We start from the raw sequence: 41,929 nt of genomic DNA, 5'->3' as shown, positions 1-41,929 counted from the left end.
TCCACCCTCCTCCCCCCCCGTGCTCCTCTCGCGCCCCCCCCCGCCCCCCCCCCCCGCGCCCCCCCCCCCCCGCCGCGGGGCGGGGGGGGGCGCGCCCCCCCGCCCCCCCGACCGTACTCGCGCTCGGCACCGTCAGCCTCGTCACGGACGTGTCCTCGGAGATGGTCACGGCCGTCCTGCCGCTCTACCTGGTCGCCGGGCTCGGCCTCTCGCCGCTCGGTTTCGGCCTGCTCGACGGTGTGTACAACGGCTTCAGCGCGCTCGTCCGGCTCGTCGGCGGGCACCTCGCCGACCGCGGCGGCCGGCACAAGACCGTCGCGGCGTTCGGCTACGGGCTCTCGGCGCTGTGCAAACCCCTGCTCCTCGTGGCGAGCTCACTGCCGATGATCGGCGCGGTGCTGGCCGCCGACCGCACCGGCAAGGGCCTGCGCACCGCGCCGCGTGACGCGCTGATCTCGCTGGCGTCCCCCGAGGAGTCGCGCGGGCGGGCCTTCGGCGTGCACCGCGCGATGGACACCGCGGGCGCCCTCGTCGGCCCCCTCGTCGCCTTTCTGATCCTCCGGCAGGCGGCGGACGGCTACGACGCCGTGTTCACCGTCAGCTTCTGCGTGGCCGCGGCCGGCGTGCTCGTCCTGCTGCTCTTCGTACCGTCACGCCCCCGCCCCGTGACGGCCCCGGCGCCCGACGGCCCGCCGCGCGCCTCGCTCAAGGCCGCGCTCGGCCTGCTCCGGATCCCCGACGTACGCCGGCTCGCCCTGTGCGCCTTCCTGCTGGGGCTCGCGACGATCAGCGACTCCTTCGTCTTCCTGCTGCTGCAGCGGCGCCTCGGCGTCTCCGACCAGTGGTTCGCCCTGCTGCCGATCGGTACCGCCGCCGCCTTCCTGCTGCTCGCCGTCCCGCTCGGACGGCTCGCCGACCGGGTCGGCCGCGGGCGGATGTTCCTCGGCGGCCACGTCGCCCTGCTGCTCGTGTACGGAGCGCTGCTCAGCGGCTGGCGGAGCCCGGCCCTTCCCTTCCTGGTCCTCGCGCTGCACGGCGGTTTCTACGCGGCGACCGACGGCGTCCTGATGGCCGCGGCGGCCGGCCGCGTCCCGTCCGGGCTCCGCTCGTCCGGGCTCGCGCTGATCCAGACCGGGCAGGCGCTCGCCCGGTTCGGCTGCTCGATCGCCTTCGGCGCCGCCTGGACCGCGTGGGGCGACCGCTGGGCGACCGGCGCGGCGACGGCCCTGCTCGCGGTGTGCGGTGCGGCGGCGTTCGCCCTGCGGCCCACCGGCCGCCACGACACGACCCCGGGCCCGGCCACGGCCCCGCCCACCGCGACCGCTTCGGAGGACACGCCCGTATGACCCCGCTGACCCTGCGCGGCAGGCTGCTCGTCCTGCTCGCGGCGCTCGCCGTGCTCGGCGCCGTGGCCGCCGCGTCCCTGCTGCACGCCGCCGACCGGGCGGCCGAGAAGGACCGCCCCCAGGCGGGCGGCCCGGCGATCGGATCCGGCCGGATCTCGCTCGCGGCCGGTGCCGACCGCCGGATCGTCTTCCGCAACATGGCCTGGGGTCCGCACCGCGACGAGCTGGTCACCGTGCCCGCCGGCTCCCCCGCCGGTCCGCGGACCGCGTCCGGGGTGAAGTGCCTGCGCTTCCACGCGGCCGGCGGCACCGGCATCTGCCTCCAGGCCGTGCGCGGGGCGGTGGACGACACCTACCGGGCGGTCGTCCTCGACGCGGCGCTCGAGGAACGGGCCCACTACCCGCTGCCGGGCATCCCGACCCGCGCCCGGGTCTCGCCGTCCGGCCGGCTGGTCGCCTGGACGGTGTTCGTCGGCGGCGACTCGTACGCCAGCGCGAGCTTCTCCACCCGCACCGCCGTCCTGGACAGCCGGACGGGCCGGCTCACCTCGTCCCTGGAGGAGTTCCGGGTCCTGAAGGACGGCAGGGAGCACCACGCCGCCGACACCAACTTCTGGGGCGTCACCTTCTCCCGCGACGACCGGCACTTCTACGCGACCATGGCCACCGGCGGCCGGACCTACCTGGTGCGCGGCGACCTGACGGCCCGTACGGTCACCACCCTCCACGAGAACGTGGAGTGCCCCTCGCTGTCGCCCGACGAGACCCGGATCGTCTACAAGAAGCGCGTCGCGGGAGCGCCCGCGGACGCTCCCTGGCACGAGTACGCCCTGGACCTGGCCACTCTGCGGGAGACCGCGCTGGCCGAGCCGCGCAGCGTGGACGACCAGGCGGTCTGGCTCGACGACCACACGATCTCGTACTCCCTGCCGGGCGACTTCGGCGCGGACCTCTACAGCGTCCCGGCCGACGGCTCGGGCGCCCCGAAGCGCCTCATGACGGCGGCGCTGGCACCGGCGTTCCTGGAGTGACCGGCCGGGGGACACGTCCTCGGCGTCCGGTCCGTCAGGCTCTCCCGCGCACGGTCACCACGGGGCAGTGCGCGCGCGTCATCACGGCCTGGCTCACCGAGCCCAGGAGCAGGCCCGCGAGCGCGCCGCGCCCCCGGGCACCGACGACCACCAGCTGGGCCGACCTGCTCGCCTCCAGGAGGACCTCGCGCTCCGTGCCCTCCACCACGTCGCGCCGCGCGACGACGTCCGGATAGGTGTCGGCGCGCCCGGCGATCACCTGGGCCAGCAGGCGCTCCGCGGACTCGGGCCCGGTGCCGGGCTCGGCCCTGTCGGGGTGCCAGGCGTGCACCGCGACGAGCCCGGTGTGCCGCCGCGCCGCTTCGGCGAAGGCCACGTCGACGGCCTCGTCACTGTCCGGGGAACCGTCGACTCCCAGCACGACCGGACCCGTGCCGGCGGAGGCCCGGTGCTCCTCGCGGACCGTCATCACCGGGCAGTGGCTGCGGGCGGCCAGGGCCACCGGCGTGGATCCGAGGAGCACGCCCGTGATGCCGCCCATGCCCCGCGAGCCGACGACGATCAGGTCCGCCTCCGCCGACTCGGCCTCCAGCACGTGGACCACGTCACCCCGCACCACGGCCTTGGTCACCACGACCCCGGGAGCGACCTGAAGGGCGTGCGCCGCCGCTTCGTCGACGAGCGTCCTGGAGGCCGGGTCCGGCACCGTGTGCCGGGGCTTGACCGGGACGTCCGCGTGCACCACCCGCAGCCGCACACCGCGCCGTGCCGCTGCCGCGGCGGCTGCTTCCACGGCGGCGAGACTCGTCGGCGAGCCGTCCACCCCGACAACGACCGGATTGCCCATGGCTGGCTGCTCCCCTTCACGGTGTGGGTTCTCAGCGTCGCCCGTCCGGCAGGGCGCTGCAATTCCTGCGGCTCCCACGGGGAACGCCGACGCGTCGACGGGTCACCCCCTAGGATCGTTCGCCATGCGAGCGTGGACAGTGCCGGCCTTCGGGGCCGCTCTCCTGGTCTGGGGCGAGTGGCTGAACCGGCGCTGGTCGAAGACCCTGGTCGATGCCGACCCCGACGGTTCCAGGGCCGTCGTCGTGCTCGGCTACCGCAACCCGTCCGGGTCGATCAACCTCGTCAACCGCTGGCGGGTCCGTGCCGGGCTCCGCTCCGTCGGTCCGGATCCCGGGCCCGACACCGTGGTCGTCTTCAGCGGGGGGCCGGTGGGCGGCGACGTCGCCGAGGCGAGGCTGATGGCCGACCACGCGCGGTCGGCCCTCCGCTACGGGGGCCGCGTTCTCGTCGAGGACCGGTCCACGACCACCTGGGAGAACATCACGCACGTGGTGCCGCTCATCGAGGACGCGCGGCGCATCGTGATCGTGTCCCAGCCGGCCCACGCGCTCAAGGCACGCGCGTATCTGCGCCGCCAGCGGCCCGATCTCGCCGACAGACTCGTCCGGGCCGAGGACTACCGCCTCGGGGAGTGGACGCTGTTCAAGCCCCTGCTCGCCGCGTACGGACTGTGGACGCTGCGCGGCCTCACCCCGGCCGAACGCAGGCCGTCCCCGCCCGGCCGCGCGGACGCCGTGCGGCGCCGGTAGTAGTGCACGGTGACGGCGGCCAGGAGCGGACCCCAGAGGATGAGCGGCGCGTAGGCGATGTCGAGCAGCCAGGTGCCCCACGTCGAGGCGTCCATCCGGGCGTGGAACGACGTGTACACGAACAGGGCTCCGTAGACGGTGGTCGCCAGGGCGCCGAGACCCGCGGTCACGGTCGCCGCCAGGACCGGGACGCGTCGGCCGCGGAGGTACGGGATCCAGCGCGGCCACGTCTCGCCCCAGCTTCGCACGAGGCCGAGGGTGAGGAAGGCGAACACTTCGGAGACCAGGCTGAGCGCGAGCAGGAAGAGCGACCCCCAGCCGGGGGCGCCCATCCGCTCGTACTCGGACGGCGCGAGGCCCACGGGGATGCCCACGGCGATGGCGAGCCGCCACAGCGCCGACGGCACGTTGGTGAGGGCGGCTCCCGTGGCCGCGGCGCGGGCCCAGCGGGGAACGTCCGGCCGTGCGTTCTCTCTCGTCATGGCTCCACGGTGGCCGACGGGCACGGGGCCGGGCGTCGGTCCCCGGAGCGAGCCTCCTCGGCCGTACGGGGGAGGCGGCCTCGTACCGGGGCCTGGCCGGCGGGCCGGGACCGCGGCCCTCGGGCGGCGGGTGCCGGGCCCCGTTCAGGCCGGGGTGAAGGCGCGCACGTAACGGCGCTGCCAGGGCGTCTCCACCGCGTGACGGTCGTAGTGGCGCCGGACGTAGGCCACGGCTTCGGCGGGCGGGACCCCGTCGAGGACGGCGAGGCAGGCGAGGGCGGTTCCGGTACGGCCTCGCCCGCCGCCGCAGGCGAACTCGACGCGCTCACCGGCCGTCCTCTCCCAGGCGTCGGCGAAGACCTCGCGGGCCTCGGCGCGGTCGGCCGGCAGCCGGAAGTCGGGCCAGCGGAGCCAGACCGACGGCCATGGGGTCTCGGGCGGCCGGCGGCCGAGGAGATGGACGGCGAAGGCGGGGGTGGGTCCTTCGGGCAGGGGCCGCCGCAGACCACGCCCGCGCACCAGGCGCCCGGAGGGCAGCCGCAGTACGCCGGGGGCGTCCGTGGGCCAGAGACAGGGGTCGGTCATCGCGTCACTGTAGCGAGGTGGTGACGGGGGCGGGGGCGGGCCTGCCCCCTCCGTCCGCGGGTTCGCGTCCCGTCGGCGCCGCAGCCGTCCTGACCGTGGCTCAGGCCTGTTCGGCGCAGATCCGGTGGCAGGCGGGGCCAGGGCGGCGGAGGGTGGACATGAGGACCGCCTTCCGCCGACCGAGCCCGCGAGGACGCCGCCGATGCACCGCTATCCGCCCATCGCCGACCACGGACTCATCGGAGACCTGCAGACGTGTGCGCTGGTCTCCGCCGAGGGGGTCGTGGACTGGTTCTGTTCGCCGCGGTTCGACTCGCCCAGCGTCTTCGGCAGGCTGCTCGACAGCGAGCGCGGCGGTCACTTCTCGATCACCGTCGACACGCCCGGCACGACGGTCCGCCAGCTGTACCTGGCCGACACCGCGGTGCTGCTCACCCGCTTCCTCACCCCCGACGGGGTCGGCGAGGTGGCCGATTTCATGCCGCTCGCCGACGACCCGACCCTGCCCTCCGACCGTCACACCCTGGTACGGGTGCTGCGGGTGGTGCGGGGCACGGTCCGTTTCGCGCTGGAGTGCCGGCCGCGGTTCGACTACGGCAGGGAGGCCCACGCACTGGTCCTCGACGGCGGCACCGCGCACTTCACCGGCGCCACGGCCGCCGCCCGCCTCCAGGTGCTCGGCGCCGTCGCCCTGGAGCGTGACGGCGAGGACGTCCGGGCCGAGGTGGAACTGAGCGCCGGTCAGCGGGCCGCTGCCGTGCTCACCGTGGACGCGCCCGGCGCCGAGCCGCCCGTGCCGGAGGACGAGGCGAGCCTGACGGCAGCCTTCGACTCCGTGCGCGCCTTCTGGCACGGGTGGACCAGCCGATGCCGGTACCGCGGCCGCTGGCAGCAGCAGGTCAACCGCTCGGCGATCACCCTGAAGCTCCTCACCTACGCCCCGACGGGCGCGCCGGTCGCCGCCGCCACCATGGGCCTGCCCGAGCAGCCCGGCGGCGAACGCAACTGGGACTACCGCTACACCTGGGTCAGGGACGCCTCGCTGTCGGTGCGCGCGATGGTCGACCTGGGCTTCACCGAGGAGGCGGACGCCTTCCGCCGCTGGCTGGGAGCCCGGCTCAAGGCCGGTGGCACGGTCAGCGGTGAGCCGCTGCAGATCATGTACCGGGTGGACGGCGACCCGCACCTGCACGAGGAGGTGCTCGGCCATCTGGAGGGCTGGCGCGGCTCGGCGCCGGTCCGCGCCGGGAACGGCGCCGCCGACCAGCTCCAGCTCGACATCTACGGCGAGGCCGTGTTCGCCTTCGCGCAGGCCCGGGACCTGGCACAGCTGGCCGGCTACGACGGCTGGCTGCGCTTCGCGGCAACGGTGGACTGGCTGTGCGACCACTGGGACCGCCCGGACGAGGGCATCTGGGAGACCCGGGGCGGGCGGCAGGACTTCACGTACAGCCGGCTGATGTGCTGGGTCGCCTTCGACCGTGCCGTACGGATGGCGACGGAGATGAGCCGTCCCGCCGACCTGGCGCGCTGGACCGCGGCCCGGGACGCGGTCCTGCACCAGGTGATGGAGCACGGCTGGTCCGCGGAGCGGAAGGCGTTCGTCCAGCACTACGGCAGTGACGTACTGGACGCCTCGCTGCTGATGATGCCGATCACCGGCTTCGTCGCGCCGCGCGACCCGCGCTGGCTGTCCACCCTGGACGCGATGGACGACGAGCTCGTCTCGGACAGCCTGGTCTACCGCTACGACCCCGCCGCCTCCCCCGACGGGCTGCGCGGCTCCGAGGGCACCTTCTCCCTGTGCAGCTTCCTGTACGTGGACGCCCTCGCCCGCGCGGGCCGCCTGGAGCAGGCCCGGTACGCGTTCGACAAGATGCTCACCTACGCCAACCACGTCGGGCTGTTCGCGGAGGAGATCGGCCCGACGGGCGAGCAACTGGGCAACTTCCCGCAGGCCTTCACGCACCTGGCGCTCATCACCGCCGCGATGACGCTGGACGCGGCGCTGGACCGCTGAAACCGTCACGGCGCCCCGCTCCGGCTGCCTCGGGTGCCGGGGCACCCGCTGGGGCGGGCTCGGGTGCGGTTCAGGCCACGAGGAGGCGCAGGCCCAGTTCGGCCGCGTCCAGGGACACGAGCTCGCGGTTCCGTTCGGCCCAGCGGCCCGAGGCGAGGTCCTGGCGCAGCGCGTCCACCGCGCGCCGTTCGGCCTCAGGCCCGACCCGGGTCCACACCGACACCGCGCGGCGCACGGGCTCCTCCAGGCACGCCTCCGGCCGGCGCCAGTGGGCCTCGAAGAAGCCGTCGGCGTAGTCCCAGGGGACGAGCACCGGCTCGAGACGGGCGTCGATCGCGCCCGCCAGCTCCTGCACCGAGGGCCGGCCCGTGACGAGGCCTCCGACCTCGGGCAGGTAGTCGCGGCTGAGCCAGAACCGGTTCAGCCAGCCCGTCTCGCTGTCGTCGTGCGTGAACACCACCACCCGCCGGGCCACGCGCCGCAGTTCACGCAGGCCGGCGATCGGGTCCTGCCAGTGGTGGACGGTGCTGAACGCCATCGCGGCGTCGAACGACTGGTCCTCGAAGGGGAGGCTCTCCGCCTCGGCGGCCACGCACGGCGCCGCTCCCGCCGGACGCAGTGCCCGCATGACGGCGGATGGTTCGACGGCGGTGACCTCGCGGTCCGGGGGTTCGTACGAGCCCGTGCCGGCGCCCACGTTCAGTACGGTCCTCGCGTCCCCGAGCGCCTCCCACACCCGCGCGGCGATCCGCGGGTCGGTGTGCCGTGTCGCCGGGTAGGCGGATCCGATCGTCTCGTACAACTGCGGTCCGAACACCTTCAGTTGCTCCTCCGGGGTCGTGCTGATCCCCATGGCGCGTGCCTCCAGTTCCCTGTCGATGGCCCGCACCGTCGCGGCGGCGCGGTCGCGCTGGTCCAGCAGCAGGGCGCGGAGCCTGTGCAGGTGCGCGACCGCGTCGGTGGCCGGGTCGTCGACGAGATCGGCGATCTCGCGCAGTCCGAAGCCCAGCCGCCGGTAGGCGAGCACCTCCCGCAGTCGCCGCACGTCGCCCGGCGCGTAGGCCCGGTAGCCGGCCGGGGTCCGCGCGGACGGCCGCACGAGGCCGATCTCGTCGTAGTGGTGCAGGGTGCGGACGCTCACGCCGGCGAGTTCGGCGACGCGTCCCACGGTCAGGTGTTCCTCCATGGCCCCGACGATGCGGCATCACGCCGCGTGAGGGTCAAGCGCGTCGCTCCCGGTGGTCAGTCCCACTGCTGGTCGGCGAGGGACTCGACGGGCTGGGGCTTGCCGATCAGGGCCAGGGCGATGAAGAAGTTGATCTGGCCGATCGCGATCGTCAGCGTGGCGAGCGCCTTGTCGTCGTAGTGCCGGGCGGCCTCCGCGTACACCTCGTCGGTGACGCGCTCGCGGCCGTGCGGGGCGGGCTGGAGGGTGGCCTCGACGAGTGCGAGGGCGGCCCGCTCGGCCGGGGTGAAGTAGGGGGCGTCCTGCCAGGAGGAGACCGCGGTGATCCGCTCCTCGGACTCTCCGGCCTTCCGCAGGAAGCTCGTGTTCAGGACGGTGAGGTACGTGTTGTGCACGATCTGCCCCGCGCGCAGGTGGATCAGGTTGATCGTCGTGCGGGGTACGGCCCGGTTGCCGGTGGCGCGGAACAGCGCGGCACTGACATCGGCCAGCTCGGGCACGAACTCGCCGGGGTTGGGCATGCGGGAGATCGAGGCGGTGGTGTCGTTCGTCATGGCGGGTCTCCGTCTTCCGTTCGGGGAGCGGCGCCGGCGCTCTCGTCGGCGTCTTCACCGCACTGACGGAGCCGCGGAGGGGAATGTGACAGGAACGCGGGACGACTTTTTTCGCCGGGTCAGCGGTCCCGGGCGGGCAGGCGGGCCAGCCCCGTTTCGCTCATGACCCGGTCCACGGTCTCCTCCAGGGCGCTGTCGGCACCGATGACCGTCTCCACGCCGCCGGGCAGCAGGTCACCGGGCCGGTACCAGTCGCTCAGCCGCGCCGCGTCCACCTCGACGGCGATCGGCTTCGTGGCATGGCGGGCGAGGGTCTCGCCGAAGGGCACGTCCAGGTAGTAGCCGTGGGTCGGGCCACGGTGGTCGGCGCGCAGCCGGCCGAGCATGTCGCCGTAGTGGTCGGCGTAGAGGATGCCCTCGACGACGACGTGGTACCCGGCGTCCAGCGCGTAGCGGGCCGTCAGGTCGATGAGGCCGATGTTCGCGGCGCCGGGCCGGTCGCGCTCGCGCAGGACGACGCGGCGGAGGTTGTCCTGGCCGACGAGGGCGAGGCCGCGGCCGAACCTCTCACGCAGGCCGGCCGCGACGGTCGACTTCCCCGAGGCGCTGTTGCCCCGCAGCACGACCAGCCGGGTCTCCTCGGTTCCCACCTTCATGGCGGTCACGCTACCCGTGGCGCGGACCCCTCGGTCGCCGGCGTCAGCCGCGTACGTGCAGGCCGAATCCCGTGCGGCCCGTCGGCTCCAGGCTCTCCTTCAGCCGCAGCGAGGGGATCTCGTAGTCGCCGAAGTTCTGGCGGCGGAACGCGATCGGCTCCGTCGACTCCAGGGTGAGCAGGCGCTGCTCGTACGCCTTCGCGGCGGTCGCGTAGTCCTCCTCGGACATGCGGTCGGAGCCGTACAGGACGAACAGGGGCAGGACGTCGACGCCGGGGTAGTAGAGGATGCCGTGCTGGATCGGGAACAGCAGGTCGTCGATGGGGCCGTTGATCCCGCGGGCGGCGTAGTGCGACTCCGGGCCGCCGACGGTCACCGACAGCAGGGCCCGCTTCCCGGCCAGGGTGCCCTCGCCGAAGCGCTCGCCGTACTTGGTGTCGCTGTGCTCGCCGACGCCGTACGCGAAGCGGTAGGTGAAGACGCGGTCCACCCAGCCCTTGAGGATCGCGGGCATGGTGTACCACCACAGCGGGAACTGGAGGACGATCGTGTCGGCCCACAGCAGCTTCTCCTGCTCGGCCAGGACGTCCGGGGTGAGCGTTCCGGCGTCGAAGGCGCGGCCCGAGTCCCGGGCGACCTTCAGCGGGGTGGAGGCGGCGGGGCCGTAGTCGGTGGCGTCCACGACCGCCTTCCACCCCATCGCGTACAGGTCGCTGACGCGCACCTCGTGACCGGCGGACTCCAGGGTGGACACCGCGAGGTCCTTCAGCGAGCCGTTGAGCGACGCGGGCTCGGGGTGGGCGTGGACGATGAGCGTCTTCATGGGGACTCCTTCGGATCGGATGGCTTCGATCCTGGGCCCCGGGGCCGCCGTTGTTCAGGGGCGGCGCTTCCGTAGGACCGGGCTTCCTGGTACTGGCAGGGCCACCTTCGCGGGCCGGGCCGCGGCCATACTGGCGGCATGGACGATCTCGCGGGATTTCTGCGGACCCGGCGTTCCCGGGTGGACCCTGTGGCGGTGGGCATCCCCACGGACAGCCGGCGCCGGGTCGCGGGGCTGCGTCGCGAGGAGGTCGCGCACCTGTCCGGGGTGAGCGTCGACTACTACGTCCGCCTGGAGCAGGGGCGGGCCACCCAGCCCTCGGAGCAGGTGCTCGACGCGCTCGCGCGCGTCCTCGGACTCGACGAGACGGAACGCGGGCACCTGTACCGGCTCGCCCGGCAGCGCCGGCGTCCCGCGAAGACGCCGGGCGGGCGCCTGCGGCCCGAGCTGCTGCGCATGCTCGACCTCGTCGCCGACGCGCCCGCGCTGATCATGAACCACCGCCTGGACGTCCTTGCGGGCAACCGTCTCGCCCATCTGCTGTACGGGCGGCCGATACCCGGTCTGAACACGGCACGGCACATCTTCCTGGAGGAGGCCGAGCGCGGGCTCTACGCGGACTGGGAGACGTGCACCCTCGATGTCGTCGGGCATCTGCGCCTGGCCGCCGGGAAGCATCCCGACGACCCGCGCCTGGCCTCGCTCGTCGGCGAGCTGGCGATGGGCAGCGAACGTTTCCGCCGTCTGTGGGCCCGCGCGGACGTCCGCGCCCGCACCCACGGCCGCAAGGCGTACCGGCACCCGCTGGTCGGACTCCTCGAACTGCACCAGGAGAACTTCGCGCTGCCCGACGACTCGGGCACGGAACTGCTGGTGCTGTCCGCTCCCCCGGGCAGCCCCGCGGAGGACGGACTGCGCCTCCTCGCGGGCCTGGACGCGACGGGCGACGCCTCGCGTCCGGCGGTGGAGGCACGGGCCTCGGAGTGACCCGCCGAGGGCGGTGGGGGACACGGCCCGGGGAGCGTGCGCCGACCGGGCCATCCGCACACGGGGTCCGCACACGGGGTCCGCACACGCCGTGCGACGTGCCCGGCACGCGGTGATCGGCGGGCGGCCGGCGGTCGGTAGGCTCGGGGTGCCGCGCCGGGCTCAGCAGAGGAGAGACACGTGTTCGTCAAGGTGTGCGGGCTCGGGACCACCGCCGACATCGACGTGGCCGTCGCCGCCGGCGCGGACGCGGTCGGCCTGGTGATCAGCGGCACCAGTGTGCGCGGGCTCGACCGGGACCGGGCGGCGCTGCTCGCCGCGCATGTTCCGCAGGGCGTCCTGTCCGTTCTCGTGGTCAACGACACCCCTGCCGTCGACGCCGCCCGCATCGCCGCCGCGCTCGGCTTCGGCGCCCTCCAGCTGCACGGGACCGCGTACGGCGAGCGGGACTTCGCGGCCGCGGCCGAGGTCTTCCCGCGGCTGTGGCGGGCCACGTCCCTGAGCGACCGGCCCGACACGCGGGTCGGCGCCCACGGCGAGGAGGTCCTCCTCCTCGACTCTCCGCGCGCGGGTTCCGGCGAGCCCTGGGACCTCTCGCTGCTCGCGTCGGCCCGCCCCGAGGGCGCGTGGCTGCTCGCGGGCGGCCTCGCACCGCACAACGTGGCCGAGGCGATCGAGAGGGCACGGCCCTGGGGCGTCGACGTGTCCAGCGGCGTCGAGTCCGCCCCCGGCGTCAAGGACCACGCCCTGATCCGCGCCTTCGTCACCGCCGCGAAGCAGGCCGCCCCCCGTACGGCCTGATCGCGGCGGGTCTCAGGACGCGTCGCCGACGTCGTCGCCCAGGTCGTCCTGGACCCGCAGACCCGCCACCCACAGCGGCATCATCCAGTGGACGGCGAGCACGCCGACGAGGACCGGGGTCACGGCCGCCCGCAGGGGCGCGTCCGTCAGGAGCCCGTAGGTGCCGACGCCGCCCGCGACGGCCAGGAGCAGCCACAGGGTGATGCGGTGGGCCAGGGCGCGCACGCGGTCGCGTTCGATCAGCTGGCGCTCGTCGAGCATGCGGCCCCGCAGTTCGAGCAGTCCACGCGTGGATCCGTTGAGCATGCCGGTGAGCACCATCCAGGGCAGCAGCACCGCGACGACCACGACGAGCTGCCCGTATCCGGGCCCGAAGACCGTGGCGATCCAGGCCCCCACCCCGATGGCGGTGAGGGCGATGTGCGCCCCCACCAGCAGGCGGCGCCGGGGCGCGGTGGCGTAGGCGGCGGCCGCCCGGCGGTCGTTCATCACCGCGTACATCCGTCGGTCGTAGCGCGTCGCGGTCATTTCTGTTTCCTCCCGTAGACCTCGTCGGTGAGCGGCTGGAACGGCTCCAGGGAGAACAGCGCCTCCACCGGGAGCCCGAAGAACCGGGCCACTTTCAGGGCCAGGTCGAGGCTGGGGTTGTACTGGCCGCGTTCGATGTAGCCGATGGTCTGGTAGTGGACGCCCACTGCCTCGGCCAGTGCCTGGCGCGACACTTTCCGCTCTGCTCTGACAACGGCCAGCCTGTTGTGCACCTGCTCGCTCATGTATAAGAAGTACTACATTCGCATGCAGGTGCACAACATCTGCGAGCCCGCGCCCCGCCAGAGAGCGGTGGCCGGAGGGCGACCGGCGCACCGAGGCCAATTCTTGGTATGGACCTGACAATCAAAGCCCGTTAGCGTGGCGCCCGGCGTTCATTGAGAGCGCTCTCAAGCGTTCGACTCCCCACCCCAGGAGGACTCGTGAAACGCACCACCCCCCTGCGCGCCGCCCTCGCCGCGCTGCTCGTGACGCTCGGACTGGGCGCCGCCACCGGCGCGGCGGACGCGACCCCGCCACCGGAGCCCTCCGCCACCGCGCCGGCCGCCTCGGCCGGACTGCTCGACGCCATGCGGCGGGATCTCGGACTCACCGCCGCCCGGGCGGAGGAGCGGCTGCGCGCCGAGAAGGCGGCCGCGGCCGTGGAACAGGCGGCCCGGCGGACGTCGGGCAGCGCCTACGGCGGCTCGTGGTTCGACCCGGCCACGGGCCGGCTCGTCGTCGCCCTGACCGACCCCGCCGAGGAGGCCGAGGTCCGGGCGCTGGGCGCCGACACCCGCCTCGTCCGGCACGGCGCCGCCGCGCTCGACCGTGCCGCGGCGCGCCTGGACGCGCTCGACGCGCCCGCCGGTGTCGCCGGCTGGCACGTCGACCCGCGGTCGAACAGCGTCGTCGTCACGGTCGTACGGGCGGAACGCGGAACTCCCGCCGTACGGGCCTTCGTGGACCGGGCGCGGGCCGGCGGTCCCGTCACCGTCGCCGAGACGGCCGGGGCACCCCGCACGTACGCCGCGGGCACCGTGGGCGGCGACCCGTACTACACCGGCAACGTCCGCTGTTCGATCGGCTTCTCCGTGTACGGCGGTTTCGTCACGGCGGGGCACTGCGGCGGGGCGGGGGCCTCGGTGCGCGGCTGGGACGGGTCCGCGATGGGCACCTTCCAGGGCTCGTCGTTCCCCGGCGACGACTACGCGTACGTCGGCATCCACAGCGGCTGGTGGACCGTGCCGGTGGTGCTCGGCTGGGGCACCGTCCCCGACCAGCTGGTGCGGGGCTCCGCCGAGGCGCCGGTCGGCGCCTCGGTCTGCCGGTCCGGGTCGACGACCCACTGGCACTGCGGGACCGTCCTCGCCAAGAACGAGACCGTCAACTACAGCCAGGGCGCCGTGCACCAGATGACGAAGACCAGTGTGTGCGCCGAGGGCGGCGACTCGGGCGGCTCGTTCCTCAGCGGCGACCAGGCGCAGGGCGTCACCTCCGGCGGCTGGGGGAACTGCTCCTCCGGCGGCGAGACGTGGTTCCAGCCGGTCAACGAGATCCTCGGCCGCTACGGCCTGACCCTGCACACCGCCTGACCCCGCACACCGCCGCAGGCACACCCCGAAGGGACAACGGGACGGCGACCCCGTGACGCGCGTGCGGCGCCGGGAACGTCCGGCACCGCACGCGGCTCCCTCCCCGGACGACCGCCGGGTGACGGTCCGGCAGCCCTTCCCACGACGTGGCGCGGCACGGCACGCCTCCCCGCATTGCACGAGCGTGTCGATCACGCGAACTACGCGCGTCAACCAGGGCGTACGCCGTTGACGCACCCTCCCGGCCCGGCAAGACTCCTGCCCCATGCAGCCCATGCGTGACCGATCGGTCACCCTCGTCCGGCGCCGCCACGTGGACCTCGTCCGCGTCGCCGGCGCGGTCTGTCGCTGCCCCTGACGGCCGGGTCCGCTCACCCCGCCGAACCACCACGCTCCTCCGCACGCCCCGCCCGCGGCACCGTCCCCCGCCCGCCGGGCCCCCGGAGGCATGCCCGCTCGTCCGCACGCCCTTCTGGAGACCCGTATGTCCACGCCCCTGTCCCGCCGTGCCCTCGGCGGGGTCGCCGCCGGCGCCGCCGCCGTGGCCGCCCTCGGCACCACCGCGCCCGCCGCGCAGGCGGCCCCCGCGACCGACGCGCGGGAGCGTCCGTTCCGGGCCGCCCAGCCGCGCCGCCACTCCCGGCGGCCCAACATCCTCTTCATCCTGGGCGACGACCTCGGCTGGGCCGACCTCTCCTCGTACGGCTCCCCGCACATCCACACGCCCCACCTGGACCGGCTCGCCCGCGAGGGCGTCCGCTTCACCGACGCGTACTCCGGCTCCGCGACCTGCTCCCCCACCCGCTTCAGCCTCTACACGGGCCGCTACCCGGGCCGTACGAAGGGCGGGCTCGCCGAGCCGATCGCCGACAGGTCCGTCGGCCTGGAGCCCACCCACCCCACGCTCGCCTCGCTGCTCCGGGACTCCGGCTACGCCACCGCCCTCATCGGCAAGTGGCACTGCGGCTACCTGCCCGACTACTCCCCCACCCGCTCGGGCTGGGACGAGTTCTTCGGCAACTTCGGCGGGGCGCTGGAGTACTACTCCAAGCTGGGCCTGGGCGGCGAGTACGACCTCTACGAGGGCGACGCCGAGTACAAGGACCTGCGCTACTACACCCGGATCCTCACCGAGCGGGCGAGCGAGTACGTCGCCCGCGACCACGAGAAGCCCTGGCTGCTCAACCTGAACTTCACCACCCCGCACTGGCCCTGGATCGCCGACGGCGACAAGGAGGCGAGCGACGAGATCGTCCGCCGCATCAAGGCGGGCGACGGCTCCGCCCTCTGGCACCAGGACGGCGGCTCCGTGGAGAAGTACAAGGAGATGGTGGAGGACCTCGACCGTTCGGTCGGACAGGTCCTGAAGGCGCTGAAGCGCTCCGGTCAGGAGCAGGACACCCTCGTCTTCTTCGGCAGCGACAACGGCGGCGAGCGGTTCTCGTACAACTGGCCGCTGGCCGGCAACAAGGGCTCGCTCCAGGAGGGCGGCATCCGCGTCCCCTCGATCCTGCGCTGGCCCGCCCGGATCGACGGCGGCCAGGTCAGCGACCTGCCGGTGTTCTCGCCCGACTGGACGGCGACCCTGCTCGAACTGGCCGGCGCCCGCCCCCACCCCGCGTACCCCCTCGACGGCACCAGCCTCGCCGGACACCTGCTGCGCGGCGCCGAGGTGCCGGAGCGGGACCTGTTCTGGCGGGTGCGGGGCGAGCGGGCGCTGCGGCGCGGCGACTGGAAGTACTACCGCGGCAAGTCCGGCCGCGACCAGCTCTTCCACCTGTCGGAGGACTCCCGCGAGCAGGCCGACCGGGCACGGTTCGAGCCGACGCGGCTCGCCGAACTCCGCTCCGCCTGGGAGCGCGTCGACGGGGGTCTGCTCCGCTACTGAGGCACCCCCCTGCCGGGACCTGTGGCGGTGGTCGGGCCGGTTCGGGGCCTCCGGTCCCGGTCCGGTCCCGGTCCGGAACGGTCCGGAACGGTCCGGTTCAGGCTCCGGCGCGAGGGGCCGGGGACGTTGTCAGTCCCGGATGACACCATCCGAACCATGAGTCACGAGTCCTTCAACTGGCACGATTTCCTGCGGCGTTGGCAGGACGAGTGGGTGCCGCACCCCGACGCGGAAGGCGAGGAGTCCGGGATCCCCCTCGGTGAGCCCGGGGCGGACGCGGCCGCGATCGTCGCGGCCGAGAAGCGTCTCGGAGTGCGGCTGCCGCCCTCGTACCGGGAGTTCCTGGCCGTCAGCGACGGGTGGGTCGTGGAGCAGCCGGCCGCGATCCACCGGCTCGGCGGTGCCGCGGACATCCAGTGGTTCGGCGATCCGCACGCCATGACCGCGCTGTACGAGGAGCGTCTGGGTGAGGAACCGAGCGCCGAGGAGGTCCTCCTGGCCGGGATGTGGCGGAGGGCGCTGCGGCTGGAGACGGAGTCCGACGCGTCCCACGCGCTGCTCGACCCGGGCGACCTCGACGAGGACGGCGAGTGGGCGCTGTACGTGTACAAGGGGTGGAGCGGTGAGGTGCCCGACCGGCATCCGTCGTTCCGCGCGTACATGGAGGCCATGTACCGGGGGTTCCACGCCGAGCGGGCGGGCAGCCCCGAGTTCGTGAACGCGACCACGCGCGCCCAGGACGCCCGCGTGGAGTGGGCCCGCCGGCTCGCCCTGCGCGGCCGGTACGAGGAGGCGGTGCCGGTGCTCGAGGAGGCACGCTCCTTCGGGCGGCCGGGAGGCCGTGTCCTCCTCGACCAGATACGGCACCTCATGGCTCCGGGCACCTCACCGGACTACGGCTTCCTGGCGGCCGACCCCCGGTATCTCCCCGAGGTCCTCCCCGTGCAGGCCGCGCCGTCGGCACGAGGGGAGTGGAGGCCCGGCGGGGACGACCACTGGCTCGGGACGATGACGGCCCGAGGGGTTCCCCGGGAAGCGCTGGAGACGGTCCTGGGCTCGCTGCGGGACGGCACGCACCGCTACGCGCCACCCGGGCCGTGGGGCAGGGCCGTCGCCGAGGCACGGGAGTCCGCCCGCTGGGGACCGACCGACGCAGCCTGGCGGATCCTGCGGGAGGCGCTGCCGCTGTGGGAGGCGCCGGGTCCCTCGCTCATCGCCCCGGTCGGGCTGCTCGCCGATCCCCTTCTGGGCGTGCTGGTCACCCCCGAGCGCGGGCGGGAGATCCTCGCGACGCCGCGGGCCGGGGAGTCGGGTCCCGCTCCCGAACCGGTGCCGGACCTCGACCCGCCGGGCCTCGTCTGGCTGACGGAGCCCGTCGCGCACCAGCAGTCGTTCGACGGATTCCGCTGCGTCTGGGTGGAGGGGGCCGACCCGGCCCGGCTGCCCGCCCTGATCGGCGAGGAGGGCGAGGAGCTGAGCGGGCCGGTCGATGCCCGCACCACGTCCTGGCGGGCTCCCAGGCCCCACCAGCGGGAGGGGGTGGAGCTCTGGGAGGACCGCGCCGTGGTGGCCGTCGGCCGCACGGCGGAGGCGTGGGCCTTCGCCTTCGACGGCTACTCGAGTGCGCGTCTGTCGCCGACGTTCCGGTCTCCCGCCGCGGCCGCGTCCGCGTCCGGCCGGGCGGTCGCCGTGTGGTGCGACCCCTGGCGCCGGTCCCCCGGGGACGGTACGGGCGCGTTCCACCTGTCGGTGGCCGAGGACGGGGAGGAGCTGTGCTCCCTGACCGTGCGGGGTGCGGAGGCCGAGTGCTCCGGCGCGCTTCCCGAGGCTCTGGACCCGGCGCGGCTCTTCCGCCCGGAGGACCGCGAGGAGGAGGGCGTGCGACGGGCCCTTCGGGCGCTGCACACCGCGCTCGGGCTCTCGCTGCCCCGGCTCGCCCTGACCAGGAGCAGGCTCCGCACCTTCACCACCCGCTCCTGGACGCGGGCACCGCGGGAGGGCGAGGGGTACGGATACCTCCGCTTCGAGCGGCACCGGCCGTGACCTCGGCGGCCCCCGGGGCGGCCCTGAGCCCGGCGGCCCCCGGGACCTTCGGTGCGCTGCCGGTCAGCGCTCCTCGCGCAGGCCCCACGGGGAACCGTACTCACCCAGCAGGTCGAGGAACGGGCGGGGCGGGAGCGCCTCCGGGCCGAGGACCCCGCTCGCCTTCCAGGTGCCGGCGGCGATGAGCTCCAGGGCGATCACCGGGTTGATGGCGGTCTGCCAGACCACGGCCTGGGAACCGTACTCGCGCATCGTCCACTCGTTGTCGGCGACGTGGTAGAGGTACACCTCGCGTGGCGCGCCGTCCTTGGTTCCCCTGACCCAGGTGCCGGCACAGGTCTTGCCCGTCATGCGGTCGCCGAGGGTGGCCGGGTCGGGCAGGCAGGCGGCGACCACGTCGCGCGGGGAGACCTGGACCGGGCCGTCCGATCCGGGGACGGTGACCTTCGCCGTGGAGTCCAGGCCCAGCTCGTGGAGGGTCTTCAGCTTGGCGATGAAGTCGTCGCCGAGGCCGTACTTGAACGTCACGCGGCGCGCGTCGACCCAGCGGGGCATGAGGAGAACCTCCTCGTGCTCGACGTTCACGCACTCCACCGGGCCGATGCCCTCGGGGAAGTCGAAGACCTCCGGCTCGCTGAAGGGCGCCGTGGTGAACCAGCCGCGGTCCTTCTCGTAGACGACGGGCGGGTTGAGGCACTCCTCGATGGTGGTCCAGATGCTGAAGGAGGGGGCGAAGTCGTACCCCTCGACGGTGAGGTTCGCGCCGTCGCGGACACCGATCTCCTCGATCTCGTCGAAGAGCTCGTCGGCCGCGTAGCGGGCGAACACGTCCGACAGGCCCGGTTCGACGCCCATGCCGACCAGGGCGAGGCGGTCGGCCTCCTCCCAGGCCCCGGCCAGGGCGAACTGCTCGTCGCCGAGCTTGACCCCGCACTGTTCGTAGGGGGCGGTCGGGTGGGGCACGGACAGCGACATCGCCATGTCGACGTAGTGCGTGCCCGCGGCGAGTGCCGCGTGGAACAGGGGCATCACGAAGCGGGGGTCGGTCGCGTTCAGCAGGACGTCGCAGCGCTCCTCGACGAGGAGGGCGCGGACCGCGGCCTCGTCGGAGGCGTCCACCCGCCGGGCGGCGAACCGGCCGTCCGGGTCGTCGAGCGCGGACACGGCGGCCTCCGCGCGGGAGAGGTCGTAGTCGGCGACGACCATGTGGGTCAGGAAGTCGCGGCGGGCCGCGATGCGGGTGACGGCGGTTCCGACGCCGCCCGCACCCACGAGAAGTACACGCATGTCACACACCCATTCGTCGAGTCCGTCCCGGCGAACGCCCGGGGACGCCTCGATGGAACACGACCCCGGCAGTTAAAGTCTACGACGTTGGCATAAGGACACGCGGGTGGCGACGGGGTGGTGGCGCGGTGCCGAAGAAGGTGGTCCCCGAGGCGGAGCGGCGCAGGCGGCGGCCGACCCGCCAGGGCACCGTGCTGTCGGAGCGGCTGATCGTGGAGACGGCGCTGCGGATGCTGCGCGAGCACGGGAGCGCGGGGCTGACCGCCCGTCGGCTGGGTGCGGCGCTCGGGGCCGACCCGAGCACCGTGTACCGGTACTTCGCCGGACTGGACGGGCTGACCCGGGCCATCGGCGAGGAGCTGATGGGCCGGGCCCTGGACAGCTGGACGGCCACCGGCACGTGGCGCGCCGACCTGCGCTCCCTGGGACTGGCCATTCACGCCTCGTACCTCGCCCATCCCCAGGCGGCGCTGCTGACCGCCAGCCGGGTGACGGGCCGTCCGCGCGAGATCGAGGTGGACGAGACGATCCTCGGCATCCTGCGCGGTGCGGGCTTCGCCGACGCCGACGCCGTCGGTGTCTACCACGCCTTCATCGACCTGGCGCTGGCCTTCGCCGCCCTGGACGCGGGCGCGCTGGCGATCAAGGACGAGGTCCGGGAGGCGGACGAGGAGATGTGGACCTCGACCTACGCCCGGCTGCCCGCCGCGACCCATCCGCACATCGCCGCCACCGCGCGCCTCCTCGCGGGCCGGATGAACGACAGCGCCTATCCCCTCGTCCTCGACACGCTCCTGGACGGGGCGGAGGCGCGGTTGGCGGCGACGACGTGAGCCGGTGGTCGTCCGGGAGCACACCGCGTGGGTCCAGGTCGCCCGCCGGTACGTCGCGGAGGTCCACGTCCGGACCCGCGGCAGCCGGTGGCGGACCCTCGGCGCCCCCGGCGCCACCCCCTGAACGGGGGCCTTCCGGCCAGGAGTCAGCGCGCCGGATCCCAGACCTCGCTGAACAGGGCGAGTTCGAGCAGGTCCGGGCTGTCCTGCGGCCATCCGATCCCGGCGGAGGCGAGCTGCCCGGACGCGTGGGCGACCCAGCGCAGGTACACGGCGTAGCGGTGCTCCGTCCAGCCGCCGTCGGACCAGATCCAGGCCGCGGTCCCGGCCGCCGCCGGCAGGTCGGCCTCGCGTCCGACGCGAGCGGCGTGCGCCCGCACGACGCGGGCGACCTTCCGGTCCAGGACGAGCGCGCGAGGGGCGGCGGGTGAGCGAGGGGCGGCGGGCGCGTCCGCGGCCTGGTCGACGAAGTACAGGAACTTGGTGAAGAACGCCGGTCCCAGTCCCTTCAGCGCGCCGCGCAGCACGCGATAGGCCTCGACCGCGCCGTCCTCACCCAGGACCGAGGCCGCCTCCGCGAGCACACGCGGGGCATGCGGCGCGGCCAGGATGTTCCGGAGCCGGTGGGGACCGTAGCCGGTGCCTCCGTGCCCCCAGGCGTACGGGACGGCGAGTGCTTCGGTCCACCGGCCGCCCCGTACCGCCTCGCGCACGACGTCCGTGACCCGGGCGCGGCTGAGGGGGCCCGCCGCCGGGGCCGCCGACGCGGGCCAGGCCGGGACGCTCGACCAGCGCTCGGGCGCGAACGGCACGGCGTGCGCCCCCGTGCCCCGCGCGTACGGCGCCCCCGTGCCCGCCAGCCACCCGCCCAGGACGGACACGGCCGCCGGCGGCAGCGGTCGGGTCGTCAACTCGGCGTCCAAGGCGTCCGCGCGATCCTGTCGGCTCATCTGTGCCCCCTCCGGAAAGACCGCTGCCATCATGCACGGCACCGCACGCCGGGGGGCGCGCCTCCCGGGGCTTCCTTGGCCTAGAGTGCCGGTGTGCCGTCGTACAGCATTGGGCAGGCCGCGCAGCTGCTCGGAGTGAGTTCGGAGACCGTTCGCCGGTGGGCGGACGGCGGCAAGCTGGGCATGGAGCGCGACGGGGCCGGCAAGCGCGTCATCGACGGGGTGGCGCTGGCCCGCTTCGCGGCGGAGCGCGGGGCCGGGCTCCACGCCGTGCCGGAGCACGACGTGCCGACGTCCGTGCGGAACTCGTTCGTCGGGATCGTCACGGCCGTACGGATCGACGACGTCGCGGCGCAGGTCGAGGTCCAGTCCGGGCCGCACCGCCTGGTGTCGCTGCTGACGCGCGAGGCCGTCGACGAACTGGCCCTGGACGTCGGCGTGACGGTCACCGCGCGCGTGAAGTCGACCAGCGTGCACATCGACCTGCCCTGACCCGCGCCCCCGCTCAGCGGCAGAGCAGCGCCGCCCGCAGGTCGAGCTTGTGGTCGAGGCGGGATAGGTCCCGGCCGGTGAGCGCCTGGATGCGGTCGATGCGGTAGTGCACGGTGTTCACGTGCAGGTGCAGGGCCTCCGCGGTCCTGGCCCAGGAGCAGTTGTGCGCCAGGAAGACCTCCAGGGTCTCCAGGAGGGTCGCGTGCGAACCCTTCCCGGCGCGCAGCAGCGGCCCGAGGACGGTGTCCAGGTACACCGCCCGCACGTCGGCCGGGACACCGGCGAGCAGCGTCCTGAGGTCCGCGAGGTCGGCGAGGCGCGCCACCCGGGCCGCACCCGGCGCCGTGGAGCGGGCGCCCTCCAGGGCGTAGCGGGCCTGGGCGAGGGCGCCGCGGAGGTCGGCAGGCCTGCGGACGGGGTCGCTGACGCCGGCGTGCAGCGCGGCGCCGGGCCGGCAGGCGTGGAGCAGCGGCCACACCTCGCGGAGCCGGGCCGGCACCTCCTCGCCGGGGCCCGGCTCGTGGGCCAGCACCGCGACGGCCTCCCCCTCACCGAGTCCGGCGGCGGCGAACGCGACCGACGTCTGGTGCCGCAGCGCCTCGGTGAGCGCCGCGGCGGCGTCGCCCCGGTCTCCCGAGCCGCCCGAGGCGGCGACGACCACGGTGTACGCGGGGGCGGCGTCGAGCCCGCAGGAACGGAGCGCCTCCTCCAGGCCGTTCACCTCCCCGTACGCCGCGCACACCCGGGCCACCAGTGCCTCCTGGGCGCGTCTGCGGGGTGCCGTGCGCCGGTCCTGGCGGCGGCGGTGGCGGCCGACGAGCTCGCCGATCTCGTGCAGGATCCGGGGAGGCGCCTGGCCGTCCTCCGGGAGGTGCAGGTACCAGGCGTCGAAGACGCTGTCGTCGGCCTCGATCCGCACCGTGGCGCCGTGCCGCCCGCGCAGCGTCTCCACCGCGCGCCGGGCCGGGAGTTCCGGCGCCGTCGTGGTGCGGGCGACCGTGCGTCCGCTGCCGCTGAGCAGATGGCAGGCGGGGGTGCCGAGGTGGGCGAAGGCGAGGTCGAGGAGTTCGCTCGGCGGCGCGCCGCGTTCCAGAGCCCGGTCGAGGTCGACGCGGACGTTCTCCGGCAGCGCGTAGTGATCTGTGGGGCGGCGGCTCAGTTCGCCCCACTGCCGCAGGTAGACGGCCTCGGTGATGGCCCGGAAGCTGGTGTGCGCGGGGACGCCGAGCAGGGCGACGCGGTGGTTCCGGCAGGCTTCCATGAGCTCCGCCGGCACCTCCCCGTGCGTCTCCTCCCCGGCGAGCAGGGCCACCGCGCCCGCCTCGCTGAGGGCGGACACGAACCGGTCGGTCTTGGCGGGATCGCCGTCAGGCGCCCACCACACGAGGCCGCTGAGCACGACCTCACCCGGCTGGAGGAACCGCGCCGGATCCTCGAGATCGGTCGCTGTCACTCCGCCGATCTCCTGACCGAGGAGCGCCTCGTCCCCCCAGACCAGAGAGAGGTCGAGACGGTCGAGACGGAGAAGGTGATCGACCTGCATGCGGAACTCCTTGTGTGCTCACGGGCCGAGCCCGCCCCTCACATTCACCAGGCGAATACGAGTCGCTTCATCGTAGGTGCCAAGCCAGAGGGGCGAAATACCTCTCGGATGTTCCCCCAGGATCGAGCGGGCCGGGATGGAGGATCTCCACCCGCCCCATCCGCCCTCCGCGGTCCACCCCGTACGTTTCTCCAAGGCATCTCGCATTCGCGATGGAGAGTCCTACGGGGTTGTTGCAGATGAGAGGAAGAGCGCCCTACGGTGTGGCACATGCAGTCCTACACGATCGGGCAGGCCGCACGGTTGCTGGGCGTGAGCCCCGACACCGCGCGGCGCTGGGCGGACGCCGGCCGGGTCGCGACGCACCGCGACGAGAGCGGGCGGCGCGTCATCGACGGCCGGTCGCTCGCCGCCTTCTCCAAAGAGATCGGCCAGAGCGACGAAGACGACGCGTCCTACACCTCGGCGCGCAACGCCTTCCCGGGCATCGTGACCGGAATCAAGCTCGGTGACATCGCGGCCCAGGTGACCATCCAGGCCGGGCCGCACCGCCTCGTCTCGCTCCTCACCCGTGAGGCCGTGGAGGAGCTGGGACTGGAAGTCGGCATGCAGGCCACCGCCCGCGTGAAATCGACCAGCGTGCACATCGACCGCACCTGACCACCCGTCACGCAGTACCGCCCCGCAGGACTTCGGCCGTCGGCGCGGCCGGCCCCCGTACGTCTTCCGTTCGTCCCCAAGGAGAATCAGACCCTCATGTCCCTCACCCTCACGCCCGCCAGACGCCGTACGGCCGCCGCCGTCCTCACCGCCGCGCTCCTCGTGCCGCTCGCCGCCTGTTCGAGCGACGACACCAAGAAGGACACCGCCGGTTCGACGGCCTCCGGCTCCCCGAGCGCCGCGCCCGAGGCGAACCTCACGGTCCTCGCCGCGGCCTCCCTCACCAACGTCTTCAAGACGGCCGGCGCCGCCTACGAGAAGGCCCACCCGGGCACGAAGCTCACCTTCTCGTTCGCCGGCTCGCAGGAGCTCGTCGCCCAGGTCGCGCAGGGCTCCCCCGCCGACGTCCTGGTCACCGCCGACACCAAGAGCATGGACAAGGTGAAGGCCGACACGGGCACCCCGGCCGTCATCGCGAAGAACCGGCTCGTGATCGCCACCGGCGAGGGCAACCCGCACAAGGTCGGCAGCCTGAAGGACCTCGCCGACACCAAGCTGAAGGTCGTCCTCGCCGCGCCCGAGGTCCCGGCCGGCAAGTACAGCAAGAAGGTCCTCGACGCCCAGAAGATCACCGTGAAGCCGGTCTCCCAGGAGCCCAACGTGCGCGCGGTGCTCAGCAAGGTCGAGCTCGGCGAGGCCGACGCCGGTCTCGTCTACAAGACGGACGCCGAGAGCGCCAAGGACAAGGTCGACGCCGTCGAGATCCCGGACGCGCAGAACGCCATCGCCGAGTACCCGGCCGCCACGCTGAAGGACTCGAAGAACGCCGAGGCCGCCGCCGCGTTCGTCGCCTGGCTCTCCTCGCCCGAGGGCCAGAAGATCCTCCAGGACGCCGGCTTCCAGAAGCCGTAGCGGATCCCGGCTCGTTCGGATCACGAGGGTCTGTCCGTCCCGGGGGAACGGACAGACCCTCGTCCTCATGTCGTCGTCTCTGCGGGGTCACTCGATGAAACAAGAAGGCACGCGCAGGCCGGGTGCCCGTCCGCCGCTCACGCTGGCCCTGCCCGCGCTGCTGGCCGTGGCGCTCCTGACGCTGCCGCTCGTCGGGATCCTCGTGCGGACCAAGTGGAGCGAGCTCGCCGGGCACCTCACCGCACCGGGGACGGTCGAGGCGCTGAAGCTCTCGCTGCTCGTCTCGTTCTGGGCGCTCGGGCTCTCCCTTCTGCTCGGGGTGCCGCTGGCGTGGCTGCTCGCCCGCGTGAGCTTCCCGGGCAAGGCCCTCGTCCGCTCGCTGGTGCTGCTGCCGATGGTCCTGCCGCCCACCGTCGGCGGTGTCGCGCTGCTGCTCGCCTTCGGCCGGCGCGGTCTCCTCGGTCCCTGGCTGGAGTCGACGTTCGGGATCACGCTCCCGTTCCACACCTCGGGTGCCGTCCTGGCGGCGACCTTCGTCGCCATGCCGTTCCTGGTCATCAGCCTGGAGGGCGCGCTCGGCGGGCTCCGGCCGCGGTACGAGGAGACGGCCGCCTCCCTCGGCGCCTCACCGGTCCGCGTCTTCTTCACCGTGACGCTGCCCATGGTGGCGCCCGGCGTCGTCGCCGGGTCCGCCCTCACCTGGGCGCGCGCCCTGGGCGAGTTCGGCGCGACCATCACCTTCGCCGGCAACCTGCCCGGCACCACCCAGACCCTCCCGCTCCACGTCTACCTGCTCCTCCAGGACGAGCCCGAGGCGGCCACCTCCGTCTCCCTCCTGCTGCTCGCCATCGCCATGGCCGTCCTCGTCGCCCTGCGCGGACGCTGGACCGGAACCCCGGCGGCCCGGAACCCCCGTCCCGCACCTGCACCCGAACCCGACACCGGCGCCCCGGGTGGACCGGCCCCCAGCGGGACCGCGGAGGTCCCCCCGGAGACCGAGGAGTCCGGGGAGCGCTGGGCGCTGCACGCCGAGGTCACCGGCTTCACCCGGCTGACCCTCGACGCCGAGCCGGGCACCACCATCGCCGTCGTCGGCCCCAACGGCGCCGGCAAGACCACGCTGCTCCGCGCCCTCCTGGGGCTCACCCCGCGCGCGCACGCGGACCTCACGCTCGGCGGCACCGATGTCACCGCCCTGCCCCCGCACCGGCGGAGGGTCGCGTGGGTCCCGCAGGACGGCGCGCTCTTCCCGCACATGTCGGCGCTCGCCAACACCGCGTACGGCCTGCGCGCCCAGGGCGTCGCCCGCGCCCGGGCGCGGCGCGAGGCCCAGCGCTGGCTCGACCGGCTCGGCGTCGGCCACCTCTCCCACCGCCGCCCCGGACAGCTGTCCGGCGGCCAGGCCCAACGGGTCGCCCTGGCCCGGGCCCTGGCCGCCCGCCCCCGGCTCCTCGTCCTCGACGAGCCGCTCGCCGCCCTCGACCAGACCACCCGCGGCCACGTGCGGCACACCCTGCGCACCCATCTCGCGCGATTCGGCGGCGTCTGTCTCATCGTCACCCACGACCCCGTCGAGGCCGTCTCCCTCGCCGACCGCGTGCTCGTCCTCGATGAGGGCCGCGCGCTGCAGGACGCCGGCCCCGCCGAGGTCACCCGCCACCCCCGGTCCCCCTGGGTCGCCCGCATGCTGGGCCGCAACGCCTGGCCGGGCACCGCGACGCCCGAGGGCCTCGCCCTGGCGGACGGCGGCACCCTGGTCGCGGCCGATCCGCCGCCCGCCGGCACCCCGGCGCTCGCGATCGTGGCGCCCGAGGCGGTGTCCGTCCACCGCGAGAAGCCCGCCGGCAGCCCCCGTAACGTCTGGCCCGGCACCGTACGCGAGATCACGGCCAGCGGGAGCCGGCTGCGGGTGCTCGTCACCTCCGACGTCGCCCCCGACCTCGTCGCCGAGATCACCCCGCAGGCCGCCGCCGAACTCGGCCTCGCCGACGGGGTGTCCGTCTGGACCAGCGTCAAGGCGACCGAGGCGACGGTCGTCACCCTCTGATCACCACCACCCGCCAGGAGATGGGGAGATGCACATGTCCGAGAACGGTTCGCCGACCGTGCGCGACTGGCTGCGCGGCATCGAGGTCTTCGACCGCCCGATGCCCGGGTTCGCCCCCGAGACGGCTCCCGCCGAACCCTCCGCGCTGTTCCTCGCGTGGCTGACCGCCGCCGTCGACGCCGGGATCCCGGACCCGCACGCCATGACGGTGTCCACGGTGGACGAGGCCGGGGATCCCGACGCCCGCGTGCTCATCCTCAAGAACGTGGATCCGTCGGGCTTCCAGTTCGCGGTGCATGCCGCCAGCCCGAAGGGGGTCCAGCTCGCCGGGGGTCCCCGCGCCGCGCTCACCTTCTACTGGGCGGAGTTCGGCCGCCAGGTCCGCGTGCGGGGCGCGGTACGGGCCGAGGCGGCGGAGCGCGCGGCGGCGGACTTCCTCGCCCGCTCCGACACGGCGCGGGCCGAGGCCCTGCTCGGCCGGCAGAGCCGCTACCTCACCGACCCGGACGCGCGCGACCGGGCGCTCAAGGAGAGCGTCGCCAGGATCGAGGAGCGGCCCGACCTCGTCGACCCCGCCTGGACCCTCTACCGGCTCGTTCCCGATGTCGTCGAGTTCTGGCAGGCCGCGCGGAGCCGCGATCACGTGCGGCTCCGGTACGAGAGGGAGCCGGCCGGGTGGCAGCGCCGCCGGCTCTGGCCCTGACGCCCGCCTCCTGTTCGCACCTCCAAAGCTCCACATCACAAATACTCCTCGAACTGGGTGATGCACCAAGCATTCATGAGGTGATTGCGGAACCACTCCCCGCAAATACAGGATGGTGGTGCGCCTGCCGAGCGGCGGCGCCGAGCGGCGTCGGTCCCGAGGGGCTCCGTCCGCTTCCGCTGTTCCTGCTCACGAGGCGAGGTAAGGCAGATGACGACCCGTAGGCCCGACGAGCGCATCGCGCGGTTCATCGCCAGGTCCCTCGGCGAGGCACGGACCGTCCTCAACGTGGGTGCGGGCGCCGGTTCGTACGAGGGGATCGGGGGCACGGTGACCGCCGTCGAACCGTCCGCCGCCATGCGCGCCCGCCGCCCGGACGGCCTCCCGCAGGCCGTCGACGCCGTCGCCGAGGACCTGCCGTTCCCCGACGACGCGTTCGACGCGGCGATGACCCTGTTCAGCGTGCACCAGTGGAGCGACGTCCCCGCCGGCCTGCGGGAGATGCGCCGCGTCACGCGCGGCCCGGTCACCGTCCTCACCTGCGACCCCGCGCTCGTGCGGGACTTCTGGCTGTACGCGTACGCCCCCGAGGTCCTCGACACGGAGGCCCGCCGGTACCCGCCCGTGGCCGAGATCGCCGACGCCCTCGGCGGCACGGTCTCCGTCGAGGCCGTCCCGATCCCGTTCGACTGCACCGACGGCTTCAACGAGGCGTACTACGGCCGCCCCGAGATGCTGCTCGACCCCGCCGCCCGACAGGCCTGCTCCGCCTGGAGCTTCGTCGGCGACGACACCCGCGAGCACTTCGACCGCACCCTGCGCGAGGACCTGGACTCCGGGGCCTGGGACGAGCGCCTCGGCCATCTGCGCGCACGGTCGAGCTATCAGGGCTCGCTCGTCGTCGTCCGCTCCGTGCCCTGAGCGGAGACCCCCGGGACCGTCACCGGCCGAAGGTGTCGATGCCCTCGACGAGCCAGCGGCCGTCTCGGCGCACGACGTCCAGGGCGAACATGGCGCCCGCGTAGACGCCCTGGTCGTCCGCCTTCGCCTTGCCGGATCCGGCCGTGCTCACACTGCTCTGGTCGGCGTAGACCAGCACCCGGGCACGGTCCCCGTCGATCCGCTCGACCGCGCTGTCGGTGACCGTCGTGGTGATCACCGTCTTCTGCCGGGCCGCCTGGGCCAGCACCCCACCGAACAGCGCCTTGTGCTGGGCCACCGCCTTGCCCGTGAGGAGGGTCTTTCCCGCCCGCTCGAAGGGCCCCGTGTCGGCGTGGTCGTAGGAGAAGAGCGCGGCGACGGCCGCGGCGGTCTGCCCCTTGATCTCGCTGGTGCGGGCGAGGTCGGTGAGGGCGGTGTTGCCGCGCGCCGGGTCGTCCCGCAGCCCGTCCGCCCTGCTGTGCGCCCACCCGGCGAAGCCGCCGAGGAGGAGGGTCAGGAGGCAGAGCACCACCAGGGGGGAGAACCGGCGGCGTGTCGTGTCCCGTGCCGGAGCCGGGGTGCCCCCGTCGGGCACCGCCTCCGGTTCCCGCTCGGGCGTGGTCACGGGCTCCGGCAGCAGAGCGACGGCCGCGTGGGTCCTCGCCGCGGAGGCCCTCGGCGCGGTGGCCGGCTGGTCGGCGAGGGCCTGGCGGCGGCGCTGACGGTTGAGGTGGTGGCGGGGCGTCGGCATCGTGCGTGTCCTTTCGGGTGCTGGTGGCTCGCGCGTACGGAACGGTCCGGTCAGCCGGTCGCCGTGCCGCCCACGGGGGCCTGCCCCAGCGCACTGAGCTTCCACCGGCCGTCGGTGCGGGTGAGTTCGCCCAGCATGCGGCTGTCCTTCTCCGAGCTCTTGCTGTCGGGCGTGGTGACGGTGATGCGCAGCGCGACCAGCAGCCGGGCCCGGCCCGCGCGGTCGTCGAGTTCGGTGACGGCCCCGGACAGCACCCGGGCGGTGGTCACCGTCTTCGCCGTCCTCACCTGGCTGGTGAACTCCTTGCGCCCGTCGACCAGTTGCTGGTGCAGCTCGCCGGTCGTCGAGGTCTCCCAGAGGTCGAGTCCCTGGTCGACCTGCCGGTGATCGAGGGTGTTGAGGTTCTGCACGGCCTGCTCACCCGCCGCGAGTGCCCGGTCGCGCTGCACGGCGTACGCCGCGGAGTCGTCGTGGGCCGCGGCGTACCAGCCCCGTCCCTCCCAGGCCGCGAAGCCGCCCGCGACGAGCGTGAGCACGAGGGCCACGGCCAGAACCGGCCGGTTGCCCGCCGAGGCGCGGACCTGGCGTGTCATGGGGTTCTCCTGTCTCCCGCTCATGGTCAGCGGGCCTTGATGTCGACGATCTGCCACCGGTCTCCCCGGTACTTCGCGGTGACGGTGAGCTGGGCCGCGGCGGACGTGGCGGCGGCCTTGTCGCGGCGCGAGGTCTGGTCGAGGAAGACGAGGAGGCGTGCGCTGTCCCCTTCGAGTTCGATCACGCCGGTGCGGACGGTCTGGGTGGAGAGGGTGATCCGCTGCTCCACCAGGTTCGCGCGGACCTGGGCGAGCAGTTCGGCGTACTGGCGGGCGGCGCGCCCGGCGAGCACGGTGCGGGAGGACCGTTCGGCGGCGTCCGTGTCGGCCGGCGTGTAGGAGAACACCCGGGCGAGGCCGTCCGCGACGTCTCCGCTGACGCGGTCGGTGGCGGCGGTGTCGGTGAGCGCGTGGTTGCGGGCCGACGGGGTGGTGCGGAGCTGGTGGGCGGCGTGGAAGAACCAGCTCCCGCCGAGGACGAGGGCGGCGAGGCCCGCGGCGAGGACGCTCCGCCGCCAGAGCGCGGCGGGCCGGCGTGCGGTCCGGTCCGAGGGGGCGGCTCCGTCTCCGTCCGTGGCGGCGGCCCCGGGCTCGTCCCCTTCCGAGCGGTCGGCTTCGTCCCCTTCCGATCCCTCGGCTTCGTCCCCTTCCGAGGGATCGGCAGCGACTCCGTCAGAGGGGGCGCCTTCGTCCCCGTCCGAGGCGGCGGCTGCGACTCCGGCCTGGGGATCGGCTTCGGCCCCGTCCGGGCCGGGGTCGGCGAGGGACTCCGGGGACTCCCCGTCGTCCTTCCCGTCGGTCTCGTCCTTCGTCCCGCGCAGCAGTCGCGTCATTCGTCCCCGCCCTCCTCGGCCCTGCCGCCCTCGTTCCCGCTGTTCTCCGCCCCGGCGACGGGCACCGCGCTCAGGGCCGCGACCCGCCAGGTGTCGTCGCCCGAGCGGGTCAGGACGGCCTCCAGGCGCTTGCGGTCGCTCGTCGCGGCGGAGGCTCCGCGCGGGGTGACGTCGATGCGTACGGTCGCGATGAGCTTCGCCGTACCGGCCCGCGCGTCCAGCGCCGTGAGCGCCGCCTCGGTCACCGTGGCGCGCGCCGAGGCGCCCACCGCGGGCTCGGTGCGGCCCAGTTCGGTGCGGAGCGGTCCGGTGGAGGCCTCGCGCCAGGCCCGGATCCCCGCTTCGGCGCGGGCGGGCGTCGAGGCGTCGAGCGTGTTCAGGACGGTGAGGCGGCTGCGGCCCTCGGCGAGAGCGGTGTCGCGTTCCCGGCTGAAGCCGATCCCCTCGTCGGTGCGGGCCTGGGCGTAGGTCCACGCGCCGGTCCCGCAGAAGCCGAGGGCGGCGACGAGGGCCGCGGTGCCCAGGACCTTCGCGCGGTTCATCGGGTGCTCCCGGTGTCCAGGCCCAGGAGGCCCGCCATGTCGGCCGGGCCGCCGGCCTGGCCGGCCAGGGCGAGCGCGCCGGGCAGGGTCTGCTGCGTGTCCGCCGTGGTGCCCGCGCCGCCGGAGGGCAGGGAGCCGGGCCGGGCGGGGGTGGGGACGCGGCCGCTGCCGGGGGCGTGGGCCGAGCCGCGGACGTTGACCCCGGTGGAGGCCGGGGACGTGCAGGAGGCGCCGGTGTTGAGGGCGGGCGCGGTGCCCAGGTCGAGTCCGTTGCGGTAGCGCGTGCCGCCGTATCCGGCGGTGCAGGGCAGCGGCTTGAAGAAGGTGACGGCCATGCCGAAGTTCACGTGCCCTCCGTCGACGGTGGTGGCTCCCGCCGAGACGGCCGCCGGGAACTTCACGAGGAGTTCCTCCGTGCCGCGCTGGCGGGTGACGGCGATCTCCGAGGTGGTGAGGAGGTTGGCGAGGACGACGCTGAGGCTGGGGTCGAGGTCGCGCAGCAGGCCGCTGACCTGGCCGGTCGCGTCGGGTGTGACGGCGAGGAGGCGGCGCAGGTCGGCGTCGGAACCCTTGAGGGTGGCGGCGAGGTCGCGGGCGCCGGTGGCGAAGTCGCGGATGGCCCGGCTCTCGTCGGCCTGGGTGCGCAGGACGGTCTCGCCGTCGTCGATGAGCCGGGTGGTGGCCGGCAGGGAGCGGTCGGCGGCCTGGACGAACCTGCTGCCGCTGTCGAGGAGGATCTGGAGGTCGTCGCCGTGCCCCTCGAAGGCCTTGCCGAGTTCGTCGACGACCGTGCGCAGGGAGTCCAGGGGTACGGAGCGGGTGAGGTCGTTCATGCTCGCGAGCACGTCGGTGACGGGGGCCGGGACCTCGGTGTCGGACTGTTCGATGCGGGCGCCGTCGGCGAGGTAGGGGGCGCCGTCGCTCTCGGGGCGCAGGTCGATGTACTGCTCGCCGACCGCGGAGAGTCCGGCGACGACGGCGCGCGCGTCGGCGGGGATGAGGGGTGCCGAGTTCTTGATGCGGAGCTCGGCGACGACTCCGTCGGCGGTGAGGTCGATGGCGCCGACGCGGCCCACGGAGACGCCCCGGTAGGTGACGTCGGAGTGGGTGAACAGGCCTCCCGTACGGGCGAGGTGGACGCGGACGGTGTAGTGGTCGGCGACGCCGGCGTAGCGGCCGAGGTCGGCGTAGCGGATGCCGACGAAGCCGAGGACGAGTACGGCGATGACGAGGAACGCGAGGTTCTTCAGCCGTACGGTGCGGGTGATCACCGCTTCTCGCCTCCGTCCTTGGGTGTGGTGGCGGGTGCCGGTGGGGTGCTGGTCGTCACGGCGGGGAGCGGCAGCGCCGAGGGGGTGCTGTTCGTGCCCCCGGCCCGCCCGTGGGCACTGGAGCCCGGCGGGGTGGTGGGCGCGGGCGGGAAGGGGTCGGGCCGGGGAATCAGGGGCGGGATGACCTCGGTGCCGGGGGCGGCCGCGAGGTGCAGGTAGGTGTTGAGGTAGTCGCCCTTGATGCCGCGCATCACCTCGTCGGTGAAGGGGTACGTGAGGAGGACCTGGAGCGAGTCGGGCAGGTCGGCGCCGGCGTCCGCGAGGGCGGTCATGGTGGGCGCGAGGGCCTTGAGGTCGGCGATCATGTCCTTCTTGCTCGCGTCGACGGTGGCGACGGCGACGTCGGAGAGGGTGTCCAGGGCGCGCAGCATGGTGAGCAGGGAGCCCCGCTGCTTCTCCAGCGTCTTCAGGCCGGGTGAGAGGCCGGTGAGGACGGTGTCGACGTCCTTCCTGCGTCCGGCGAGGGTGGCGGAGAGCCGGTTGACGCCGTCGAGGGCGCGGGTGATGTCGCCGCGGTGGGCGTCCAGGGTGGTGACGAGGGTGTTGACGCGGTTCAGCATCGAGCGGACCTCGGGCTCGCGTCCGCCGAGGGCCGCCTCGAGTTCCCGGGTGATGGTCTTGAGCTGGTTGACGCCGCCTCCGTTGAGCAGGAGTGACAGGGCGCCGAACACCTCCTCGACCTCCGTGTTGCGGCTGGTGCGCGCGAGTGGGATGACGCTGCCGTCGGCGAGGCGGGTGCCGGTGTCCTTCCGCGGGGCGACGAGCTGGATGTACTTCTCGCCGAGGAGGCTGGACTGTTCGAGGCGGGCGCCGGCGTCGGCGGGGAGCCGGACGTCGCCGTTGATCTCCAGGGTGACGCGGGCGGTCCAGGTGCCGGTGCCCAGTTCGATGGCGGTGACGCGGCCGACGGCGACGTCGTTGACCTTGACCGCGGACTGCGGGACGAGGCTGAGGACGTCGTCGAGTTCGGCGGTGACCGTGTACGGGTGGGAGCCGAGGTCGGCGCCGCCGGGCAGCGGCAGGTCCTCGATGCCGTCGAACCGGACGGGGTTGGCGGGGACCGCGCCGAGGACGACGGCGATCGCGAGGCCGAGGGCGACGGCTCCGACGGCGCCGGCTCCGAGGGCCTTCCGGGAGGGCAGGGCGTCTCGTCTCACCGCTCCCCCTCTCCGGTGCTCGCCGACGCGCCGCCGGTGACCGGCAGGGGCAGCAGCGGTCCGCCCATGCTGATCTCGTTGAGGTTGGCGCGGCCGTCGAGGGTGCGGGTGTCCTTGTTGTACGCGTTGACGACGTTGCCCGCCGCGAGCGGGGCGACGTCGAGCGCCTCGGCGAGGGAGGCCCGCTGGTCGACGAGGGTCTGGGTGAGGGGCACGAGTCGGTCGATGTTCTTCTTCAGTTCGCCTCGGTTGTCCTTGATGAAGGTCTTGACCTGGGCGAGGGCCTTGCCGAGTTCCTTGAGGGCGCCGGCGAGGTCGTCCTTGTTCTCGGCGAAGTAGCCGACGACCTCGTCCAGGCGTTCCTGCGCGGTGCGGACGTCGCCGTCCTTCTTCTTGAGCATGGTGGTGAAGGTCTGCAGCTGACTGAGGCTGGTGAACAGGTTCTCGCTGCTGCCGTCGAGGGTCCTGGCGGCCTTGCCGAACTGTTCGATGGAGGTGCCGATGGCCGTTCCGTTGCCCTTGAGGTTCTTCGCTCCGGTGTCGAGGAGTTCGGAGAGGGCTCCGGCGGAGTTGGCGCCGTCGGGGCCGAGCGCGTCGCTCAGTTCGGTGATCGAGGCGTAGAGCTGGTCGATCTCGACGGGGGTGCGGTTGCGGGCGGCGGGAAGCTGGGCGCCGTCGGCGAGGGCGGGGCCGGTGCTGTAGGCGGGGGTGAGCTGGACGTAGCGGTCGGCGACGATGCTCGGTGCGACGACGAGGGCCCGCGCGTCGGCGGGGACGCGTACGCCTTCGTCGAGGCGGAGTTCGACGCGGACCCGGGTGCCCTGCGGTTCCACGGACTCCACCTCTCCGACGCGGACGCCGAGGACGCGCAGGTCGGATCCGGCGTAGATGCCGACCGCCCGGTCGAAGTAGGCGGTGACGCGGATGCCGTCGTCGTCGAGGACGCGGACGGCGACGAGGCCGCAGGCGGCGAGCACCGCGAGGGCGAGCCCGGCGACGAGCGGTTTCCTGGGCTTGGTCATCGTTCACCGCTCCCCTTGGCCTTCGCCGTCTGTCGCGGCGGCAGGCATCCGGTCGTGGGCTGGGAGGCCTCGGGCAGATAGGTGCGGGGCACCACGCCGCACAGGTAGCTGTCGAACCAGCGGCCGCTGCCGAGGGTGTTGCCGACGAGCCGGTAGTAGGGGCCGATGAGTGCGAGCGTCTTGTCGAGCTGGCCGCTGTTCCTCTCCAGGACGCCGGTGACGCGGCTGAGGGCCTTGAGGGTGGGGCCGAGCTGCTTGTCGTTGTCGCCGACGAGGCCGCTGAGCTCGGTGCCGAGGGCCCGGCTGCCCTTGAGCAGGGCGCGGATGGCCTCGCGGCGCTTCTTGAGCTCGCCGAGCAGCGAGCCGCCGTCCTCCAGGAGGATCTCGAAGCTGGACTTCTTGTCCTCCAGGGTCTTGGTGAACTTCTTGCTGTTCTCCAGGAGCCGGGCGAGCTGGGTGTCGCGCTTGGAGACGGACCTGGACAGCTCGGAGAGGCCGTCGGCGGCGTTGCGGACGTGCGGGGGCGAGTTCTTGAAGGTGTCGGAGATGGTCCGGAAGCTCTCCTCCAGTTTCTCGGTGTCGATGGCGTCGACGGTGCCGCTGAGGTCCTGGAAGGCCTGTGTCACGTCGTACGGGGACGTGGTGCGGGTCTGCGGGATGCGGGTGCCGGGGTCCTGAGGTGCGGAGCCCAGCGGGTCGACGGCCAGGTACTTCTCGCCCAGGAGGGTCTTGATGGCGATGGCGGCGGTCGAGCGGTCGCCGATCCAGGCGTCGCCGACCTCGAAGGTCACCTTGACCTTCGGGCCGTCGAGGGCGACGCCGGTGACCTTGCCGACCTTGACCCCGGCGATGCGGACCTCGTCGCCGGTGTCGAGTCCTGCGGCCTCGGTGAAGTCGGCGCTGTAGGCGGTGTCGCCGCCGACGAGGGGCAGCCGTTCCACGTTGTACGCCAGGGCGGCCATGAGGGCGAGGAGCAGGAGTCCGACGAGGGCCACGGCGACGGGGCTGCGCTGCTTGACCGGCTTGAGCCGGGGGCGGGGGCTCATGCGCGGCACCTCGGCTCCGTCACGGCGATGCCGGTCGGCGGCCTGGAGCCGTCGGAGGTTCCCACGCCGCTCACGCGCGCCTCGCAGAGGTAGAGGTTGAACCACGATCCGTAGGAGGAGAGCCGGGCGAGGGCCGTCATCTTGCCGGGGGTGTTCGCGAGGAACCGCTCGATGGCGGGGGTGTGGTCGCCGAGGGTGCCCGAGAGCCGGCCGAGTTCGCGGATGTCCTTCTTCAGGGGGGCGCGCCCCTCCTGGAGGAGTCCGGCGGTCGTGGTGGTGAGGTCGCCGATGGCCTTGACCGCCTCGCCGAGGGGTTTGCGGTCGGTGTTGAAGCCGGTGACGAGTTTCTGGAGGGTGACGACGAGGTCTCCGAAGGCGGCCTCGCGGTTGTTGAGGGTGGTCAGGACGGTGTTGAGGTGGGCGACGACCTCGCCGATGACCTTGTCCTTGGCGGCGACGGTGGAGGTGAGGGAGCCGATGTGCCTCAGGAGGCTGTCGACGGTGCCGCTCTCGCCCTGGAGGACCTCCACGAGGGAGCCGGCGAGGTCGTTGACGTCGGCCGGTGACAGTCCTTCGAACAGCGGCTTGAATCCGTTGAACAGCAGGGTGAGGTCGAGTGCGGGTGTCGTCCGGTCGAGCGGGATGGTGTCCCCCGGCTCCAGGGTGCCGGTGAGGTCGCCGGTGCCTCGGTCGAGGGAGACGTACCGCTGGCCGACCATGTTGAGGTACTTGACGGCGGCGGTCGCCGACCGGGGCAGCGTGCGGTCCTCGCGGACCGAGAAGGTGACCTGGGCGGTGCGCCGCTCGACGACGCGGACGTCCGTGACCTCGCCCACCTTCACTCCGGCGATGCGCACGGAGTCGCCCTCGACGAGGCCGGTGACGTCGGTGAACAGCGCCTTGTACGTGCGGGTGGCGGAGCCGATCCCGGTGTTGGCGATGCTGAAGCCGAGGACGGTGGTGGCGAGCGCCGTGACCAGGACGAACGCGAGGGACTTCAGGACGGTCCCGGTCAGGCCGCGGCGTCGCGTGTGGGTGGGCCGTGTCGTCATCGGAGGGTCACCTCCGCGCCGCGGAACGCGGGACCGGCCAGCAGGCTGCTCCAGTCCGGCAGGTCGCCGGGGGCCTTCTTCGCGGCGGGGGCGAGGAGTTCGTTGACGAGGGAGTTCTCCTGCGGGGAGTTGGCGGGCCCGAGGTGCTGGTCGGCCGCGGCGGTCGCCCGTGCGGCGGGTGCGGCCGGGACGCCGAGGTACGGCACGGGGTAGCAGTGCGGGCCGCCGCCGGAGCCGTACGAAGGGGTGTCACGGCCGGGGGTGTAGGCGCCGCGGGCGGGGACGGTGGTCACCTCGACGTGCAGTCCGGGCTGGTCGGTGCCCTTGCCGAGCGCCTTGTCCATCGCGGGCACGAACTGGGCGAGGGTGCGCAGGGTGCAGGGGAAGGACGGGGAGTACTCGGCGAGGAGTTCCAGGGTGGGCCGGCCGGTGGCGCTGAGCCGGATGATGTTGTCCTTGTTCTGCCGCAGGAAGGCGGTGAGGTCCTGGGCCGTGCGGGTGGTGGCGCCGAACGTCCCGGCCAACTCGCCCTCCTTCTCGCCGAGGGTGCCGCTGGTGGTGGTGAAGTCGGTGAGCGCCGTGACGATGTCCGGGGCGGCGTCCGCGTAGAGGTGGCTGACCTTCACGAGTTCTTTCAGGTCGCGGGTGAGGGCGGGCAGGTGGGGGTTGAACTCACGCAGGTGGGCGTCGAGTTCGGCGAGGGTCTCGCCGAGCTTGTCGCCGCGTCCCTCCAGGGCCCGGGAGACGGCGGACAGGGTCGCCGACAGCTTCTGCGGCTGGACCGCGGTGAGCAGGGGCAGGACGTTGTCGAGGACCTGCTGGAGTTCCACGGCGTTGCTGGAGCGGTCCTCGGGGATGACGGCTCCGGGGCCGAGCGGCTCCGCGGAGGCGTCGGCCGGCGGGACGAGGGCCACGAACCGTTCGCCGAAGAGGGTCGTGGGCAGCATCTGGGCGCGCACGTCGGCGGGGACGTGACGCAGGGTCCCGGGCCGCATGGCGAGGGTGAGCCGGGCTCCGCCGTCGGTGGCGTCGATGGCGCGGACCTCGCCGATGACGACGCCGCGCAGTTTCACCTCGGCGCCGAGGTGCATCTCGTTGCCGACGCTGCCGGTCTCGACGGTGACCGGGTCGGAGTCGGTGAAGCGTTTGTCGTAGACGGCGACCGCGAGCGAGGCGAGCAGGACGGGCACCAGCAGGAACGCGACGCCGGCGAACCGGCGGCGGACGGTCTCGGCACGTGAGTCGCTCATCTCACCCCGCCACCTTCACGGTCGTGGTCGCGCCCCAGAGGGCCAGCGACAGGAAGAAGTCGGTGACGCTGATCAGCACGATGGCGTTGCGTACGGAGCGGCCGACGGCGATGCCGACGCCGGCGGGTCCGCCGGAGGCCCGGAAGCCGTAGTAACAGTGGGCGATGATCACCATCACGCTGAAGATCAGCACTTTCAGCACCGAGAGGAGGACGTCCGTCGGTGACAGGAAGAGGTTGAAGTAGTGGTCGTAGGTCCCCTGCGACTGGCCGTTGAAGAGGACCGTGACGTAGCGGGAGGCCAGGTAGGAGGAGAGCAGTCCGATCGCGTAGAGCGGGACGATGGCGACGACGCCCGCGATGATGCGGGTGGTGACCAGGTACGGCATGGAACGGATGCCCATGCCCTCCAGGGCGTCGACCTCCTCGTTGATGCGCATGGCGCCGAGCTGGGCGGTGAATCCGGCGCCGACGGTCGCGGAGAGCGCGAGTCCGGCGACGAGCGGGGCGATCTCGCGGGTGTTGAAGTACGCGGAGACGAATCCGGTGAAGGCGGCGGTGCCGATCTGTTCCAGGGCCGCGTAGCCCTGGAGGCCGACGACGGTGCCCGTGAACAGCGTCATCGCGATCATGACGCCGATGGTGCCGCCGATGACGCCGAGGCCGCCGGAGCCGAAGGCGACCTCGGCGAGCAGCCGTTGCACCTCCTTGAGGTAGCGGCGCAGGGTCCGCGGGATCCAGAGGAGGGCGCGGACGTAGAACAGGAGCTGGTCGCCGGACCGGTCGAGCCAGACGAAGGGGGAGGCCATCGGTCAGCCTCCCTTCGGCGGGACGATCTGCAGGTAGATGCCGGTCAGCACCATGTTCACGAAGAACAGCAGCATGAAGGTGATGACGACGGACTGGTTGACGGCGTCGCCGACCCCCTTGGGTCCGCCGCGGGGGTTGAGGCCCCGGTAGGCGGCGACGATGCCGGCGATGAACCCGAAGATCAGGGCCTTGAGTTCGCTGATGTAGAGGTCCGGCAGCTGGGCGAGGGCGGAGAAGCTGGAGAGGTAGGCGCCGGGGGTGCCGCCCTGGAGGACGATGTTGAAGAAGTAGCCGCCCAGGGTGCCGACGACGGAGACCATGCCGTTGAGGAGCACGGCGACCGCCATGGTGGCGAGGACCCGCGGGACGACGAGCCGCTGCACGGGCGAGACGCCCATGACCTCCATCGCGTCGAGTTCCTCGCGGATCTTGCGGGAGCCGAGGTCGGCGCAGATCGCGGAGCCGCCGGCGCCGGCGATCAGGAGCGCCACGATGAGGGGGCTGGCCTGCTGGATGACGGCGAGGACGCTGGCCCCGCCGGTGAAGGACTGGGCGCCGAGCTGCTGGGTGAGGGAGCCGACCTGGAGGGCGATGACGGCGCCGAACGGGATGGAGACGAGCGCGGCGGGCAGGATGGTGACGCTCGCGACGAACCAGAACTGCTCGATGAACTCCCGGAACTGGAAGGGCCTCCGGAAGACGGCGCGGCTCACCTCGGCGGCGAGGGCGAAGAGGCGGCCGGTCTGCCGCAGCGCCCCCGTGATCACGAGCCGCTCCCGGTGGCGGGCAGGGTCAGGGTGGGCGCCGTGGCGGTGCGCGCGTAGGTGTCGTGGATGGCGGTGCGGGCAGCGGGCGGCAACTGGTCGAGCATGCCGAGGACGCGCTCCCGGCGCCGTGTGACGGCCGCGCGGGGCGGCAGGCCGGGGGACGGCTCCAGCTGCGGGACGATGACGCGGGGTGCCGTCGAGTGGGCGGCGCGGTTCTCCGCCTCGGCGGCGAGGAGGGCGGCGTCCTTCTCCTCGGACATGCCGATGGGTCCTTCGCGGCGGCCGGCGAGGAACTGGGTCACGACCGGTTCGTCGCTGGTGAGGAGGACCTCGCGGGGGCCGAAGGTGACGAGCCTGCGCCGGAAGAACATCCCCATGTTGTCGGGGACGGTGGCGGCGATGTCGAGGTTGTGGGTGACGATCAGCATCGTCGCGTCGATCCGCGCGTTGAGGTCGATGAGCAGTTGCGAGAGGTAGGCGGTGCGGACGGGGTCGAGCCCGGAGTCCGGTTCGTCGCACAGGACGATCTGCGGATCGAGCACGAGCGCCCGGGCCAGTCCGGCGCGTTTGCGCATGCCGCCGCTGATCTCGCCCGGCAGCTTGTCCTCGGCGCCCAGGAGGCCGACGAGTTCGATCCGTTCCATGACGATGCGCCGGATCTCGGACTCCCGCTTGCGGGTGTGCTCGCGCAGCGGGAAGGCGATGTTGTCGAAGAGGCTCATGGAGCCGAACAGCGCGCCGTCCTGGAACATGAGGCCGAAGAGCTTCCGGGTCTCGTAGATGTCGCGTTCGGGACTGCTCACCATGTCGACACCGTTGATGAGGACACGGCCCTGCTGGGGCTTCAGCAGTCCGATGAGCGATTTCAGGAAGACCGTCTTACCGGTTCCCGAAGGGCCGAGCATGACGCTGACCTCTCCGGCCGGCAGGGTCAGCGACACGTCCTGCCAGATGTTCTGCTTGCCAAAGGACATGGTCAGACCCTCAACGACTACTTCGATTCCCATCCCACCTCCAGCAAGCGTGCGTCGGGTGTGCGCCGCGGGCGCACGTTAAGTCGGTCCGGATCATCCGGACAATAGGCGGGTGCCACTTTTCTTGATCCGCTCCCGTATTTGTCACCGCGGAGACAAGGTCGGGTTCGGCACTTGTCATCGTGGAGATACAGAGCTGCGCCGACCTGCGGCGGTGCGCCGTCCCGGGAACGCTACGGCCGAGTAACCTCTCGCGGCAATACCGGAATCCGAGTTTTCCCGGCATGGAATCGGACACCGGAGGAGTTGTCAGGCGGGAGACAATTCCGCCTCGGTTCCTATCACCGGCGAGAGCAGGTCGAGATCTCGACGATCGATCAGAATTGTCGACATTGCGCACCCCGGAACCAAGGGGATCCCCGCCCTCGCTCACCCACTTGACAGGCAATGCGAGATCTCCAAAGAATCTTGGACTCCGCCATTGTTCAGCTAAGTTTCCCGCAAGTAACGTCTCGTTTCGCGGCCGAGAAATGTCGGGCCGCCGGCCGCTCGACCCCCACCGCGGCCACCCCTCTGCCGGTCAATCCCCAAGGAGAGTCCCAGAGCCATGAACAAGCCCATCAGAAAGCTCGCCGTCGTCGCCGGAGCCGCCTCGGCCGCGTTCGCCCTCGCCGCGGCGCCCGCCTCGGCGGTGCCCTCGACGGTCTGGACCGTCAACCCCACGCCGGCCAGCTTCACGGCAGCCAACAGCGGGAACGTCGTCCTCAGCGTCAACGGCATCGCCATGACGTGTACGAAGTCGACCGCCGCGGGCACGATGGCGAGCGCCACCGGCAACCCCGCCACGGTGGCCTCCATCAGCTCCATCGCGTTCGGCGCCACGGGCGCGCCGTGCACCAGCGTCCTCGGCAACGTGAGCACGGTCGCGACCACGCCGTGGACCGTGGTGGCGCAGGACTACACCGCGGCGACCGGCGTCACCAAGGGCTACGTCGGCAACGTCGACGCCAAGGTGACCGTCGGCGCCTGCGTCTTCCGCGTGACGGGCAAGGCCTCCGGCACGTACACCAACTCGACGGGCGCGCTGGCCGTCAACAGCGTCGCGGGCGAGCTCACCGTCGTCTCGTCGACCAACTGCGGTACCGCCGTGCCGGTCGGCGCCAAGCCCACCTTCAAGGGCACCTACCTCGTGAAGTCGGGCAACGTCATCCCGACGATCGTCGGTTCCAACCCGTAAGGACGCAGGACCCGCGCGCCCCCCCGCCGGGGGGGCCGCCCGCGGGGCGGGCGGCGGCGGGGGGGGCCCGCGCCCCCCCCGCCCCACGCTGACC

At 73.2% G+C, this 41,929-nt stretch carries 42 protein-coding genes; 18 read left to right on the top strand and 24 right to left on the bottom strand.

What is annotated here, in order from left to right:
• Positions 1 to 161: 161 nt before the first annotated feature.
• Together ACFV2S_RS09985 and ACFV2S_RS09980 are read left to right on the top strand one after the other, a co-directional pair.
• On the top strand, positions 162 to 1,346 hold the full coding sequence (locus ACFV2S_RS09985) for an MFS transporter (protein ID WP_385556251.1): 1,185 nt from the start codon (positions 162 to 164) through the stop codon (positions 1,344 to 1,346).
• A gap of 5 nt (positions 1,347 to 1,351) precedes the next feature.
• Complete coding sequence (locus tag ACFV2S_RS09980) at positions 1,352 to 2,377, top strand: TolB-like translocation protein (protein ID WP_385556249.1); 1,026 nt, start codon at positions 1,352 to 1,354, stop codon at positions 2,375 to 2,377.
• 34 nt (positions 2,378 to 2,411) lie between these two features.
• Here the strand turns inward: ACFV2S_RS09980 and ACFV2S_RS09975 are convergent, their stop codons facing one another.
• Complete coding sequence (locus ACFV2S_RS09975) at positions 2,412 to 3,224, bottom strand: universal stress protein (protein ID WP_385555954.1); 813 nt, start codon at positions 3,222 to 3,224, stop codon at positions 2,412 to 2,414.
• Positions 3,225 to 3,348: 124 nt separating this feature from the next.
• Here ACFV2S_RS09975 and ACFV2S_RS09970 point away from each other — a divergent pair, with 124 nt between their 5' ends.
• Positions 3,349 to 3,975 (top strand): YdcF family protein, encoded by a 627-nt coding sequence (locus tag ACFV2S_RS09970; RefSeq protein WP_385555952.1) that lies wholly within the window; start codon positions 3,349 to 3,351, stop codon positions 3,973 to 3,975.
• A 626-nt stretch (positions 3,976 to 4,601) separates the two neighbouring features.
• On the opposite strand, the gene ACFV2S_RS09965 is transcribed toward ACFV2S_RS09970, so the two are convergent.
• Complete coding sequence (locus ACFV2S_RS09965; protein ID WP_385555950.1) at positions 4,602 to 5,042, bottom strand: protein phosphatase; 441 nt, start codon at positions 5,040 to 5,042, stop codon at positions 4,602 to 4,604.
• Positions 5,043 to 5,244: 202 nt separating this feature from the next.
• On the opposite strand from ACFV2S_RS09965, the gene ACFV2S_RS09960 reads away from it, so the two are divergent.
• Positions 5,245 to 7,062 (top strand): glycoside hydrolase family 15 protein, encoded by a 1,818-nt coding sequence (locus ACFV2S_RS09960; protein ID WP_385555948.1) that lies wholly within the window; start codon positions 5,245 to 5,247, stop codon positions 7,060 to 7,062.
• 70 nt (positions 7,063 to 7,132) lie between these two features.
• On the opposite strand, the gene ACFV2S_RS09955 is transcribed toward ACFV2S_RS09960, so the two are convergent.
• From ACFV2S_RS09955 to ACFV2S_RS09940, 4 genes are all read right to left on the bottom strand, one after another.
• A complete protein-coding gene (locus ACFV2S_RS09955; protein WP_385555946.1) occupies positions 7,133 to 8,248 on the bottom strand; it encodes a MerR family DNA-binding transcriptional regulator in 1,116 nt (371 codons plus the stop codon).
• 56 nt (positions 8,249 to 8,304) lie between these two features.
• Positions 8,305 to 8,802 (bottom strand): carboxymuconolactone decarboxylase family protein, encoded by a 498-nt coding sequence (locus ACFV2S_RS09950; RefSeq protein ID WP_383798381.1) that lies wholly within the window; start codon positions 8,800 to 8,802, stop codon positions 8,305 to 8,307.
• 119 nt (positions 8,803 to 8,921) lie between these two features.
• Entirely contained in the window at positions 8,922 to 9,458 is a 537-nt protein-coding gene (locus ACFV2S_RS09945) for a kinase (protein WP_385555944.1), read from the bottom strand.
• A 43-nt stretch (positions 9,459 to 9,501) separates the two neighbouring features.
• Positions 9,502 to 10,281 carry an NAD(P)H-dependent oxidoreductase gene (locus tag ACFV2S_RS09940; protein ID WP_385555942.1) on the bottom strand — a complete coding sequence of 260 codons (780 nt, stop codon included), beginning with the start codon at positions 10,279 to 10,281 and terminating at the stop codon, positions 9,502 to 9,504.
• Positions 10,282 to 10,419: 138 nt separating this feature from the next.
• Between ACFV2S_RS09940 and ACFV2S_RS09935 the strand changes: the two genes are divergently transcribed.
• Together ACFV2S_RS09935 and ACFV2S_RS09930 are read left to right on the top strand one after the other, a co-directional pair.
• Positions 10,420 to 11,268, top strand: coding sequence for a helix-turn-helix transcriptional regulator (locus ACFV2S_RS09935; RefSeq protein ID WP_385555940.1), 849 nt, complete (start codon positions 10,420 to 10,422; stop codon positions 11,266 to 11,268).
• Between the two features lie 180 nt (positions 11,269 to 11,448).
• Entirely contained in the window at positions 11,449 to 12,069 is a 621-nt protein-coding gene (locus ACFV2S_RS09930; RefSeq protein WP_385555938.1) for a phosphoribosylanthranilate isomerase, read from the top strand.
• Positions 12,070 to 12,081: 12 nt separating this feature from the next.
• Here the strand turns inward: ACFV2S_RS09930 and ACFV2S_RS09925 are convergent, their stop codons facing one another.
• Together ACFV2S_RS09925 and ACFV2S_RS09920 are read right to left on the bottom strand one after the other, a co-directional pair.
• Complete coding sequence (locus tag ACFV2S_RS09925; RefSeq protein ID WP_385555936.1) at positions 12,082 to 12,597, bottom strand: hypothetical protein; 516 nt, start codon at positions 12,595 to 12,597, stop codon at positions 12,082 to 12,084.
• The gene (locus tag ACFV2S_RS09920) at positions 12,594 to 12,842 is read right to left on the bottom strand and encodes a helix-turn-helix transcriptional regulator (RefSeq protein ID WP_385555934.1); all 249 of its coding nucleotides are present in this window, start codon (positions 12,840 to 12,842) and stop codon (positions 12,594 to 12,596) included. The genes ACFV2S_RS09925 and ACFV2S_RS09920 overlap by 4 nt, the downstream gene beginning before the upstream one ends.
• Before the next feature lie 198 nt (positions 12,843 to 13,040).
• Between ACFV2S_RS09920 and ACFV2S_RS09915 the strand changes: the two genes are divergently transcribed.
• From ACFV2S_RS09915 to ACFV2S_RS09900, 4 genes are all read left to right on the top strand, one after another.
• A complete protein-coding gene (locus tag ACFV2S_RS09915) occupies positions 13,041 to 14,192 on the top strand; it encodes a S1 family peptidase (RefSeq protein WP_385555932.1) in 1,152 nt (383 codons plus the stop codon).
• Between the two features lie 265 nt (positions 14,193 to 14,457).
• A complete protein-coding gene (locus ACFV2S_RS09910; RefSeq protein ID WP_385555930.1) occupies positions 14,458 to 14,550 on the top strand; it encodes a putative leader peptide in 93 nt (30 codons plus the stop codon).
• A 126-nt stretch (positions 14,551 to 14,676) separates the two neighbouring features.
• Entirely contained in the window at positions 14,677 to 16,080 is a 1,404-nt protein-coding gene (locus ACFV2S_RS09905; RefSeq protein ID WP_385555929.1) for a sulfatase, read from the top strand.
• Between the two features lie 156 nt (positions 16,081 to 16,236).
• A complete protein-coding gene (locus ACFV2S_RS09900) occupies positions 16,237 to 18,123 on the top strand; it encodes an SMI1/KNR4 family protein (RefSeq protein WP_385555927.1) in 1,887 nt (628 codons plus the stop codon).
• A gap of 63 nt (positions 18,124 to 18,186) precedes the next feature.
• Here the strand turns inward: ACFV2S_RS09900 and ACFV2S_RS09895 are convergent, their stop codons facing one another.
• On the bottom strand, positions 18,187 to 19,410 hold the full coding sequence (locus ACFV2S_RS09895; RefSeq protein ID WP_385555925.1) for a saccharopine dehydrogenase family protein: 1,224 nt from the start codon (positions 19,408 to 19,410) through the stop codon (positions 18,187 to 18,189).
• A 128-nt stretch (positions 19,411 to 19,538) separates the two neighbouring features.
• On the opposite strand from ACFV2S_RS09895, the gene ACFV2S_RS09890 reads away from it, so the two are divergent.
• Positions 19,539 to 20,243, top strand: coding sequence for a TetR/AcrR family transcriptional regulator (locus ACFV2S_RS09890; RefSeq protein WP_385555923.1), 705 nt, complete (start codon positions 19,539 to 19,541; stop codon positions 20,241 to 20,243).
• A gap of 146 nt (positions 20,244 to 20,389) precedes the next feature.
• Here ACFV2S_RS09890 and ACFV2S_RS09885 read toward each other — a convergent pair whose 3' ends face one another.
• Positions 20,390 to 21,193: a hypothetical protein gene (locus ACFV2S_RS09885; RefSeq protein ID WP_385555921.1), complete on the bottom strand. Its 804-nt coding sequence runs from the start codon at positions 21,191 to 21,193 to the stop codon at positions 20,390 to 20,392.
• Positions 21,194 to 21,286: 93 nt separating this feature from the next.
• Here ACFV2S_RS09885 and ACFV2S_RS09880 point away from each other — a divergent pair, with 93 nt between their 5' ends.
• Positions 21,287 to 21,685 (top strand): molybdopterin-binding protein, encoded by a 399-nt coding sequence (locus ACFV2S_RS09880; protein WP_385555919.1) that lies wholly within the window; start codon positions 21,287 to 21,289, stop codon positions 21,683 to 21,685.
• A gap of 13 nt (positions 21,686 to 21,698) precedes the next feature.
• Here the strand turns inward: ACFV2S_RS09880 and ACFV2S_RS09875 are convergent, their stop codons facing one another.
• On the bottom strand, positions 21,699 to 23,228 hold the full coding sequence (locus ACFV2S_RS09875; protein WP_385555917.1) for a PucR family transcriptional regulator: 1,530 nt from the start codon (positions 23,226 to 23,228) through the stop codon (positions 21,699 to 21,701).
• A 270-nt stretch (positions 23,229 to 23,498) separates the two neighbouring features.
• Here ACFV2S_RS09875 and ACFV2S_RS09870 point away from each other — a divergent pair, with 270 nt between their 5' ends.
• The 5 genes from ACFV2S_RS09870 (at position 23,499) to ACFV2S_RS09850 (ending at position 28,471) form a co-directional block, all read left to right on the top strand.
• Positions 23,499 to 23,888 carry a molybdopterin-binding protein gene (locus tag ACFV2S_RS09870; protein ID WP_383790710.1) on the top strand — a complete coding sequence of 130 codons (390 nt, stop codon included), beginning with the start codon at positions 23,499 to 23,501 and terminating at the stop codon, positions 23,886 to 23,888.
• A gap of 96 nt (positions 23,889 to 23,984) precedes the next feature.
• Complete coding sequence (gene modA / locus ACFV2S_RS09865; protein ID WP_385555915.1) at positions 23,985 to 24,800, top strand: molybdate ABC transporter substrate-binding protein; 816 nt, start codon at positions 23,985 to 23,987, stop codon at positions 24,798 to 24,800.
• 94 nt (positions 24,801 to 24,894) lie between these two features.
• Positions 24,895 to 26,847, top strand: a complete 1,953-nt coding sequence (locus tag ACFV2S_RS09860; RefSeq protein WP_385555913.1) for an ABC transporter permease — start codon at positions 24,895 to 24,897, stop codon at positions 26,845 to 26,847.
• 34 nt (positions 26,848 to 26,881) lie between these two features.
• Positions 26,882 to 27,550: a pyridoxal 5'-phosphate synthase gene (locus ACFV2S_RS09855; RefSeq protein WP_385555911.1), complete on the top strand. Its 669-nt coding sequence runs from the start codon at positions 26,882 to 26,884 to the stop codon at positions 27,548 to 27,550.
• A 210-nt stretch (positions 27,551 to 27,760) separates the two neighbouring features.
• The gene (locus ACFV2S_RS09850; RefSeq protein WP_385555909.1) at positions 27,761 to 28,471 is read left to right on the top strand and encodes a class I SAM-dependent methyltransferase; all 711 of its coding nucleotides are present in this window, start codon (positions 27,761 to 27,763) and stop codon (positions 28,469 to 28,471) included.
• Positions 28,472 to 28,490: 19 nt separating this feature from the next.
• On the opposite strand, the gene ACFV2S_RS09845 is transcribed toward ACFV2S_RS09850, so the two are convergent.
• From ACFV2S_RS09845 to ACFV2S_RS09785, 13 genes are read right to left on the bottom strand one after another with little or no spacing between them, the layout of a single operon-like run.
• On the bottom strand, positions 28,491 to 29,222 hold the full coding sequence (locus ACFV2S_RS09845) for a hypothetical protein (protein ID WP_385555907.1): 732 nt from the start codon (positions 29,220 to 29,222) through the stop codon (positions 28,491 to 28,493).
• A gap of 50 nt (positions 29,223 to 29,272) precedes the next feature.
• Positions 29,273 to 29,815, bottom strand: a complete 543-nt coding sequence (locus ACFV2S_RS09840) for a nuclear transport factor 2 family protein (RefSeq protein ID WP_385555905.1) — start codon at positions 29,813 to 29,815, stop codon at positions 29,273 to 29,275.
• Between the two features lie 26 nt (positions 29,816 to 29,841).
• The gene (locus ACFV2S_RS09835; RefSeq protein ID WP_385555903.1) at positions 29,842 to 30,648 is read right to left on the bottom strand and encodes a hypothetical protein; all 807 of its coding nucleotides are present in this window, start codon (positions 30,646 to 30,648) and stop codon (positions 29,842 to 29,844) included.
• Positions 30,645 to 31,190, bottom strand: a complete 546-nt coding sequence (locus tag ACFV2S_RS09830; protein ID WP_385555902.1) for a hypothetical protein — start codon at positions 31,188 to 31,190, stop codon at positions 30,645 to 30,647. The genes ACFV2S_RS09835 and ACFV2S_RS09830 overlap by 4 nt, the downstream gene beginning before the upstream one ends.
• Positions 31,187 to 32,461 carry an MCE family protein gene (locus ACFV2S_RS09825; protein WP_385555900.1) on the bottom strand — a complete coding sequence of 425 codons (1,275 nt, stop codon included), beginning with the start codon at positions 32,459 to 32,461 and terminating at the stop codon, positions 31,187 to 31,189. The genes ACFV2S_RS09830 and ACFV2S_RS09825 overlap by 4 nt, the downstream gene beginning before the upstream one ends.
• Entirely contained in the window at positions 32,458 to 33,678 is a 1,221-nt protein-coding gene (locus tag ACFV2S_RS09820; RefSeq protein WP_385555898.1) for an MCE family protein, read from the bottom strand. Before ACFV2S_RS09820 ends, ACFV2S_RS09825 begins: the two co-directional genes overlap by 4 nt.
• The gene (locus tag ACFV2S_RS09815) at positions 33,675 to 34,700 is read right to left on the bottom strand and encodes an MCE family protein (protein ID WP_385555896.1); all 1,026 of its coding nucleotides are present in this window, start codon (positions 34,698 to 34,700) and stop codon (positions 33,675 to 33,677) included. The genes ACFV2S_RS09820 and ACFV2S_RS09815 overlap by 4 nt, the downstream gene beginning before the upstream one ends.
• Positions 34,697 to 35,746 carry an MCE family protein gene (locus tag ACFV2S_RS09810; protein WP_385555894.1) on the bottom strand — a complete coding sequence of 350 codons (1,050 nt, stop codon included), beginning with the start codon at positions 35,744 to 35,746 and terminating at the stop codon, positions 34,697 to 34,699. Before ACFV2S_RS09810 ends, ACFV2S_RS09815 begins: the two co-directional genes overlap by 4 nt.
• The gene (locus ACFV2S_RS09805; RefSeq protein WP_385555892.1) at positions 35,743 to 36,798 is read right to left on the bottom strand and encodes an MCE family protein; all 1,056 of its coding nucleotides are present in this window, start codon (positions 36,796 to 36,798) and stop codon (positions 35,743 to 35,745) included. Before ACFV2S_RS09805 ends, ACFV2S_RS09810 begins: the two co-directional genes overlap by 4 nt.
• Positions 36,795 to 38,048: an MCE family protein gene (locus ACFV2S_RS09800; protein WP_385555890.1), complete on the bottom strand. Its 1,254-nt coding sequence runs from the start codon at positions 38,046 to 38,048 to the stop codon at positions 36,795 to 36,797. Before ACFV2S_RS09800 ends, ACFV2S_RS09805 begins: the two co-directional genes overlap by 4 nt.
• A gap of 1 nt (position 38,049) precedes the next feature.
• Positions 38,050 to 38,856, bottom strand: a complete 807-nt coding sequence (locus tag ACFV2S_RS09795; RefSeq protein ID WP_189801008.1) for an ABC transporter permease — start codon at positions 38,854 to 38,856, stop codon at positions 38,050 to 38,052.
• 3 nt (positions 38,857 to 38,859) lie between these two features.
• Positions 38,860 to 39,624: an ABC transporter permease gene (locus ACFV2S_RS09790; RefSeq protein ID WP_030212814.1), complete on the bottom strand. Its 765-nt coding sequence runs from the start codon at positions 39,622 to 39,624 to the stop codon at positions 38,860 to 38,862.
• Positions 39,621 to 40,631: an ABC transporter ATP-binding protein gene (locus tag ACFV2S_RS09785; RefSeq protein WP_385555887.1), complete on the bottom strand. Its 1,011-nt coding sequence runs from the start codon at positions 40,629 to 40,631 to the stop codon at positions 39,621 to 39,623. The genes ACFV2S_RS09790 and ACFV2S_RS09785 overlap by 4 nt, the downstream gene beginning before the upstream one ends.
• Positions 40,632 to 41,205: 574 nt before the next feature.
• Between ACFV2S_RS09785 and ACFV2S_RS09780 the strand changes: the two genes are divergently transcribed.
• A complete protein-coding gene (locus ACFV2S_RS09780; RefSeq protein WP_383790753.1) occupies positions 41,206 to 41,835 on the top strand; it encodes a hypothetical protein in 630 nt (209 codons plus the stop codon).
• Positions 41,836 to 41,929 lie beyond the last annotated feature (94 nt).

The sequence above is a fragment of the Streptomyces sp. NPDC059695 genome, from assembly GCF_042733785.1.
Taxonomy (GTDB): Bacteria; Actinomycetota; Actinomycetes; order Streptomycetales; family Streptomycetaceae; genus Streptomyces.
The sequence above is the reverse complement of the archived record's forward strand: the minus strand, read 5'-3'. Positions and strand labels throughout refer to the sequence as shown.

Coding starts and splice junctions, on each gene's coding strand:
- ACFV2S_RS09855 (WP_385555911.1), top strand. CDS start 26,882: ATGTCCGAGAACGGTTCGCCGACCGTGCGCGACTGGCTGCGCGGCATC.
- ACFV2S_RS09870 (WP_383790710.1), top strand. CDS start 23,499: ATGCAGTCCTACACGATCGGGCAGGCCGCACGGTTGCTGGGCGTGAGC.
- ACFV2S_RS09805 (WP_385555892.1), bottom strand. CDS start 36,798: ATGACGACACGGCCCACCCACACGCGACGCCGCGGCCTGACCGGGACC.
- ACFV2S_RS09830 (WP_385555902.1), bottom strand. CDS start 31,190: ATGAACCGCGCGAAGGTCCTGGGCACCGCGGCCCTCGTCGCCGCCCTC.
- ACFV2S_RS09975 (WP_385555954.1), bottom strand. CDS start 3,224: ATGGGCAATCCGGTCGTTGTCGGGGTGGACGGCTCGCCGACGAGTCTC.
- ACFV2S_RS09860 (WP_385555913.1), top strand. CDS start 24,895: ATGAAACAAGAAGGCACGCGCAGGCCGGGTGCCCGTCCGCCGCTCACG.
- ACFV2S_RS09970 (WP_385555952.1), top strand. CDS start 3,349: ATGCGAGCGTGGACAGTGCCGGCCTTCGGGGCCGCTCTCCTGGTCTGG.
- ACFV2S_RS09800 (WP_385555890.1), bottom strand. CDS start 38,048: ATGAGCGACTCACGTGCCGAGACCGTCCGCCGCCGGTTCGCCGGCGTC.
- ACFV2S_RS09885 (WP_385555921.1), bottom strand. CDS start 21,193: ATGAGCCGACAGGATCGCGCGGACGCCTTGGACGCCGAGTTGACGACC.
- ACFV2S_RS09835 (WP_385555903.1), bottom strand. CDS start 30,648: ATGACGCGACTGCTGCGCGGGACGAAGGACGAGACCGACGGGAAGGAC.
- ACFV2S_RS09920 (WP_385555934.1), bottom strand. CDS start 12,842: ATGAGCGAGCAGGTGCACAACAGGCTGGCCGTTGTCAGAGCAGAGCGG.
- ACFV2S_RS09960 (WP_385555948.1), top strand. CDS start 5,245: ATGCACCGCTATCCGCCCATCGCCGACCACGGACTCATCGGAGACCTG.
- ACFV2S_RS09935 (WP_385555940.1), top strand. CDS start 10,420: ATGGACGATCTCGCGGGATTTCTGCGGACCCGGCGTTCCCGGGTGGAC.
- ACFV2S_RS09875 (WP_385555917.1), bottom strand. CDS start 23,228: ATGCAGGTCGATCACCTTCTCCGTCTCGACCGTCTCGACCTCTCTCTG.
- ACFV2S_RS09900 (WP_385555927.1), top strand. CDS start 16,237: ATGAGTCACGAGTCCTTCAACTGGCACGATTTCCTGCGGCGTTGGCAG.
- ACFV2S_RS09840 (WP_385555905.1), bottom strand. CDS start 29,815: ATGACACGCCAGGTCCGCGCCTCGGCGGGCAACCGGCCGGTTCTGGCC.
- ACFV2S_RS09905 (WP_385555929.1), top strand. CDS start 14,677: ATGTCCACGCCCCTGTCCCGCCGTGCCCTCGGCGGGGTCGCCGCCGGC.
- ACFV2S_RS09955 (WP_385555946.1), bottom strand. CDS start 8,248: ATGGAGGAACACCTGACCGTGGGACGCGTCGCCGAACTCGCCGGCGTG.
- ACFV2S_RS09965 (WP_385555950.1), bottom strand. CDS start 5,042: ATGACCGACCCCTGTCTCTGGCCCACGGACGCCCCCGGCGTACTGCGG.
- ACFV2S_RS09940 (WP_385555942.1), bottom strand. CDS start 10,281: ATGAAGACGCTCATCGTCCACGCCCACCCCGAGCCCGCGTCGCTCAAC.
- ACFV2S_RS09950 (WP_383798381.1), bottom strand. CDS start 8,802: ATGACGAACGACACCACCGCCTCGATCTCCCGCATGCCCAACCCCGGC.
- ACFV2S_RS09910 (WP_385555930.1), top strand. CDS start 14,458: ATGCAGCCCATGCGTGACCGATCGGTCACCCTCGTCCGGCGCCGCCAC.
- ACFV2S_RS09810 (WP_385555894.1), bottom strand. CDS start 35,746: ATGAGCCCCCGCCCCCGGCTCAAGCCGGTCAAGCAGCGCAGCCCCGTC.
- ACFV2S_RS09945 (WP_385555944.1), bottom strand. CDS start 9,458: ATGAAGGTGGGAACCGAGGAGACCCGGCTGGTCGTGCTGCGGGGCAAC.
- ACFV2S_RS09850 (WP_385555909.1), top strand. CDS start 27,761: ATGACGACCCGTAGGCCCGACGAGCGCATCGCGCGGTTCATCGCCAGG.
- ACFV2S_RS09845 (WP_385555907.1), bottom strand. CDS start 29,222: ATGCCGACGCCCCGCCACCACCTCAACCGTCAGCGCCGCCGCCAGGCC.
- ACFV2S_RS09815 (WP_385555896.1), bottom strand. CDS start 34,700: ATGACCAAGCCCAGGAAACCGCTCGTCGCCGGGCTCGCCCTCGCGGTG.
- modA (WP_385555915.1), top strand. CDS start 23,985: ATGTCCCTCACCCTCACGCCCGCCAGACGCCGTACGGCCGCCGCCGTC.
- ACFV2S_RS09780 (WP_383790753.1), top strand. CDS start 41,206: ATGAACAAGCCCATCAGAAAGCTCGCCGTCGTCGCCGGAGCCGCCTCG.
- ACFV2S_RS09795 (WP_189801008.1), bottom strand. CDS start 38,856: ATGGCCTCCCCCTTCGTCTGGCTCGACCGGTCCGGCGACCAGCTCCTG.
- ACFV2S_RS09895 (WP_385555925.1), bottom strand. CDS start 19,410: ATGCGTGTACTTCTCGTGGGTGCGGGCGGCGTCGGAACCGCCGTCACC.
- ACFV2S_RS09925 (WP_385555936.1), bottom strand. CDS start 12,597: ATGACCGCGACGCGCTACGACCGACGGATGTACGCGGTGATGAACGAC.
- ACFV2S_RS09985 (WP_385556251.1), top strand. CDS start 162: ATGGTCACGGCCGTCCTGCCGCTCTACCTGGTCGCCGGGCTCGGCCTC.
- ACFV2S_RS09785 (WP_385555887.1), bottom strand. CDS start 40,631: ATGGGAATCGAAGTAGTCGTTGAGGGTCTGACCATGTCCTTTGGCAAG.